Source organism: Streptomyces rhizosphaerihabitans, assembly GCF_025399795.1.
Classification (GTDB): Bacteria; Actinomycetota; Actinomycetes; order Streptomycetales; family Streptomycetaceae; genus Streptomyces; species Streptomyces rhizosphaerihabitans.
In genome coordinates, this window is the sequence record NZ_JAODTZ010000011.1 from 1 (window position 1) to 56,757 (window position 56,757).

Below are 56,757 nucleotides of genomic sequence, written 5' to 3' on the forward strand. Positions count from 1 at the left end.
CCTCGACGAACCGGACCGTCACGCTGCGCCGCTGCCCGGAACCGCTGACGTATTCGAGGAGCTGGAGCGCGGAAAGGCCGTGCGGCGCGGCGGACACACCCGTACGCGGCGCGGGGCGCCGTCAGTTCGACGGCGGCCCGGTCGTCGGCGCCCACGGCCCGTACCCAGGAACGCGGACGGCCGGTGGTTCAGTGAGCGGTCGTACAGCGTCCGCCGTTGAGGGTGAAGGCGTCGGGGGCCGCGTTCGTGTCGTGCCAGGTGCCGAGGAAGCCGACGGCGAAGGAACCGCCCGCCGCGACCGACTTGTTGTAGTCGGCGGCGGTCGCGGTCACGTGGGAGCCGTTCTGGGAGACCGTGCCGTCCCACATCTGCGTGACCCGCTGGCCGTCGTCGAAGGTCCAGGCGATCTGCCAGGAGTCGAGGGCCACGGCGGACGTGACGGTGACGGTGGCCTGGAAACCGTCCGTCCACTCGTCGACGAGGTGGTACTTCACCTCGCAGGACGCGGGGCTCTTCGTGGAGCCCGCGGGTTTCGTGGAGCTCTTGGAGCCCGGAGTGCTGCTGGGGGTGCGGGCCGAGGCCGACGCCGTGCCCTGGGGTTCGGGGTCGGGTTTCGAGCCCGCGTCGGCGCTGGGGTCCGCGGGCTCGGGCGAGACGAGCGAGCCCTCGACGCGGGTGGTCGCCGGCGGGGACGGCACACCCGATTCGGCCACCGGCTGACGGTCGGCCGAGTCGCCGCGCGCGACGGCGCCGCCGCCGTCGTTCCCGGCTCCGAAGGGCATCAGGGAGACCGTGAGCGCGAGGCCGGAGACGATGACGGCGGCGACCAGCAGTCCGGTGCGGCCGACCCTGGGCGCGGCCTCCTTGGCCTGGGCGATGCCGGTGTCCACCGCCGCGTCCGTGCGCCCGCCCGCCAGCCCCGCTTCGGCGGCGCGGCGCCTGCGTTCCAGATAGGCGAGGCCGCCCCAGCCGATCACCCCGCCCGCGAGCGCCGCGGGCAGTCCGCCGCCGTGCAGCCGCAGACAGGCGGCGGCCTCCGCGCACTCCACACAGCGGGAGAGGTGCTGCGAGAGGTCCTCGGGAGTCTCGGCGCCCGGCGAGCGGGTGACCGCGTCGAGAAGCCGGGCATAGCTGCGGCAGTTCGCGTCCATCGGCGTGTCGAGGTGGTTGCGATGGCACCGGTCCCTGAACAGCGCCCGCACCTGGCCGAGTTCCTCGGCGGCCGCCACCGGGTCGAGACCGAGCCGCCGGGCCACCGCGGGCAGCGGGAGCGCCTCCACCTCGACCAGCCACAGCAGTGCCGCGTCGGGTTCCTGAAGGTCCCTCAAGCCCCGCAGCGCGATCGGGCGGTGCAGCGGAGGTCCGGTGTAGCGGGCGGCCTTCTCGGAGTTGAGCCACAGCCTGAGGTCGGGGTCCAGCCGATGGCCCTGGCCGTGCGCCTCCCAGGCCGCGACGGTGGTCCGAACCGAGTTCAGCAGCAAGGGAATCCGGGGCAGCCGGGGGGTTCTGCGGCCGGTGTTCTTCGTGCGCGCCATGACCGAGCGCGCCTCATGGATGCCATGGGTGAACGCCTCGGTGGCCAGCTGCGTGGCCGCGGCGGAGCCGGCTGTGCACAGATCGGCGTACGACAGGACCGCGTCCCAGCATTCCGAGAACAGAGCGGCCTCGGCGGCATCCTGGGGGGTCGGCAGGTCTGGCATGGGGGGGCTCCTGCATCCACTGCTTCCATGTGCAACGTCACACAACGCCCAACTCGGCTTTTTTCAGCGGGAGTTGGGGACCGTCTCAACAACGGGCCAGAGCCTTTCACGGTTTCGACACAACTGACAAGCGACGTAGTCACATCATGCGGTCGCGCGATCACGGGGTGGACCGACCGGCTCCGGTCGCCCGAGTGTCGTACGGGACGCGGGCCGGAGGGGACCGATCGCTTCAACTTTCACAGAACCCACCACTCCCCAGTCCCCCACCACTCCCCCGTCCCCGCCCTGCCCCACCGCCCCACCGTCCGTCATGACGCCCCCGTCCCGCGCGACGCGGTGCGGTGCGGTGCGGTGCGACGCGGTGCGGTGCGGTGCGACGCGGTGCGGTGCGACGCGGTGCGGTGCGGTGCGACGCGTACGGCCCGGACGTTCGCATGACGTCCGAGCCGTACGGGGTGCGCCCTCGGGGCGCGGATCACACCTGGGAGGCCGGCTCCTGCGCGGGCAGGCTGTCCATGAAGGAGCTGACGGAGAAGACCGCTCGGCCCGGACCGGGTTCTCCGTATCCGGGCGGCGACTTGAGCCCGAAGTCGTCCATCGTGGCGCGGTAGGCCTCCAGCAGCCGGATGTGGTACTCCAGCGGCGCGCCCTGCGGGTTGGCCTTGCCCAGCGGGGTGGTCGGCTCGGGGCACCAGGTGGTGAAGCGGGGCGTGATGCCGTGCGACATGAAGAACCGCAGCCCCTCGGTCGTCGACGCGATGGCCTCGTCGACGGTGGTGAAGCCGAAGGGCTCGGCCATCTCCACGCCCGCGACGAAGTTGGGGATCACATTGCGCGCGCCGAAGATCTCGGCGGAGTCCAGGATGCGCTTGTGCCACTCGTCCCTGCCGACGTAGCGCTCCTTGCCGGGGCAGTAGAGCTCGAACAGCCGGCGGTCCCACACCTCGTAGTTGGGGTGGTAGATCTGCACGCCGTAGTCCTTGAACCGCTGCACGTCGTCGCGCGGCAGCGCCTGGGCCACCACCTTGCCGATCCACCGCCCCGGGAACCGCTCCTCGATGGCCTTGGCGTAGTGCCCGTAGAAGTCGGCCTCGTCGCGCCCGGCGACCGTCTTGGTGATCGCGCCGCCGGTGAGGGTGTAGGCCGTCGACGCCTTCGCGGTGTCGTAACGGTCGATGATCTCCAGCGCTTCGAGGACCTCCTCGACGTCCTTCACGCCGGTGTACGGGCGGCCGGCAGCCTTGTGCTGGCGCCAGTTGTGGTTGATGTCGCAGTACTGGCACTCCTCCTTGGCGCCGAAGTACTGGCAGACGCGGAAGACGGTGAGGTAGATGAGGTACCCCCACTGGATCGTCGGGGCCACCTCCATCACGGACTTCCCGTTCGAGAGGGTGTGCCGGTAGTACTCGGGCATCGGCGGCACCCCGACGTCGGAGATCCGCTTCCCGTCGAGGTAGAGCCCGAGGACGCCCTCGTCGTCGGCGGCGAGGCGGTACGGCGAGGTGGGATTGACGCGCACGGACACGACGGTGCGCCGCAGGTCGTAGGGGCCGCCGGTGAGGATGATCTCCTCGGGCGGGCGCCGGAGCGCGGCCTCGCCGAGCTCGGGCAGGGTGCCGTGGTCGAAGGAGAAGATGAAGTACGACTTCGGCTTGACCTCGCCGCCCTCGTTGTCGCTGAGGGCCGACGCGTCGAAGGCCACGCCCCCGCGGAGCAGGTCCTCCTTGATGACGGCTTCCCGCGGTACGTGCGGGAACCGCTCCATCAGATCCTCGATCAGCGCGGTGCGGCTGCCCATCCCGATCTCCTCGCTCCCGATCTGCTTCGTCTGTCGTGTTCGACTCCTCACGGTATGCCCCCGCCCGGACATCGGCCGTGCCGGGTCCCTCGCGCCGCGCGACGCCACCGGAGCACCGGAAGTCGTTTGCCGCCCGCCGAGCGCCGGTGCGAGAGTCGTCGCCATGCCTGCCTTCACCGCGTACGACGGGACCGAGCTGACCTTCGACACCTTCGGGGACGGCTCACCGGTGGTGTGTCTGCCCGGCGGACCGATGCAGGACTGCGGGTATCTCGGGGATCTGGGCGGGCTGTCCGCGCACCGGCGGCTGATCATGCTGGACCTGCGCGGAACCGGCCGGTCCGCGGTCCCGGACGACCCCTCCTCGTACCGCTGCGACCGGCTGGTCGACGACGTCGAGGCGCTGCGCGAGCACCTCGGCCTCGACCGGATGGACCTGCTCGCGCACTCCGGCGGGACGAATCTGGCGCTGCTCTACGCGCAACGCCATCCGGAGCGCGTCGCGCGGCTCGCGCTGATCACCCCGAGTGTCTACGCGGTCGGGATCGAGATCGCTCCCGAGGACAGGCGGGCGGCTGCGCTGCTGCGCCGGGACGAGCCGTGGTTCCCGGAGGCGTTCGCGGCACTGGAGGCGATCGTCGCCGGAAACGGGGACGCCGACGCGTTCCGGGCCATCGCCCCCTTCTGGTACGGCCGTTGGGACGAGGCCGCGCGGGCGCACCGGGACGCCGAGGACGACCACAAGAACCACGAGGCCGCGGCCCGCTACGCCGACGGCGCCTTCGCCCCGGACGCCACCCGGGCGGCGCTCGCCCACCTGGGGTCTTCGGTGCTGGTGCTCGCCGGGGAGGTCGACCTGAACTCCCCGCCCCCCGCGATGGCCCGGGTCGCCGCCCTGTTCCCGGCCGCCGAGCTGGTCGTCCAGCCCGGCGCCGGACACTTCCCGTGGCTCGACGACCCGGAACGGTTCGTGACGACGACAGCAGCGTTCCTTGCCCGGCCGGCCGGGCAGCTTCCCACCGACGAGACGCCACCCACCGGGTGACGCGTACCGGGTGGGACGGGGGCGGACCCGCCGGGTCGCACCTGCCGGGTCAGGCATGTCGAATCGGATGTGGCGCATCGGACGTGGCGCATCGGACGTGGCTATCAGGCCCGCCGGTCAGGCATGGCAGGTCAGGCCTGACCGGGGCAGGCCACCGGGTCGCACCTGCCTGATCAGGCCCGTCGAGTCGGGCGTGACGCATCGGGCGTGCTTCAGGCCCGCCAACCAGATGTGACAGGTCAAGCCCGCCGGTCAGACCCACCAGCCAGGCGTGACAGGTCGAGCCCGCCGGATCAGGCGTGGCGGGTCGGGCGTGGCGGATCAGGCGTCCGTGAACTCTCGCGCGCCTTCGCCCGCGGGCGGCCAGATCATGCGCCCCGCTCAAGGGCCTGACTCTGGCGCCCGCCCTCAGGGGCCCAGCTGAGGCGCCCGCTCCCAGGCACCTCCGCTCAAGGGCTCAGGCGCCCCCGCCCTCGGGGCTCGGGTGGCCCGTTCGGGCGTCGCTCGGGCGTCGCGCTCAAGCGGCCCGCTCCAGAGCCTCTCGGTCGATCCGGAACTCAAGGTCTCTCCTCGACAGCAGGCGTTCCGCCTCATGCAGCACGGTCAGGCCGAGCCGGGCGACCTCGTTGCCCTGGGAACCGGCCAGGTGGGGTGTGACGTAGGCGTTCGGGAGGTCGAAGAGCGGGGAGTCCGCGGGCAGCGGCTCGGGGTCCGTGACGTCGAGGATCGCGCTGATCCGCTCGGCGCGCAGCGCCTCGACGAGGGCGTCGTGGTCGACCAGGGAGCCTCGTGCGGTGTTGATGAGGACCGATCCCGCGGGCATCAGGGCGAGTTCGCGGCGGCCGATCAGATGCCGGGTCTCCGGGGTCTGCGGGGCGTGGATCGTGACGATGTCGCTGCCGGCGAGCAGGGCGTCGAGCGGCAGCAGGGGGACGCCCAGGGCGTCGGCCCCGGCCTCGTCGACGTAGGGATCGGCGAGGCTCACCGGCAGGTCGAAGGGCCGGAGCAGTTCGACGAGGCGCCTGCCGATGCGGGAGGCGCCCACGATGCCGACGCGGCGGCCGAAGTTGCCGATGCCGGGAAGGATCTCTCCGTAGGGAAAGGTCCGGTCGGTGCGCAGGCGTTCCCGGTGCGCGAAGACGTCCTTGCCCGCGAGCAGGATCATGGCGAGCGTGTACTCGGCGACGGGCAGCGCGTTCGCGGCGGCGGCCGACGACACGACGATCCCGCGCTCCCACATCGCCGGCGTGGCGAAACCCTTGACGGAGCCGGCGGCGTGCAGCACGGCCCGCAGCTTCGGGGCCGCGTCGAGCATGCCCGCGTCGAGTACGGGACACCCCCAGCCGGTGATCAGGATTTCGGTGTCGGCGAGGCGGGCCCGTACCCGCGGATCGGTGAAGTCGCCTGCCACCGAGGAGAGTTCGATGTCCACCAGCTCGCGCAGCCGGGCGAGTACGTCCGGAGGGAAGATCCGCGTCACGTTCTCGGCGGTCATGGCGAACATCGCCACAGGACGCTCGGGCAAGGAGATGGCCTTCCGGTTCGGTGAGGTCGACGACAGCAACCGCTCTCTACGTTAGGTCGCGCCACGTGAGAGGGTCAACGGGCGGATCTGCCGACTCGGCGGACCGGCGGGGTACGTTCCCCGGGTGGTCATCGCACGGGCCACGTACAGCGAACTTCCCGGGGAGGGACGACAGGGATGACTCGGACCCTGACCAACTGGGCCGGCAACATCACGTACGCGGCCAAGGAGCTGCACCGGCCCTCCTCGCTCGACGCGCTGCGCGCGCTGGTCGCGGACAGCTCCCGGGTACGGGTGCTGGGCAGCGGCCACTCGTTCAACGAGATCGCCGAACCGGGCGCCGACGGTGTCCTGCTGTCGCTGACCGCGCTGCCGCCCGGGGTGGACGTCGACACGGCCGCCCGTACGGTACGGGTCTCGGGCGGCGTCCGGTACGCCGAGCTCGCGCGACGGGTGCACGAGCACGGGTTCGCGCTGCACAACATGGCCTCCCTCCCGCACATCTCCGTGGCGGGCTCGGTCGCCACCGGCACCCATGGGTCCGGGGTCACGAACGGGTCGCTCGCCTCCGCCGTGCGCGAGGTCGAGCTGATCACGGCGGACGGTTCGTCCCTGACGATCGGCCGGGGCGACGAACGCTTCGGCGGTGCCGTGACCTCGCTGGGCGCGCTCGGTGTGGTCACCGCGCTCACCCTCGACCTGGAGCCGGACTTCGAGGTGAGCCAGCATGTGTTCACCGAACTCCCCTTGGAGGATCTGGACTTCGAGACGGTCGCGGCGTCGGCGTACAGCGTGAGCCTGTTCACCGACTGGGGGCACCCCGGCTTCCGGCAGGTGTGGCTCAAGCGGCGCACGGACCAGCCGCTGCCCGACTTCCCGTGGGCGGCGCCCGCGACAAAGGCCATGCACCCGGTGCCGGGCATGCCCGCCCGCAACTGCACCGAGCAGTTGGGTGTCCCGGGGCCCTGGCACGAGCGACTGCCGCACTTCCGGGCCGAGTTCACGCCGAGCAGCGGGGCCGAGTTGCAGTCCGAGTATCTGCTGGCGCGTTCGGACGCCCCGGCCGCGCTGGACGCCCTGGACGCGATCCGTGGGACGATCGCGCCGCTGCTGCAGATCTGCGAGGTTCGGACCGTGGCCGCCGACGACCAGTGGCTGAGTCCGGCGTACGGCCGGGACACCGTGGCTCTGCACTTCACCTGGGTCGAGGAAACGGAGGCCGTGCTGCCGGTGGTGCGGCGGGTCGAGCGGGCGCTGGAGCCGTTCGAGCCGCGGCCGCACTGGGGCAAGGTGTTCACCGTGCCGCCGGCGGTGTTGCGCGAACGGTATCCGCGGCTGGGCGAGTTCAAGGCACTGGTCGAGGAGCTCGACCCGGCGGGCACGTTCACCAACGCCTTCGTGGGGGACTTCCTCCAGCCCCTTTCCTAACCCCTTGTCGAAAGTCCCCGGCAGGCCATAGCCTTGCGCAGCGCCGGGCCGACGGGCCTCGTCATGGCACGGAGGGACCGAGGGAAGCGATCGGTGCGGTGCCGCCCCGGGGCACCCCGGACCCCGGCCCGAAGATCTGGTCGGCCGACGCGCCCGGTACCCCGGTGCGCGGAAGCGAGGGGAGCCCCATGAAGCGCGGTACATCACGCGATATCCGCACCGCGAACCGTTACGAGGTGCTGCGCCAGATCATCGCCGAATCCCCCACCTCGCGGCAGGAGCTGGCGGCGGCGACCGGGCTCAGCCTGGCCACCGTCGCGACGCTGGTCGGTGAGCTGCTCGACCTCAGGATGCTGACCGAGGTCGGGTTCGAGGACTCCGCGGGCGGCCGGCCGCGGGGGCTGGTGGCGGTCAACGCGGCGGGGGGCGCCCTCATCGGCGTCGACATCGCGGAGACGTACGTCCGTGTCGAGCTGTTCGACCTGGCCCTGAACGTGCTCGCCCGTGCCGACGAGGACATGCGCCCCGGCGAGAGCCGTCCGGAGCAGGTCGTCGGGCATGTGGCTGCCGCCGTCGGCTCGGTGGTCGCGCAGGCCGGGGTGGAAGGTGCCCGGGTCCTGGGCGTGGGTGTCAGCGTCCCCGGACAGGTCGACCGCGACACCGGGGTCGCGGAGTACGCGCCCAACTGGGACTGGCACGACGTGCCGTTGCTCGATCTGCTCGCGGAGCACATCGCCTACCCCCTGCACCTCGACAACCCGCTGCGGGCCTGCGCCGTCGCCGAGTTGTGGTTCGGCGCTGCCCGCGGGCGCGGTGACGCCGTGGTGGTCAATCTGGGTACGGGCGTGGGCGCCGGTCTCGCGCTCGGCGGCGGACTGCACCGCGGCGTCAGCAACAGCGCCGGCGAGTGGGGCCACACCACCCTCGTGCTGGACGGCCGGCTGTGCCACTGCGGCAACCACGGCTGTGTGGAGACGTACGTCGGGGCACCCGGCATCATGCTGAATCTGCGGGAGTTGAGCCCAGGAAGCGCCCTGCTGCACCCGGAGGACCAGACCGCCACCATCGACGCCCTCGCGGCGGGCGTCGCCGCGCAGGACCCGGTCGCCCTCAAGGTCGTCCGGGACACCGCCCGTTACCTCGGCGCCGGGATCTCCGACCTGGTGAACCTGCTCAACCCCGAAGTGGTCGTGCTGAGCAGCTGGGTCGCCGCCACGCTCGGGGAACCGCTGCTGCGCGAGGTGCGCGAGGCCGTCGCCCGGCACGCGTTGCGGCGCCCGCTCGCGGCCACCGAGATCGTCCTCTCGCCCATTCCGACCGACCCGGTCTGCCTCGGTGCCGCGACGTTCGCCCTCGAAGGGGCACTGCAGTCGGTCGGCCAGCGGCCGGCCAAGCGGGCCACAGCCGCGAGGAGCCGCACCGCGCCTCCGGTGTGACGACGGCATCGGCACCATCGGCGCGGCCCGCTGCAAGTGGGGCCGCGCCGAAGCGAGTTGAGCCGAAGCGGTCCGTCGCGACGGTGGGCCGCGACCCGGCGCGTCCGGTATCCCGAACCCCCTACAACGCTTCACACCGACTTCGTCCAACCCCTTGCCGAAGCCTTAGCAGAAGGTTAACGTCCCGCACCGCACCGCGAATTCGAGCCGCAGCAAGCACTCAGACCGCAGACAAGACAAGGACGTCACCATGTCGGCATTGAGCAGCAACTGGGACCGTCGATCCGTACTCCGGGCCGCCGCCGGCCTCGCCGCCCTCGGGCCGCTGGCCGCGTGCGGCAGCAACAACGGGCGTTCCGGGGGAGGGAGTTCGGGCAAGGAGTTGGTCCAGTACTTCCACGCCTACGGGGAGGCGGGCACCGAGCAGGCCATCAAGAAGTACGCGAAGGCCTACGACAAGGCCCAGGTGACCACGCAGTGGATCACCGGCAGCGACTTCGAGAGCAAGCTGTTCGCCTCGCTGCTCACCAAGAACGCGCCCGACCTCTTCGAGTTCCACCCGCAGATCCAGCTCGTCAAGAGCGGCCAGGTGGCGGACCTGAGCGACATCATCGATCCGGTCAAGGACGACTTCAACCCGGCCGACATCGCCTCGCACACGGTCGACGGGAAGATATACGGCGTCCGGATGATCGACGACCCGCAGTTCTTCTTCTACCGGCCCTCCCTGCTGGAGAAGGCCGGGGTCAAGGTGCCGACCACCCTCGACGAACTCGTGGAGGCCGCCGCGAAGTTGACGACCGGCAAGGTCAAGGGCCTGTTCATCGGCAACGACCTGCACGCGGTCATCAACCCGCTGATCTGGTCGGCCGGCGCCGACACCCTCGATGCCAACAACCAGATCGCCTACCACACCGAGGGGGTCAAGGAGGGTCTGAAGAAGATGCGGGGGCTGTTCACCAGCGGCCATCTGCTCCTTGACGCCCCGGCCGACTACTGGGACCCGTCGGCGATCAACCAGGGGCTGTGCGCCATCCAGTTCTGCGGTATGTGGGCGATGCCGCAGATGCAGCAGGCGCTCGGCGACGACATCGGGGTCTTCGCCTTCCCGAAGGTCACCGACTCCGGCAAGCCCTCCGTCTACAACGGCGGCTGGTCGATGTTCGTCAATGCCAAGGGCAAGAACGTCGACCTGGCCAAGGAGTACGTGAAGTGGCTCTGGATCGACCAGAAGAAGTACCAGGAGGACTGGTCGCTGTCGTACGGCTTCCACATCCCGCCGCGTTCCTCGCTCGCCGCGTCCGCCACCAAGCTCAAGTCGGACCTGCCCGCCGAGGGCGTCAAACTCTTCGGTGAGTACGGGCACTTCGACAACATCGGCTGGACCCAGTCCATGATCACCGCACTTGAGGACGTCTTCGCCAACTGCGTCCGCAAGGACGGGGACCCGGAGGCCGCGCTCGACAAGGCCGACCAGACCGTCAATCGCGAGCTCAAGAAGCTCTTCGGATAGACCGACGGACGGGCCCCGACATGTCGACCACCACCTCTCGCGGTGTCTCGCACCCCGCCCCGGCCAAGGCCGCCTCGGCCCGGCCGCGGCGGGGGCTGCGAGGCGGCGCCACCTTCAACTTCTGGCTCTTCACCGGCCCCTTCCTCATCGGCCTGCTGGTCTTCGTGTACGTGCCGATCGGCTGGAGCCTGTGGCTGAGCTTCTTCGAGGCGCGCTTCACGGTCACCCCGGACAAGTTCGTCGGCTTCGACAACTACCGGCAGATGCTGGAGAACAGCAACTTCACCGGGTCGCTGGTGACGTTCACCGTCTTCGCCGCCTTCATCGTGCCGCTCACCTGGGCACTCTCGCTCGGCCTCGCTCTGCTGGTGAACCGGCTGCGGTTCATGCGGGCGTTCTTCCGCTCGGTGTTCTTCCTGCCGACCGCGTGCAGCTACGTCGCCGCCTCGCTGATCTGGAAGATGTCCATCTTCAGCGGGGTCCGCTTCGGTCTGATGAACACCGTCCTCGGCTGGTTCGGGGTCGAGAACATCGCCTGGCTGGCCAACCCGGATCCGCCCTGGTACTGGCTGGTCATCGTGAGTGCCCGGCTGTGGCTCCAGGCCGGCTTCTACATGATCCTCTTCCTGGCCGCCCTGCAGAACATCCCGCCCGAGCTGTACGAGGCCGCCGCGATCGACGGTGCCGGGCCGGGCTGGCAGACCTTCCGTCACATCACCCTGCCGCAGTTGCGCGCCACCTCGACGGCCGTGATCCTGCTGCTCCTCGTGGCCGCCTACCAGGCCTTCGACGAGTTCTTCAACCTGCTCTCGAAGACCACCTGGGGCCGTCCGCCGCTCGTCGAGCTGTACTACACGGCCCTGGGCCAGGCCCAGGACTACGGCGCGGGCAGCGCGGGCGCGGTCATCCTCACCCTGCTGATCTGCATGGTGACGCTGCTCCAGGGCAAGTTCATGGGATTCGGACGCGGGGAGGAGGCCGAGTGACCGCCGTCATGCCGGACCGCAAGGCCCACGCCGCCGCGCCGCGGAAGCGCCGTCGGGACCGGGGCGGTGTCCTCGGCAGCACCGGCCTGTACGTCGCCACCGGCGTCGCCGGTCTGCTGTTCCTCGTCCCCTTCTATCTGCTCGTGCGCAACTCCCTGTCGACCGACGCCGAAATCACCGGTGAGAACTGGCAGTTCTTCCCCACCGACCTCAAGTGGGGCAACATCGGCGAGCTGTTCGACGACCCGACCGTCCCCTTCGCGCGCTCCCTGTGGAACTCCGCCGTCGTCGGAGTGCTGCACACCCTCGGCACCCTGCTGGTCTGCTCGCTCGCCGGCTACGGCCTCGCGCGGATCCCGTACAAGCATGCTAACAAGGTCTTCTACGGGGTGCTGGTCACCCTGATGGTCCCCTCCGCCGTGACCTTCGTACCGAGCTTCGTGCTCGTCTCGTCGCTGGGCTGGGTGGACAGTCTTCGCGGACTCATCATTCCGGGGCTTTTCAGCGGTTTCACGTGCTTCCTCTTCCGGCAGTACTTCTTGGGGTTCCCGAAGGAGCTGGAGGAAGCGGCGCGCATGGACGGGCTCGGCTACTGGGGCGCGTACTGGCGCATCGTCGTGCCCAACTCGCTGAACTTCTTCGCCGCGATCGCGACCATCACGTTCATCAGCGGCTGGAACGCCTTCCTGTGGCCGCTGGTCATCGGCCAGAACCCCGACGCCTGGACGGTCCAGGTCGCCCTGTCCTCGTACATGACGAACCAGACCGTCAACTTCCATCTGATCTTCATGGCCACGGCCATTTCCATCCTGCCCCTGGTGTTCGTGTTCCTCTTCCTCCAGCGCTGGCTGGTCCAGGGAATCGCGCAGACCGGCATCAAGGGCTGAACGAGGAGACGCATGTCTTTCCGCACCTCTCCCGGACTACCGGCCTCTCCCACCACCACCGACTACGTCGAGGACGTCTCCCCCGGCGACGGCGCCCTCCCGCCACGCGCCTGGTACGCGGCCTCGGATGCCAGGTCCTTGTCCCTGAACGGCGGTTGGAGTTTCCGGCTCTCGCCCACCGCCGACGCCGAGGACGACTCCTTCGCGGCCGAGGGGTACGAGCCCGGGGGCTGGGCCGAGGTCCAGGTCCCCGGCCACTGGGTGCTGCAGGGTCATGGTTCGCCGATCTACACCAACCACCTGTACCCGTTCCCGGTCGACCCGCCGCGGGTGCCGACCGAGAACCCGACCGGTGACCACCTGCGCCGCTTCGACCTGCCGGCGGACTGGCCGGCGGACGGCGGCAGCGTCCTGCGCTTCGACGGGGTCGAGTCCTGTGCCCGGGTCTGGCTGAACGGCACGGACCTCGGCGAGTTCAAGGGCTCGCGGCTGCCGCACGAGTTCGCCGTGGGCCATCTGCTGAGGCCGGGCGGCAATGTGCTCGCGGTCCGGGTGCACCAGTGGTCGGCGGGCTCCTACCTGGAGGACCAGGACCAGTGGTGGCTGCCGGGCATCTTCCGTGACGTCACCCTGCTGCACCGCCCGGCGGGCAGCGCGCTCGACTTCTTCGTGCACGCCTCCTACGACCACCGCGAGGGCCTGGGGACCCTGCGCGTCGACTCCGACGTCGACGGGCGGGTCCTCGTGCCCGCCCTGGACATCGATGTCGTGACCGGCGCCCCGGTCACGGTGCCGGTGCTGCCGTGGACGGCCGAGACACCCCGGCTGTACGACGGCGAACTGGTCACCGAGGGCGAACGCGTCCCGCTGCGCGTCGGCTTCCGCAGTGTCACGCTCGAGGAAGGTCTGATCAAGGTCAACGGCGTGGCGGTCCTCTTCAAGGGCGTCAACCGGCACGAATGGCATCCGGAGAAGGGCCGCGCCCTCGATCCGGAGACCATGCTCGCGGACGTGCTGCTGATGAAGCGGCACAACATCAACGCCGTACGCACCTCGCACTACCCGCCGCACCCCGCCTTCCTCGACCTCTGCGACGAGTACGGCCTGTGGGTCATCGACGAATGCGACCTGGAGACCCACGGTTTCACCGAACAGGCCTGGCGCGACAACCCCGTCGACGACGACCGCTGGACACCCGCGCTGCTGGACCGGGCGGCGCGCATGGTCGAGCGCGACAAGAACCATCCCTCCGTCGTCCTCTGGTCCCTCGGCAACGAGGCCGGGACCGGACGCGGTCTCACCGCGATGGCCGAGTGGATCCGGGGCCGTGACGGCTCACGGCTCATCCACTACGAGGGAGACCTCGACTGCCGTGACACGGACGTCTATTCACGCATGTACGCCGACCACGCCGAGGTCGAGCGGATCGGCCGGCAACTGGACGGCGGCGGTCCCAGACGACGTCAGCTCCCCTTCATCCTCTGCGAATACGGACACGCCATGGGCAACGGGCCCGGCGGACTCGCGGACTACCAGCGCCTGTTCACCTCGTACGACCGTGTTCAGGGCGGCTTCGTCTGGGAGTGGATCGATCACGGCGTCAAGGACGAGCGGTACGGGTTCGCTTACGGCGGGGACTTCGGCGAGGAACTGCACGACGGGAACTTCGTCTGCGACGGACTTCTCTTCCCGGACCGGACGCCGTCCCCCGGACTCGTCGAGTACAAGAAGGTGATCGAGCCCGTCCGCATCGACGGTGGAGGCTCGTCCCTCTTGCCCGAGCGGGGGCGGGAACCGCTCGTGGGCTCGGACGGCACCGTGCGCGTCACCAACGGGTACGACTTCGCGGACCTTTCCGCGCTGGCCTTCGAGTGGTCGTACCAAGTGGACGGCGAGACCGTCGAGTCGGGCCCGCTCCCGGTGCCCGCGCTGGCGCCGGGCGCATCGGCCGACGTCAAGCTGCCGACGCCGACCGCGGACCCGAGGGGCGCCGAGACGCAGTGGACGGTCCGGGCGGTGCTGGCCGATCAGACGGCGTGGGGGCCGCGCGGACATGTCGTCGCGTGGACCCAACTGCCCGTCGTGGAAAGGGCGTTGCCGCGCTTCACGCCGTCCGGCGGTCCGGTGCGGGGCGAACGGGTCATCACCCTCGGGCCGGGCACCTTCGACGCCCGCACCGGTGCGCTGCTGAGCATCGGCGGGATCGAGGTCACCGGCCCGCGCCTCGACGTGTGGCGCGCCCCGACCGACAACGACAACGGCGCGCCCTGGCAGCCGGACGCCCGCTTCGGCCCGCTCTGGCGCACCTTGGGCCTGCATCGGATGCGGCACCGCCTGGACGGGGTGGAGCCGGGCGACGACGCCCTGACCGTACGCACCCGGGTGGCGCCCGCGGCCCGGGACGTCGGCCTGCGCACGGTGTACCGGTGGACCTCCGACGGCACACGGCTGCGGCTGACCGTGTCCGTGGCACCGGAGGGCCGGTGGAAGCTGCCGTTGCCGCGGCTCGGCGTCCGGCTCGGGCTCGCGGGCTCCGCCGACCGGGTGACCTGGTTCGGCGGCGGACCCGGCGAGGGATATCCGGACACCGGGTCAGCTTCCATGAACGGCCGTTGGGAGTCGACGGTGGACGCGATGCAGACGCCGTACGTGCGCCCGCAGGAGAACGGCGCCCGGCCCGACGTCCGCTGGGCCGAGATCGGCGGCCTGCGGATCGTGGGCGACCCGGCCTTCTGGTTCACGGCGCGCCGCTGGACGACCGAGATGCTGGACGCCGCGGACCATCTGACGGATCTGCGCCCCGGTGACACGGTCTGGGTCAATCTCGACCACGGCCAGCAGGGCATCGGGTCGCAGTCGTGCGGTCCCGGCGCGCTTCCCCGGTTCCAACTGAGGGCGGCCCCCGCGGAGTTCTCCTTCGTCTTCTCGGAGATCCAGGACTGACATCCGCGTACCGAGCGCGGCCGGACGGCTCCTCGGCCGTCCGGCCGCGAGGTCATGTGACCTCGCGGCCGGCCCGTCGTCCCGTCTCCGCGCCGGCCGTCGGGCTCAGTGGTCGGCGCAGCAGGGTGTCGGGTCCGGCACCTCGAAGGGGACCAGGGTGCCGCCCGCGGCCGGCATCGCCGCGAGGACCAGGCGACCCTCGCTCCACTGGGGACGTACGTGGTCGCGGGTGACCAACTGCCGCTCCGGATCCGTGCCTTCGGGCGAGCCGAGCACGGCGACCTGTTCCACCGCGGAGACTTCAAGCAGCCGTGCGACGGTCAGGACGCCGGTGAGCGCGTCCGCCCCCGGGTACAGGACGGCTCGGCCCCCCGAGCGCGCCGTGTGCTCGGCGGCGGCGTGGGCGGCACCGGCCGCGAGCTCGTCGGGCCCGTGCCGCTCATCACCGAACGCGACACCCAGGAGGGGAGCGGGGCCGGCGTCGGGAATGGTTCCCGCCCCGCCGCCCCCGCCCTCCCCCTCAATGGCAATGACACCGGCACCGGCACCGGCACCGGCACCGAGGATGGAGCGGGTGCCGGATCCGCCGGACCCGTTCTCCGTGAGCCGGCTCCAGGCCGCTCGGGCCGCGCGCTCCGACGGCACGGCGAAGGACAGCGCCGTGTGCGGCCGCCGTCCGTCCCGTACGTGATGCGTGCAGCCCAACACGTCGTCCCGCAGGCCGAGTTCGACGGCGAGCGCTCGCAGCAGGTGGTCGGCCTCCCGCAGGGCTCCCGTATGACCGGTGTCGACTGCGAGGACGTACCACTCGCTCACGACGGGAGGACCCACACCGGGTTGGAGTAGAACCACAGGTCCTTCCACGGGTCGGCGTCGCCGACGGCGTCCACGGCCGGACCCACCGGGTCGACCGCCGCACCCATCAGGCCGACGGCGGAACGGTTGCCGTCGGTGCCGCGCAGACGGACGTACACGGGGCGGTCGACGGCTCCGAGGTCGTAGGTGAGGCGGACCGTGCCGGCCGACTTGTTCACCTCGTAGGACTTGGCGACCCGCGCGGTGGGAGCGGTGAGCATGTCCCGGTCCGCGGCCGCGCCCGTCACATCGCCCTGGATGACGTCGACGCGCGCCAACTTCGGCAGGAAGCCTGCCCAGTTGGGACCGCCGGCCAGTCCCAGGTCGACGGTGAGCGTGACCCGGGTGCCCTTGCGTACGTGCAGCGCGCCGCCGAGGGTGGCCCAGCGTCCGCCGCCCGAGACCCGGGCGTCGAGACCGCTGAGGAGCTGCCCGTGGTCGACCCACACACGTCCGGCGCGGATGCCGTCCATCACGGCGGCGTACGAGAATCCGTCGGCGCCGACGTGCGTACGGCTGTACTGGCCGGGCCAGTAGTCGCCCTGCGTGAGGTCGATCCTGCCGCCGTAGACCGGGTCGGTGTGCCTGCCGTTGGCGGTGAAGTCGCTGTCCGGTCCGCCGCGGACGGCGGTGTCCGTGTAGACCTGGTGGGAGTCGGAGTTGGCGGTGATCCACCAGGGCTTGCCCTCGGCGAGGAGGCTGTCCCACAGTCCGCCGACGGTGGCGGTCATCCAGTCGAAGCCGCCCCAGGTGCGGTAGCTCTCCAGCGGGTACCCGGCGAAGGAGTTGGCGCTCGGGCTGTTGTCGTACAGACCGCGCGCCACGCCCATGCCGTACGTCTTCTCGATGCCGCCGCCCTGGTGGCCCGGCGCACCCTCGAAGCCGACGGCGATCTGGTGGGACGCGGGGGTCGCGTCACGCCAGGCGCGGATCTCGTGCGGGGAGTCGAGTCCTTTGCGGGCGGGGTGGTTGGCCAGCATCAGGATGTCCTTGACGCGGCGCCGCTGGACCTGCTCGGCAAGGAAGTTGAGGCCCGCGATGGCGAGCGCCTCGTTGGCGGGCGTCGAGTCGGAGGCGTTCTTGACGCTGCCGTCGTAGTCGGTCTCGAACTGCTTGAGGACCGCGACCTCGTTGCGGCCCGGATGGACGAAGACGGTGCCGTGCTCGGCGGCCGGGATGTTCCACTCCAGACCCTGGAAGACGAGGGTGTCCTCATAGGCGTCCCGGGCCTCCCGGATGTCCGGGTTGACCTTGTCCACGCCGATCTTGGCGTGCGTCTCGCTGCCGTGGTCGGTGATGACCATCCAGTCCAGGCCGTGCGCGGCACCCTGCCGGACCTGGTCGCCGACGCGGTACTTGCCGTCACTGCTGTACTGGGTGTGGATGTGGTGGTCGCCGGCCAGCCACAGGAAGCCGTTCCTCCGCCTGCCGCCCGTGGAGGCGTACGCGGGGGTGGCGGCCCCCTGCGCGAGGACGCCGCCGGCCGCGAGGCCCGCGCCGAGCAGTCCCGCGCGGCGCAGCAGCGAGCGGCGCGACTGCTGCTCGGGGGTGAGGGCCTCGTCGGGCACGGAGGTGTCGAAGGCGGCGGGCAGCGGGGCGCCCGTGTCCTCGTGGCCGTGCTGGTGGTGATGGTGATGCCCGTGCTCGTGTCCGTGCGTGTGCCCCATGACCGCCTCCTGAATCCCGCCCCGCCCCTGCGGGCGCGTCATGAGGACATTCGACGCGGAGCATGAACGGCGGGCGGCGCCCTCGTGTTCGCCGGGCGACCTGGATCGGTCAACTGCCCTTATCTAAAAGCCTGTTGGCATTCCGGATGTCCGTTGCGTCAGGACTTCCGTGGAGTTGGCGGTCCGCCGGCACTAGGGTTCCGCCTGGGTTCCCTAGGAAATACTCTGTGGCGAAAAGGTGGTCCTGATGGCTCGTGCCGGGCTCACGACCGAGCGGGTCGTGCTGGCCGCGGCCGATCTCGCGGACGAGATCGGCTTCGAGAACGTCACCGTGGCGGCGCTGGCCCGGCAGTTCGGGGTCAAGGACGCGAGCCTGTACGCGCATGTGAAGAACGTGCGGGAGCTGCGCGAGCGCATCGCACTGCTCGCGTCCGGCGAGATGATCGACCGGATCGCCGGCGCCGTGGCCGGACGGGCCGGCAAGGACGCGCTCGTCGCCTTCGCCGATGCCTATCGGGCGTACGCGCTGGAGCGGCCCGGTCGCTACCGGGCCACCCACACCCAGCTCGACCCGGCCCTCGTCGCCGGGACGACGATCTACCACCGCACCACCGAGGTCACCTACGGCATGCTCCGTGCCTACGGGCTGTCCGAGCCCGATCTGACCGACGCCGTACGTCTGTTGCGCAGCACCTTCCACGGCTACTGCAGCCTCGAGGCCATCGGCGGGTTCGGCGCCCCCCGTGACGTACGGACGTCGTGGCGGCACGCGCTGGACGCGCTGCACGTGGCCCTGGAGAACTGGCCCCGCGCCGAGGACGGGAACCAGGCCTGACCGACGCCCCTCACCCCGTGCCGATGGGCCCGAGGGGGCTGGTCACCGGATTGCTCAGATGCTGGTGGATCACCGAGCTGTGATGGTCGACGACCTCGGGTCTCTCGCTGAAGCGGTCCAGCAGGAAGGAATGCAGCTGGTCGACGTCCGGGACGGCGACATGGACGAGGAAGTCCTCGCCGCCCGCGACCACGAAGACCGACAGGACTTCGGGGAGACCGGCGGCGTACCGCTTGAAGCCCTCGATGACCTCGCGGCCGAGCGGCCGTACCCGCACGGACAGCAGAGCCTGGACGGGGCGGTTGAGGGCGCGCAGGTCGACGGCCGCGTGATAGCCGGTGATCACACCGCGGTTGCGCAGTGCCCGCACCCGTTCCAGGCAGGTCGACGGGGCGATGCCGAGCTTGCGGGCCAGTTCCCGGTTGGTCTGCCGAGCATCGCGCTGAAGGTGTTCCACGATCGCCGAATCAAGTTCATCCATGACCGCCACCCTTCCCAATCCACCGAATTGAATTCGACAGATCGTCCGACGATCACACCTTCTGCCTGCTACCCAGGCCATCACCCGAACCACGTTCCCGGTCTCGGCGTCATTGTCAGTCCTCGCCTGTACGGTCCGCCCATGACTGAGAGACCGACTGCGAACTGGCTTCACGGCAGAGCCAAGGAAGCGGAAGAGCTTGCCGCCGGCACCTTGGATCCCGAGTGCGCCTGCATGGCCGCGCTGTTCCCCGATGAACTGCTCAAGGCCACCGACGCGGTCCTCGACACCTTCGAAGGCGAGGTTCGCCGGCTTGGCGAGGCGGAAGACGAACAGGTCCTCGCCGTGGTGGAACGCGTCGTCCTGGCCCTCAACGCGGTGAACGACGCGCACGGCAGAGGGGCCTACGAAACCGGCGAGCGAGAGCAGCTGTGCGACTACATCGACCGGTCGCTCACCGAGCACGGCGTAGACATCGTGGCACTGACCGCCCGCCACGGACTGGGCCGGTACGAACTCACGGACGAGTGGCGGACCTGGTAGGACCGCTCATCGGTCGGCGGCCTTCAGGCGGCCCGGTGCTTCTCCGGGGTCGAGTCCGGTGGCGCCACCGGTCCGGAAGCCCTGTTGGAACAGCTCAGCCGTGCGCTGCTGCACCCTCTCACCTCGGACGAGCTGCTGGAACAGCGCGGCGTCAGTGCCGTACGGCCTCACCCGCGTGGACGGCGCGCAGGGCACGTTCGACGGTCTCCCGGTCTTCGCCGACCGGAGCCACGTAGCCGATGACATCGCGCGCGGCGTCCTCCCCGAGGATTCGGGTGATCACCCACGTGGCGAGATACTGCGAGGCCAGGCAGCCGCCCGCCGTGGCGATGTTCCCCTCGGCGTGGAACGGCGCGTCCAGCACGGTGACGTTGCGGGCTTCCACGAAGGGCCGGCTCATCATGTCCGTACAGGCGGGCATGCCATCCAGCAGTCCGAGCCGGGCAAGCACCAGCGCGCCGGAGCACTGCGCACCGATCAGCTGGCGCGAAGGGTCGAGCGGCAGCCTGGAGATCAACCCGTCGTCGGCGACCACCTCTCGCGCCTTCACCCCGCTGCCGATCAGCACGACGTCGGCCTCGGTCACGAACTCCATCGGGCGCTGTCCGGTCACCTCGACGCCGTTCATGGACGTCACCGTCGGCGTCGGCGTCGTGATGAAGGCCTCCAGACCGTCCTTTCGGCACCGGTTGATCAGCGCGGAGGCGATGAAGCTGTCGAGCTCGTTGAATCCGTCAAAGGTGACCACGGCTACCTGCATGGCATCTCCTCGAAAGGCACGGCACAGGAGCGCAGTCTCTCAGGGCGCTGCCCCCAGGTCACAGGCCAATCGGAAGACAGTGGCTCGTCCGGGCACAGGTCCGGTGCTCCGCTGTCACCGTGCGAGCCGAGCGGCCAGGAACACGGCCGCCACCGAGGGGCGGACCGCGTACGTCGCACCCGCACCCCCCTCAGGCGCCTCCCACCAGGAGAACGGATAACGTCGTCCACTGTTGCCGTGTGCCTTGCTCATCCCGGACAGCACGCCCGCAACACGGCGTGCCGGATCGACACCGTTCGGCCCGTCCAATGCCTTGTCCACGAGCTCTGTGCAGTGGATCTCCCGGCCGGGGTTCCGCAGCAGGTACTCGAGCACCTGTAGTGCCTGTGGCGCCAGCTCGGCAAGGAAGAACTCGGCGCGGGCGAGGTCCTCAGGCCCCCATTGCGGGCCGTGATGCCCCTCTGCGCCGGAGTGATCGACCCAGCGCGGATCGTCCTCGGTCAAATACACCGTCACGTGCCCTCTCTCATACCGGCTTCGAGCGCCCGTTGCGGCCCGCCGTCCAGCTCCCGCATCACCGCTCGGACGTCTCGCTAAAGCAGTCCCAGATCGCCCAGTTCCTTGTACAGGTCCGTGCGCGGGTTGTCGGCGCCTGCTGCAGGGGCACGGCGAGTGGTGATCCCCGTGCCGCCGTCGGAGTGGGTGGGTGGGAAGGTCCGTGGGTGGCGGTCCCGGAAGAGCCAGGCGCCGGCCAGACCGCCGATCAGGCCGCCGAGGTGTCCGAGCCAGCTCACCCCCGGCGTCCCGGGTACGGCGACAGTGAGGAGGTAGGCGAAGGAGGCCGCCATGACGACACCGATCAGGGTGTCGATCAGGTGCCGGTCGAAGATCCCGCGGACCACGACATAGCCGAAGTACCCGAAGATCAGGCCGCTGGCGCCCACCGTTTCCACACTGCCCCGTTCGAAGAACCACACCGCGAGCCCGCTGGTCACCGCCACGAGCAGGCTCAGCCCGAGAAAGCGGACCACGCCTCGGTAGGCGGCAAGGAATCCGAAGACGAACAGCGGTCCGGAGTTGCTCTCGATGTGCGCCCAACTCCAGTGCAGGAAGGGCGCGCTGAGGATGTCGGGCAGGGTGCCGAAGTCTCCGGACACCACCCCGTAGTCCCGCGAGAGGGCGTAGTGGTCCGTGTAGTTGGCCAGTTGCACCAGCCAGACGATCACGAGGAACCCGAACATCACGAAGAACGCCTTGCGCGCCTCCTCGATCATCTGCTCCGCGTCGACCGGGCCTCTGCCGCCCTGGACCCGACCCTGGTCCGACCCACCCATGGCACGTTCCCCCTCCCCCGGCGGATCGTTTCCGCCTCGCCCCGAACTCTAGGGAATCCCCGCGGTGCCGTTGCCGTCCAGGGCCCCGTCTTCCCTGCGTCGCTGTCGCGCCGTCACCGAGGGCTCCGAGGGCACACCGGCCCGGCCGGCAGAACCGTCGAAGCCATCAGAACCGTCGAGGCCGCCGGAACAGTCGAACCGGAAGCCCGCCGTTTCCCCCTGCGTCCAGGTCACCGTCAAGTCGTACGCCCCCGCTCTCCCGTCCCCGGGCGCCGTCACCCGTACGGACACCAGGTCCGTCAGCGGGAGGGGGTCCAGCTCGGAGGTCAGACGGACGAGGACCACGAAGAGGGAGGCGTCGTCGCCGGTGACGCCGTGCCCCGTTCCCGACAGGCCGTGCACGGGCAGGAGTTCGGAGCGCGTTCCGTCGCGCGCGGCCCAGCCCGTGACCCGTACCGGCGTCCCGGGGGCCGCACCCGACACCAGATGGGCCCGCACCTCCACGGCACCCCGCGCGACCACGAGGCAGGCCACGTCGATGCCCTCCGAGACGGTGTGCCGGGAGGCCGCCCAGCCCTCCCCGACGCCCAGCGGCTCGATCCCCGTACGGCTCGCGTCGGCACCGACGACCACACTGTTGTCGTACGAGGGCGAGGGCTCCGTCACCGTCGAATAGGCGAGCCGCGTGTAGTAGGGGTCGTAGCGGACGTCCTCGCTGCCGTGGTTGTGGAGACGGACCAAGCCGTCCGAACTCGTTGACTGGAGAAGCCAGTTGGGTGGTCCGACCGGGGTGACGGCGTCGGCGCGTTCCGCCGGGCCCGGTTCCTCCCGGGCCGTCCAGACCTCGTGCTCCGGGGGCAGCAGCAGACCGACGAAGGCCTTGCTCGCCCAGTACGGCGAGGCGGGGCCGGAGTAGTGCTGCAGGAACGCCTCGTCGGGGCCGCGCCAGCCGAGGGTGAGCAGGCCGTTGTCGTCGACCGCGCCCCGGTCGAGGAAGTAGCGCAGGGCGCCCGAGGCGAGGCGGCGGGTCTCACCCGGGGACAGGGGGGAGCGGCCGGTGAGCGCGCCGAGCCACAGCGGGGCGGTGGTCGCGAAGCGGTAGGTGAGAGAGCGGCCTTGGAGCATCGGCGCGCCGTCGCCGCCGAACAGGCGGGCGTAGTCCGCGAGATGGGCTTCCAGGCGGCCGGCGTACAGGTCGAGCAGCCGGGTGTCGCCCCCCAGCCACGCGTGCAGCACCGGATAGAGGTGCATCGCCCAGCCGTTGTAGTAGTCGAACTTGCGCCCGTGGCCGTCGCTGTACCAGCCGTCGCCGAGATACCACTGCTCGATGCGCTCCAGGCCGCGGTCGATCGCGGCGCGTGACGCCTCCGGCTCATATCCGATCTCCTGGAGGAAACCGCCGACCGTCACCGGGAACAACTCCCAGTTGCAGGGCCAGGGTTCGGCCGTCAGCGCGTCGCCGAGCCACTCTGCGGCCCGCTGCCGCACGGCGTCGTCCAGGCGGTCCCACAGCAGCGGCCGGGTCAGCCGCAGCGCGAGCGCGATCGACGCGGCCTCGACCAGCGGCTGACTGCGGTCCTCGACGCGGGGCCAGACGCCCGCCGTTCCTGCGGCCAGCCCCTCCGCGTACCGCTCCAGGACCTTCTCGTCGCGGCGGAAGCCGGCCAGCAGCAGCGTACGGGCGTAGCCCTCCAGGCCGTCGGAGAGCCTGCCGGACGTGCTCGTGCGGTGTCCGGGGAAGTGGTAGAGGGCCCCGTCGTCGGTGGCGTACGGCGCGACCGCGGCGAGCAAGGAATCGGCGACCGCTTCCCAATGGGCGCGCGTGCAGCCGGTGTACGGGCTCAGGGTGCGGTCCTCGGACGGGTCGGCGGGCATCGCATCGGCCTCCTGTCTGGGCTGTGCCGGCGTCCCGGCACGCCGGGCACCTCGTCATGCCGGAGCGTCCGGACGTCCGGGCGGCGTGGCCGGGGGTGGATACCTGGGGCGCCCCGGTTCCGGTCGGGACGCCCCAGGGACTCATCCCACCCTCACCAGAGCCTTCGGCACCAGATGCAGGGCGAGAAGTTCGTCGCGGACCAGTGCCGCGTACACCGTGGCGCCGTGCACCGAGGTGTGGGTGTTGTCCCGCTTCTCGTTGTAGAGGTAGATCGCCTTCGAGCCCTCGACGCCGAGTGATTCGACGAGGGCCTTGGTCTTCGCCGTGAGGTCGACGAGCGGCACGTTCTCCGCGGCGGCGACCGCGCGGATGACGGCCGGATGGTCCACACCCAGACCGTTCACCAGCAGCGCGGTGCCGTTGTTCAGGGTGCCGTCCGCGTTGAACCAGCGGCGGACGATCGGCGTGACGAGCACGGGCTCGCCGCCCCGGGCGCGGATGCCCGCGACCAGTGTCTCGAGGTTCGTACGGTAGGTCGCCTCGTCGGTCGTCTTGTCGTTGTGGGCGAGCTGGATGAGCACCAGGTCGTGCTCGCGGATCAGCGGCTGGACGGTCGGGAAGAGCGCCGGGTCGGCGAGGTAGGTGACCGTACTCTCCCCGGAATCCGCGTAGTTGGCGACGGAGAGGCCCTTCCTGAAGTACTGCGGCAGCTGCTGGCCCCAGCCGGAGTAGGGGTCGCCGGGCTGGTCGCAGACGGTCGAGTCGCCGACCAGGAAGATCTGCCGGGTGCGCGTGCGGCCGTCCCCCGGCCGGGCGGGGCCGAGGCCTCGGAGGGCGGCCGGGGTCACCCGGATGTCGGCCAGCGCGGGCGCCGAACCGCCGATGACGAGGTCCAGGCCCGGTGTGCCCTTGGGGCCGGTCGGCTCGCCCTCGGGGGTACGGACGTTCACGGTGAAGCCGCGCGCCACGAACCGGCCGGCCTCGGTGGCGGTCTCGGGCAGCAGGGAGCGGCGGGTCTCGCCGCTGATCGACGTACCGGCCGCGGCGGCGCCGCCGAGCAGCACCCTGACGTCGTACGTACCCGGCGGGACGTCGAAGTGGCAAGTGGTCGCCGTGCAGTTCTCCATGCCCAGGGCGGGCCGCCCCGCGCGGGCCTGGGCCGGGGCGGCCGACAGCGCACCGGCGGCGGCCACCGCCAGCAGCGGCACGGCGATGCTGAGACGTCTCATGTGCGACTCCTCACGACGACGGGGCGACAGGACGACGAGACCTGGCGGCAGGACGGTACCGCTCTCAGGCAAGCGCTTACTAGAGGGCGGCCGAATTTCATACAACTGCCAACTCCCAACGCGCGAAAGCCCTTTCGCGATGGCGGTTCGACTGTCACTCTGCGAAACATCCGCACCCCCACCCCACTACCTCCCCACCCCGAAGGAGGCACCCCCATGTCCGGATCCCTGAACAGGCCGGTCCGACGCCGCGCCTTCGTGCTCGGCGGCGCTGCCGTCGCCGGCACCGCGGCCCTCGGCGGGCCGCTCGCGACCGCCGCGTCCGCCGCGGCCTTCGGCTGGAGCGACGACGGCTCGAACTACGTCGTCGACACCGGCGCGAGCCTCGTCTTCAAGGTGAGCAGGACCAACGGCGACCTGACCTCGCTGGTCTACAAGGGCACCGAGTACCAGGGCTACGGCGGCAAGAACTCGCACGTCGAGTCCGGCCTCGGCACCTCCACCGTGACGATCACGCAGTCAGGTACGACGATCCTGATCGCCGTCGCCTACGGCACGCTCAAGCACTACTACGCGGCCCGCAGCGGCGAGAACAACATCTACCTGTGGACCAACAAGGCCGACGCCTCCGTCAGCGCCACCCGCTACATCGTGCGCGTCAAGGCGGGTCTGTTCCTCAACGACGAACCCGATTCCTACACTTACGCGCCGACCGTCATCGAGTCCGCGGACGTGTTCGCGAAGTCGGACGGCCAGACCCGCTCGAAGCACTACGCGAAGCGCCGCGTCATCGACTACTCCGCGACCGGCTGGACCACCGGAAGCGTCGGTCTGTACATCGTCCGCTCCAACCACGAGAAGGCGTCCGGCGGCCCGTTCTACCGCTCCCTGCTGCGCCACCAGAGCACGGACGGCGGCGGCCTGTACGAGATCCTGTACTACGGCGAGAACCAGACCGAGGCCGAACGCTTCGGCCTCCAGGGCCCGTACGTCATCGCCTTCACGGACGGCGGCACCCCCTCCTCCTCTCTCTATCCGGGCACCCTGACCACCGCGTGGGCGGACTCGCTCGGCATCTCCGGGTACGTCGCGGCGAGCGGCCGGGGCAAGGTCGCGGGCGTCGGCATCTCGGGGCGCGACACCGCGTACGCGTACACCGTCGGGCTCGCCAACCCGGCTGCACAGTACTGGGGTCCGGCACGGTCCTCGGACAGTTACTTCTCGATCGGAGGCGTCCTGCCGGGGACGTACACCCTCACGGTCTTCAAGGGCGAACTCGCCGTCCACACCGCCTCGGTGACGGTCACGGCCGGGGCCACGACCACTCTGAACACCATCGCCATCGCGTCCTCGAACGACCCGGCCAACGCGACCGCCATCTGGCGGATCGGCACGTGGGACGGTACGCCCGCCGGGTTCAAGAACGCCGACCTGATGACGTACGCGCATCCGTCCGATGTCCGGGCGGCCGCGTGGACCGGCAACGTGGTCATCGGCAGCGGCAGCGAGACCGCGTCCTTCCCGGCGTACATCTGGAAGGACGTCAACAGCGGCCTGCTGGTCTACTTCAAGCTGACGGCCGCGCAGGCCGCCGCCGCGCACACCCTGCGGATCGGGGTGACGACCGCGTACGCGAACGGCCGGCCGCAGATCACGGTGAACAGCTGGGTGTCGTCGATCCCTTCACCGCCCACCCAGCCGAGCACCCGTTCCCTGACGGTCGGTTCGTACCGCGGCAACAACAACACGTTCACGTACAGCGTCCCGGCCAGTGCCTGGCTCACCGACACCAGCCAGTACAACGTGCTGAAGATCGACGTGGTGAGCGGTTCGGGCACGACGTCGTATCTCAGTGCCGGCACGTCCATCGACGCGCTGGATCTGCTGGCCTGAAGCCGGTGTCGGCGATTTGCTGATTCAAGTGCCGCGTGTCCACTGCTGGTTGGTGCCCGTGCTGCAGGTGTACGTGATCAGGGCCGCGGAGTTGGCGGTGGACGCGCCGGACACGTCCAGGCACTCGCCGGACGCCCTGGCCTTGAGAAGCACATAGCTGCCGGAGGCCGTCACCGACCACTGCTGGGTGGTGGCGCCGGCGCAGTTCTCCTGGGTGACGCCGGTGGCGTTCTCGGTCAGGCACAGGGAACTGCCCCGGCCCATCAGCTCGTAGTAGCCGCTGCCCAGGGGCTTGAACCAGAACTTCTGGTTCGCCCCGCCGTTGCAGGTGTACTGGGCGAGCGCGACCCCCTGCCACAGCGACTGGTTGGGCACGTCCGCGCATTTGGCGGAGTGACGTGCCGTCAGGGTCTCGTAGACGGCGCTCGTTCCGCCGATGGTCCCGGCGGTTGTGTCGACGGTGATCTCCGGGGACCAGGACAGGGACATCGTGGTCGTCGTCGGGAAGGCAACCGGCAGCCAGACGTACCGGGAGTCGTCGACGGTGCCGCCGAAGGAGTTGCCCCAGCGGTCGCCCATGTAGAGGTACGAGGTACCAGAAGTCCCTTGCACGGGAAGGACGTACGCGGTCTGCGAGCCGTATGCCGTGGAGTCGCCCACGTTGGTCATCGCGGTCCAGGGGCCGGCGAGCGAGGTGGCGGTGGCGTACTGCTGCTGGTTGGGGCTCCAGCCGGTGGCGGCCGAGGTCAGCATGAAGTAGACACCGCCCCGCTTGAACAGCGCGGGTGCCTCGCGGTGTCCGCCGTGCCAGGGGTCGGCGACCAGCGCCGCGATGCCGGTGTAGTCGGCGGTGAGCCGGTAGATCTGGAGGTCGTAGTTCTCACGGGCCGCGGAGACCATGTAGCCGGTGCCGTCGGTGTCGACGAAGGTCGTGATGTCGCGGGACATGTGCTGGCCGAGCGGCTGGAAGCTGCCCTGGTACGAGTAGGCGCCGTCCACCGTGTCCGAGACGGCGACGGCGGCCCGCGCCTCGCTGTAGTCGACGCCGTTCTCCTTGTGCATCCACATGACGAACTTGCCGGTGGACGCGTTGTACATGACCTTGGGCCGCTCGATGTAGGCCGTGCCCAGCTCGGCGGCGCTCGACCGGGTCAGGACGTGGTTGCGGAACTCCCAGGTCTTCAGGTCTGTGGAGCGGTAGGCGTCGACGTACTTGAAGGTGTTGTCCGCGTTGCGGTTCTCGCCGAACCAGTAGTAATAGCTGCCCACCTTGACGACCCCGCCGCCGTGGGCGTGCAACGCGGAGCCCGAAGTGTCGGTGAACTGCGTGCCGTTGGTGATGGTCTGGGCCGCCGCCCGGGCGGGCCCGGCGGCGAGGAGTCCCCCGGCGACCGCCAGACAGAGGGCGACGAGGAGGGCGTACAGGCGTCTCACGTTGCTCGTACCATTCAGGCGACTCGTACAACTCATGCGGCTCATGCGGCTCATGCGGCTCATGCGGCTCATGCGGTGACCGTCCGTCCGGTATGCCGAACACAATCTGCGATTACGAACGTTGCCGCCGAAAAAAGTAAGCGCGTACTACGACGAGGTCAACGGGGTGGACGGGACCGGTCCTACGGGGTGGGGCTCGTGGGGCGGCCGGGATGACGCCCCGAGGCGAGACGGCTCGCTTCCGCGTAGGCCCGGACCAGCGGACGCCGGTCGTCCGCGCGCCAGGCGAGCGCCAGTCTGCTCGGGGCGATGCCGAGCACCGGGCGGGTCACGACACCGCCCCGCGTGAGCAGCGGCGCGTTCCCCGCGGCGAGCAGGCAGACACCCCGGCCGTCCACCAGGGCCTCGTACGTCTCGTCGGCGTTCGCGACCTGGGCGCCGATCCGCGGCGGGCGCCCGGCGCGGTCGTCCAGGGCGAGCCAGTACGCACGCAGCACACCGGCGGACTCGGGGATGGCGATGAACGGTTCGTCGAGAAGGTCCGCGAAGTCGATCTCCGGACGGTCCGCGAGGGGATGCGTGTCCGGCAGCGCGACATGGCGCGGCTCCTCGGCGACCACCACCCACGCGTAGCGCTTCTCGTCCGGCACCGGCAGCCATACGAACGCGACATCCACCGAACCGTCCGCCAGTCCGGCGCTGGAGTCCGCCCAGCTCACCTGCCGCAGTTCGATCCTGGCGGCCGGACACGCCTCGCCGAACCGGGACCGGATGGCCGGCAGCAGACCGCCCCGCCCCGGGCTCGTACTCATACCGACGACCAGGGTGGCCAGTTGATCGGCCTTGGCCCGCTCCACGGCCTCGGCCGCGACGACCCATTCGGCGAGCACCCGGCGCGCATGGGGCAGCAGCACGGAACCCACGGCGGTCAACCGAACTCCCTGATGGTCCCGTTCGAACAGCTCCGCTCCCAACTGCCTTTCCAGCATGCGGATCTGTTTGCTGAGAGCGGGCTGCGAGATGAAGAGGCGTTCGGCGGCGCGTGTGAAGTGCAGTTCCTCGGCGACGGCGACGAAGTAGCGCAGGTCCCGCCCGTGAACGTCCATGGCCATATCCATGGGTTATCACGAAGGGTCTTGGACGGGCGAGCGGGCGCGGGACGAGACTCGACTCATCGGAAGCGACACCGTACGAAGCCGGGCACCGTGCGGAAGCGGGACGCCGCACGGACGCTGGACGCCGTACGAAGCAACGATCAGGGAGTCGGACATGAGCAGGGTGTGGCTGGTAACAGGGGCGAGCAGCGGTTTCGGCCGGGCGTTCACCGAGGCGGCGGTCGGGCAGGGCGACGTCGTGGTGGCCACGGCACGCAGGCCCGAGGCGCTGGCCGATCTGGTGGTCGCTCACCCCGACCAGGTCGAGGCGCTCGCCCTCGACGTGACGGACCCGGCGGGCATCGACTCCGTCGTGTCCGATGTCGTCGAGCGGCACGGGCGGATCGACGTGCTGGTCAACAACGCGGGCCGCACCCATGTCGGCGCCGCCGAGGAGACCACGGACGCGGAGCTGCGGTCCCTTTTCGAGCTGCACTTCTTCGGGCCCGCCTCGCTGGTGCGGGCCGTGCTGCCGCACATGCGGGAGCGGCGCTCGGGAGCGATCGTCCAGATGAGCAGCATGGGCGGGCAGATGACGTACCCGGGATTCTCCGCGTACTGCGCCACGAAGTTCGCGCTGGAGGGATTCTCCGACGCGCTGGCGGCCGAGGTCGGGCCGCTCGGCATCAAGGTACTGATCGTGGAACCGGGCGCGTTCCGTACGAACCTTATGGGCGGGGCCGGCACGAGCGAGGAGATCGCCGACTACGCGGACACGGTCGGCCCGACCCGGCGGACCGTGGCCGCCGGTGACGGGAACCAGCCCGGCGACCCCGCGAAGGCCGTCGCCGTGGTTCTGACCGCCCTCGCCGACGACCGCACTCCGCTGCGACTGCCGCTCGGCGGCGACGGGGTGGACGCCGTCCTCGGTCACCTGGACACCCAGCGCGCGGAGATCACGGCCTGGGAGAAGGCCGCGCGGGACACGGCGTTCGCGGTGTGAGACGTCGGCGAGGGACCGAGTTCGCCGCGGTGATCCGCAGTCCGCGCGGGCCAGGGGCACGGTCGGTCTTCCCGTTCGGCGTTTCAACTGTGCAGGCCCCAGTGACCCCGGTGGACGACCTCGGCCGCCCCGCGTCGGCGTTCCGCGATACGGGAGCCCTGCGGGGGAACGTCGTCCGCCCGGTAGCCGACCGTGATGCCCCCTATCGGCGCGTACTCCTCGGGGACCCCGAACTCGGTGCGGAAGGGCTCCAGATGATCGGGCATGATCCCGAAGAAGCAGGCGTCGAGGCCTTCGTCCACCGCGCTGAGCAGCATCATGAGGGCGGCCATCCCCGTGTCGATGTACCAGTACGGGGCGGGCCAGCGGGCCTCGGCGCGGTCCTCCCAGCCCTTGTCGGACTCGGCGTAGCGCTCCAGATAGGCCGCCTTGTGGGCGAGCGGCACGACGACCAGCGGGGCGTCCTGCATGGTCGGCGTCTGCTCGGTGCGGGTGGGGACGAACGGCCAGAACCGGGCACGGTCGGCGGGGTCGGTGAGCGCCAGGAACGCCCAGCCCTGGGAGAAGCCGGCCGACGGGGCCCGCAGGGCGGAGGCGAGGATTCTCTCCACCGCCTCGGGGGCCAGCGGCTTGTCGGAGTAGTGCCGGATCATGCGACGGCGACGGACCACTTCGGAGAATTCCATGTCGCCTGATCCTGCCAGGGGCCGGGCCGACAGCGACCGGGCGCCGTCCGGATCAAGCCTCGTTCGCCGACACACCGGAGGACCGGCAGACCCACAGCCCCACAGCCCCACAGCCCCGCAGACCGGCAGACCGGCAGACGACGGACCGGCAGACGACGGACCGGCGGACCGGCGGACTGGCGGACGGACGGTTGTCGCGACCCCGGCGTCACGGGCGGCACCGGCCGCCGGAATCGCGAGCGCCATCGCCTCCCGAGAGTCCCGCTGCCGGGCAGGTCCCGTGTCTCACTCGGCGGGACGGCCGCTCAGCAAATGGACGGGGCCGGGCGGGGCGCCCCGGATCGGCTAGCGTCGTGGCATGGCCAGCGACAACGCCCTCACCCTCGCCGCCTCCTTGTCGTCCGGCACGGTCGTACTCGACGGAGGCATGTCCAACCAGCTCGAATCGGCCGGATACGACCTGAGTGACGCGCTGTGGTCCGCGCGGCTGCTCGCGGACCGGCCCGAGGCGATCGTCGAGGCGCATCTCGCCTACTACGAGGCGGGCGCGGACGTGGCGATCACCTCCAGCTACCAGGCGACATTCGAGGGATTCGCGCGGCGCGGAATCCCGCACGAGCGGGTGGCCGAAATGCTCGGCCTGAGCGTCGAGTCGGCGCGCGAGGCCGTCCGGCGCGCGCACGCGAAGGGCGTCGCGCGGCCGTTGTGGGTCGCCGCGTCGGTGGGCCCGTACGGGGCGATGCTCGCGGACGGTTCGGAGTACCGGGGACGGTACGGGCTGAGCGTCGCGGAACTGGAACGGTTCCACCGGCCGCGCCTGGAGGTGCTGGCCGCCGCCGCGCCCGATGTACTGGCCCTGGAGACGGTCCCGGACACGGACGAGGCGCGGGCGCTGCTGCGGGGGGTGCGCGGGCTCGGCGTACCGGCGTGGCTGTCGTACAGCGTGGCCGGTGACCGTACGCGGGCCGGGCAGCCGCTGGAGGAGGCCTTCGCCCTGGCCGCGGAGGCGGACGAGATCGTCGCGGTCGGGGTCAACTGCTGTGCCCCCGAGGATGTCGACGCGGCGGTCGCCACGGCCGCGCGCGTGACCGGAAAGCCGGTCGTGGTCTATCCGAACAGCGGCGAGGTCTGGGACTCCCGGGCCCGCGCCTGGACCGGCGGCTCCACGTTCACGGCCGGGCAGGTCGGCGGGTGGGAGCGGGCGGGGGCCCGGCTGATCGGCGGGTGCTGCAGGGTGGGCCCGGAGGCGATCACCGGGATCACAGCGGCACTGCGAGCCGCCTAGGGCCTGTCTGACCATTCCCGCCGGGCCCGCGGCGCCTGGCACCGCACTCCCCCAAGCCCTTCGAGCAAGGGGGACCCCTACGCCGCGCTGTCGGGCACGCCCGAGTACGCCCAGTACGAGGGCGCCCCTCCGCCTTGCGACGCACGGCACCGGACGCCGCGGTCCGATCCGACGTGAATCGTCAGACAGGCCCTAGCCGACGCGCGGCACCCCCGAGCACCCCCGGCTCACAGCCGCCGGGCTCGGAGCCGCACTGGACCACGGCCGGACTCACTACCGGACTCACTGCCGCCCTGCGCCACCCGAGCGGCGGAAGCGTCGTACGGCCGACAGCGGTGTCGCGATGCGCGCCGAGGCTTCGACGGACGGGAGCGACGTGGGCGGGCCCTCCACGGAGCCGGCCGGATTGTCCGCAGGCTCGTCGGCGGGTTTGTCCGCAGGCTTGCCCAAGGGCTTGACCGCGGGGCCGGCCGCGGGCTTGGCTGCGGCTCTGGCCGATTCGGCTTCCCACAGGGCGAGTTCGCGGTCGCGCGGGCCGTGCGCGGTGTGCGGGTCACCGGCGCCGAAGATCCGGACCGGATGCGAGGCGTCCCAGGCGGCCCACCCCGGGTCGCCGTCGACCGCGAACCGCACCCACGCGCCGTGCATGGCGTCCGCCAGCTCCTGCGGGGCGCCCTCCCCCGCGAGCTTCGCCGATTCCGGGGTACCGGCGGTGTCGAAGACGAAGCCCAGTTCCAGGGCGTGACAGGCACCGAGGCCGGGCACGTTGGACGGCCAGGCGAACTCATAGACGTGCGCCGGGGCCCGGCCGCCGGGGACGTCCGCGTCGAGGGACGCGGTGGGCCGGCCGCTGCGCGCCTCGGCGAGGCGGTGCAGCGGGACCCGCAGGAGATGATCGGTGATCATCTGGCCGACGAGATCGGCGGTGCCCCCTTCCGGGTGGATGGCGCGGTAGCCGCGAGGCACCTCGTGGCCGCAGTGGCAGCGGGCCATCGCACCGGCCAGGGCGACCGGGCCGAGCCGGTCCACACGTTCCAGGAGCCCGCCCGGCACGAGCCACAGCCGGTACTCGTCACGGGTCCAGCCGAGCAGGAGGCCGACGTCCGGCGCGGCGCCCTCGATGAGCGCCTCCAGCGGGTCGCGCGGCACGAGCTCGCCGTCGACGACGATGCCGAAGGCGGGACCGCCGAGCACGGGGCTGCTGAGTCTGCCCACGTCGGCCTGGGTGCGCAGGAGCAGATCGCGGTCGACGGCGGCGAACGCCTCCGCCGTCGCGGGGATCTTCAACCGGGTGGCCATCCTGCGCACCATCCGGCGCACCTTGTCCCGGTCGCTCGCCTCGGGCGGCCCGCTCTGCAGGACCGCCCGGTGGAACAGGCCCTGGGCTCGCGGGCTCGCGAGCAGCGCACCGATGCTGATGGCTCCGGCGGACTCGCCGAAGACGGTCACCCGGGCGGGGTCGCCGCCGAACCGTGCCACGGACTCCCCTACCCACTCCAGAGCGGCAAGCTGGTCGCGCAGCCCGGGGTTGGCGGGCGCGTCCGGGAAGAGGCCGTAACCCTCCACACCCAAGCGGTAGTTGACGGACACGAAGACCACGCCGTCGCGGGCGAAGGCGCGCCCGTCGTACACGGGCACGGCCGAGGAACCGCGGGTCAGGGCTCCGCCGTGGATCCACACCATGACAGGGAGCCGGGCGTGGGGATCCGGCTCCGGAGTCCACACGTTCAGATTGAGGCAGTCGTCGCCGGGCACCACGGGGTCGGCGAGGAGTCGGGCGAACGCTTCGGAGTACGGCGGCTTCGGCGGCGTCGGCCCGAACGCGCCGGCGTCCCGGACCCCGTCCCAGCGCTCGGGCGGCACGGGCGGGCGGAAGCGGCGGGCGCCGAAGGGCGGGGCGGCGTACGGGATGCCCCGGAAGACCGCGATCCCGTCCTCGTACCGGCCGCGCACCGCTCCGTACGGGGTGGCGACCACCGGGTCCTTCGTCGCCGCAAACGGATCCACCGTGTCCACCGCCATCCGGGACCAGCTCCTCACCGTCGCGCGTCGTAAAGATCAGAGCACCACATCACTTCCGGGTATTCCTGCGGATGTCCCCTGTTCGGCCGATATCGCCGTGCGGCACGGTCCGGCGAGCCGGGCCCGAACCGGCCCGTACCTCTGTACGGCGAGTGAGCGTGCCTGGTCCGATCCGGCCCGCGCCCTTGTGCGGCGTGGGTCTGCGTGCCTGATCCGAACCGGCCCGCACGCCTGTGCGGCGTGGGTCAGCGCGTCGGCTCCGGACCGGCGGCCGAGGGCCTCCGCGCCGCCCAGAGGACGCCGCCGAGCAGATGTCCGCGGAAGTCCGGGTCCTCGTACGCCCGCGCGGCATGTCCGAGCGCGGTGTAGAAGACCCGGCCCGCGCCCTGTTCCCGGCACCACACCAGGGGATGGTCGTCGCCCATTCCGCCGCCCTCGTAGGAGGTTTCGTCGGCGGAGGCGAGTACACGCACCGAACCGCGCGGATTGGAGCGGAAGTCGTACCACTCGTCCGTGAACTCCCAGACGGGCGGCAGGTGCCGGGTCGCGGGATGTCCGTGGTCCTCGACAAGGACCCTGCCCGGCTGAAGGTCCGGGTGCCGGTCGAAGCGGGCGCCGAGCAGTTCGCCGTAGTGGGGCCACTCGTACTCGGTGCACGCGGCGGCGTGCACCCCGACGAAGCCGCCGCCGCCGTCGACGTAGGCCGCCAGCCGGTCGCGGCCCGTCGGCGTCAGCACCTCGCCGCTCGTGGACAGGAAGACGACCACCGCGTACGGGTCGAGGGGTGCCTCGAAGACCGCGGGGTCCTCGGTGGCGTCGGCCGCGAAGCCGTGCGCGTCACCGAGGGCGCGCACGACGGCGACGGCGGCCGGAATGGAGTCGTGCCGGTATCCGGTCGTACGGGTGTACACAAGAACGCGAAAGGCCATGCCCGGAGCCTAGGGCGGCCCCTGCTCCGGGCGGTACGGCGGACGGCTGACAAGGTGGGGCGGGAGGTGTCCGATTCGTTCAAGACCGGCGGGCCGCGGCCCGCCTACGGTGACCGTATGACTCCAAGATTCGATGTGATCGGCCTGGCGGTCTCCGACATGGCCGCCTCCCTCGCCTTCTACCGACGTCTCGGGCTCGTCTTCCCCGAGGGTGCCGAGAACGATCCGCACGTCGAGGCCGAGCTGCCCGGCGGGCTGCGCCTCGCGCTGGACACGGAGGAGACCATCCGGTCGTTCCATGCCGGGTGGCGGCCCCCGAGCGGCGGCGGCAGGATCTCCCTCGCGTTCCTCTGCGACAGCCCAGCCGAGGTCGATTCCGTGTACGAGGAGCTCGTCGCCGCTGGCCACCACGGCGAGCTCAAGCCCTGGGACGCCTTCTGGGGCATGCGGTACGCCGTCGCGCACGACCCGGACGGGAACGGCGTCGACCTGTTCGCCCGCCTGCCCGGGCAGCAGGACCCGGCACAGTAGTCCGGCTCCCTACCGGAGTCCGACTCCCTGCCGGTGAGCGACCAGTTCACCGAGGGTCGCTCCCGCCAGCTCCCGCACGTCCCGGGCCAGATGGGCCTGGTCCGCGAACCCGGCCCGGAGGGCCGTCTCGGCGAAGGGCACGCCGTCGCGGGCGAGGGCCAGCGCCCGTTGCAGTCGCAGGACGCGGGCCAGGGTCTTGGGCCCGTAGCCGAACGCGGCGAGCGATCGGCGGTGCAACTGACGTGCGCTCAGGCCAAGTCCGTCGGCCGTCCCGGCCACCGGGCGGCCCGCGTCCAGGGCGGCCACCACCTCCCGGAGCAGCGGATCGGGGGGCTCGGCGTCGGCCGCCCGGAGCAGCGCGACCTCTTCGAGCGCGTCCACGGGGTCCGCGGCCCCGTCGATCCGCGCGGTGAGCCGGCGCACGTCGGAGGCGGGCCACAGGTCGGTCAACTCCACGCGCCGGTCCCGGAGTTCGTTCGCCGGTACGCCCAGGTAGGCGGGCGCGGTGCCGGGGAAGAAGCGGACGCCCGCCCAGCCGCCGGACACCCCGTCCGGAACGAAGGGCCGCGTGTCAGGACCGGCGACGAGCAACCGCCCCTCGGTCCACAGCAGATCCATGCAGCCGTCGGGAAGGACGGCTCCCCGAGCACCCCCGGACTCGTCCCCGAACCCGGGACCAGACCCAGGACCGGGCAGGTCGCGGCTCCACACGACCGCGCCCCGCAGCCGGGACGCCCGTTCCGCGTACATGGACGCCAGGCTACGCCGAGCGCGCCCGGCACTCCTGCAGGCCGACGCCGTACACCTGCTCGAACGCATTCGGCAGGGTGAAGGCGCTGCCGTAGCCGGACGTGGCGGGTGATCGTCTCAGGCGCGTGCGCCGCCCGGCAGAATCATGGCCTGCGGCGGGGTGCCGGGGCCGTCGGGGCCGAGGTGCGGGTCGGGGCCGCGCGTGATGGCGAGGTCACCCGCCGCCGCACCCGCTCCGGTACGACCCGGGCGTCACCGCGAACCACCGCAGATCCTCAGATCGGGCTCACTCCCCTGGAGGGTGCTCCTCGCCGTTCTTGTGGGTGCGAGGGGTGTGATGGGTGTTCTTGACGTGCGTGCGCAGACGGGACGTCACGTCCTCCGGGGGCAGGAAGCGCGACCAGCGTTCCGGGAACTCGGAGGGCATGTCGGGATCGTCGGGATCGGCGTCGTAGGAGCGGTGTGCGGCGACACGGGCCACGTACTCGGCGGCCTGGGCCTCGCGCAGCCGCTCGTTGGCGGCACGCGCCGCGGCGGTGGCCGCGGCCGGCCAGACCCGGTCGATGGCGGCGTTGACGGCCGCGCCGACCAGGACGGCGAAGGCGGCGACACCGATCCACAGCAGGACGGCCACCGGTGCGGCGAGCGAGCCGTAGATGGTGGGGCCCTCGATGGCGTTGGTCAGGTAGATGCGGAGCAGGAAGCTGCCGAGCACCCACATGGCCAGGGCCACCAGGGCGCCCGGGACGTCCTCGACCCACGGGGAACGGACGGGGACGGACACGTGGTAGAGCGTCGTCAGGAAGGCCACCGACAGGACGATGACGACCGGCCAGTACAGGACCTGCACGACGGTCGTCGACCACGGCACGACGTGCACCACGGCGTCCGGGCCCGCCACCATCAGCGGGAGCAGGACCGAGCCGATCAGCAGTGCCACGATGAACAGCAGGAACGACATCATCCGGGTCTTCACGATGCCCCGGGTGCCGTCGAGGCCGTACATCACGGTGATGGTGTCGACGAAGACGTTGACCGCGCGCGAGCCCGACCACAGGGCGAACAGGAAGCCGAGGGAGATGATGTCGGGCCGGCCGCCCTTCATCACGTCGTGCAGGATCGGCTCGGCGATCTGGTGCACGCCCTTCTGCGTCAGCACCCTGCGGGAGGCGTCCAGGATGTTGGACTCCACGCTGGCGATGGTGTCGGCGCCGGTCCAGGCATCCACGTATCCGAGCAGCCCGACCATGCTCAGCAGCAGCGGCGGCACGGACAGGAGCGTGAAGAAGGCAGCCTCGGCCGCCAGCCCCAGGATCCGGTACTCCATGCACGAGTTGACGGTGTCCTTGATCAGCAGCCAGGCGGTCCTGCGCTTGGAGACGTTCCGGTAAAGCGCGCGAGCGCGGTGAAAGCGGCCCGAGCGCGGCCGTTCAGGTGTTTCTTTTGCCTGGTGCACGCCCTTACGGTAGCGGTGTGACTCCTCCCCCGGTTGAAGCCGGGGGGCTTCTCGTTACACCAGGTCGGCGTCGCGACGGACCAGCCCGGCCCGTAGAACGTTGATGGCTCCGACCGTGTCGGCGTGCGCGGTGTGGCCACAGGCGACGCAGTGGAACTTTTCCTGTGTGGGCCGGTTCTCCTCGGCGGTGTGCCCGCAGTGGGGGCAGGTGCGGGAAGTGTTACGGGGGTTCACGGCGATCACTTCCCGTCCGGCGCTTTCAGCCTTGGCGTGCAGGATCGTGAGGAACACCCCCCATCCGGCGTCAGTGATGCCGCGGTTGAGCCCGGCCTTCGCGGTGGCCCCGTTCGGCAGGAACGCGCCCGACCGGCCGGGGTCGGGTTTCGGTGCGGGGGCCCTGCTCATGTTGCGGATCTTGAGGTCTTCGTGCGCGATGACATCGTGTGCCCGGACCAGGTCGAGTGCGGTCTTGTGCGCGTGATCCAGCCGCCGACGCCGGACCTTGCCGTGCAGCTCGGCGACCTTCTCCACGGCCCGCTGGTGATTGGCGGTGCGGTCATTGGCCTTGCAACGGGGGAACCTGGACAGGGCCTGCTGCGCGGCCTGGAGTTTCGCAGTTGCACGGCGGCCGTGGCGCAGGTTGGGTACGAAGGCGCCACCCGAGTCGGCGAGGAAGTTCGCGATGCCCAGGTCGATCCCTGCCACGCTGCCGGTCGCGGGCAGCGGCTGCGGCCGTTCCTGTTCGGCGGTGAGCACGACGAACCATTTACGGCCCTCGCGCTTGACCGAGACCGTCTTGACGTGGCCGGTCACCGGACGGTGCTGGTTGACCTTGACGTGGCCGACGCCCTGGAGGCGGACGCGGGTGACCGGGTCGTGCGGCGTGGAGTCCCAGCGGCAGCCGTCCCCGTCCTTCGGGAACTCCACCGTGTCGAACCAGTTCACCCCACGAAAGCGCGGGTAGCCCGGGGTGTCGCCGGACTTGACGCGGCGGAAGAACGCCTGCATCGCCTTGTCCAGGCGGCGGAGAGTGGCCTGCTGCGAGGAGAAGGACCAGCGGCCCTGACGCTCCGGGTCGAACGCCCGGATCCCCTTGAGCTGCACGGACTGCACCCCGTACCCGACGGTGCTCTTCGAGACATGCCGCCAGGCGTCGCGGCGCTCCTGCAAAGCCCCGTTGTAGAGGGAGCAGTGATCGCGCAGCATCTCGGCGAGCGCCTGGGCCTGGCGGACGGTGGGCCGCAGCAGGAACTTGTACGCACGGATCATCCAGCCCACCCCCTCCGGTCGAGTTCGCTCGATCCTACTATCTTGGCTCATATCACTTGATAGAGAACCAGATCCTCATATGAAATGAGGAAATGACGCAATCCACCACCTTCGCGCCCACTTGGTGTTCGTCACGAAGTACCGGCGTGAGATCTTCGACGGTGAGATGCTGAGGCGCTGCGAGGCGATCATGCGGGACGTGTGCGAGAGCTTCGGCGCCAAGCTGCACGAGTTCGACAGTGAAGGCGATCACGTCCACCTGCTCGTGCACTACCCGCCGAAAATCGCCCTGTCCAAGGGCGTCAGCTCCCGACACCTGCGGGCGGAGCACACCGGCCGGATCAACCGGACCGGCACGCGGTCCGTGTTCTGGTCCCCGTCGTACTTCGCGGGATCCCGCGGCGGCGCACCGCCGACCATCGTCCAGGACCACATCGAGAACCAGAAGCGGCCGGTCCGATCGTCACCCCGCAGCGCAGAGAACTCCGGCGCTCCGTGTCTCCGGGCCAAGGATCGCGTTCCCGCCCGGCCTGAAGGCCGGGATTCCCTGCGAGGATCAGGGGATGGCAGCCAGCACCCACACTGTGACCAACCAGGCTCCACCCCTGGTCGGATATGACGTATTCGCCGCCGACCGGGCCCTCGTCGAGGCGGTCGACCGGCATCTCGATCCAGAGCTCCTCGAGGAGGCGCGCGAGGAACTGTCGGCACTCGGCCGGACGACCGGTTCCGCCCAGGTTCAGGAATGGGGTGCGCTGGCCAACGAGAATCCGCCGAAGCTGCGCACCCACGACCGCTACGGCAACCGGATCGACGAGGTCGACTTCCACCCGGCCTGGCACCGCCTCCTCGGCAAGGGTGTGTCCGCGGGGCTGACCACGGCCTGGACCCGCCCCGGCGGACACCTCAGGCGCGCGGCGGGCTTCGTGATCTGGACGCAGGCCGAGGCGGGCAACGGCTGTCCGCTGTCGATGACCCACGCGGCGGTGCCCGCGCTGCGCACCGACCCGGCGCTCGCCGCCGAGTGGGAGCCGCGGCTGACGTCCACGGTCTACGACCAGGAGCTGCGGCCCGCGTCCCAGAAGGCCGGTGCGCTCTTCGGCATGGGCATGACGGAGAAACAGGGCGGCAGCGACGTACGCGCCAACACGACCGAGGCACGGCCGCTCACCGAGGACGGTACGTACGTGCTGACCGGGCACAAGTGGTTCTGCTCGGCGCCGATGTCGGACGGTTTCCTCGTGCTGGCGCAGGCCCCGGGCGGACTGTCCTGCTTCCTGGTGCCGCGCGTCCTGGAGGACGGCACCCGCAACGTCTTCCGGATCCAGCGACTCAAGGACAAGCTCGGCAACCGTTCCAACGCGTCGAGCGAGGTCGAGTTCGACGGGACCTGGGCGCGCCGGGTGGGTGACGAGGGGCGCGGGGTGCGCACCATCATCGAGATGGTCGCGGCGACCCGGCTGGACTGTGTGCTCGGTTCGGCCTCGCTGATGCGGCAGGCCGTCGCGCAGGCGATCCACCACAGCACCTACCGCGAGGCGTTCGGCGGCCGGCTTCTCGACAAGCCGCTGATGCGCAACGTGCTCGCCGATCTGGCACTGGAGTCGGAGGCGGCGACCACCCTGGCGATGCGGCTGGCCGCGGCGTACGACGACGGGAGCGAGCAGGAGCGGGCGTTCCTGCGGCTCGCGGTGCCGGCCGCCAAGTACTGGGTGACCAAGCGGTGTACGCCGGTCGCGGTGGAGGCACTCGAGTGCCTGGGCGGCAACGGCTACGTCGAGGAGTCGGGCATGCCGCGGCTGCTGCGGGAGTCGCCGCTCAACTCCATCTGGGAGGGCGCCGGCAATGTGCAGGCGCTGGACGTCCTGCGCGCGCTGCAGCGGGAGCCCGGGGCCCTGGACGCGTATCTGCGGGAGGTGGGCCGGGCCCGCGGCGCCGACCACCGGCTGGACGGGGCCATCAAGAACCTGCTGACCGAACTCGCCGACCTGAACGGCATCGAGGCCCGCGCCCGCCGTCTGGTCGAGCGGATCGCGCTGGTCCTCCAGGGTTCGCTGCTCGTCCGGTACGCGCCCCCGGAGGTGGCCGACGCGTTCTGCGCCTCCCGCCTGGGCGGTGACTGGGGGACGGCGTTCGGCACGCTGCCGCACAGTCTGGATCTGGCCACGGTGGTGGAGCGGGCCCGGCCGGTGTCCTGACCCGGGCGCTGACGCGGGGGTGGTGCTGCGCCGACACGGCACCACCCCCTCGCTGGCCCCGTTCAGGAGCTCGGACACCGCGCAGGCGGCATCGCTGTCAGTTTCAAGGAACCTTGTGACCGTTGGCGAGAGTTGCAGACCGTTGCATTCCTTTGTGCACCTTGTGCGAAGGCCCGGCGGACCCGGCCGAGAGCAGGCACGATGTGGGATGACGGCGGTGTCGCGGCCCGTACGCGGTCCTGGTTTCGGGAGTGCCCTGTGAAGATCACATCGTTCAACCCCGCCCGTTTCGCCCCGTCGGACGCGTCCGAAACGGCCGGGCACCTCAAGGAGACCTGGGCCGCGTCCGTCAAGGGCGAACGCGGCCCGATCGCCCCGCGTCCGGTGATCGGACGGTCCTGGCAGAGAGCGAAACGTTTCGGCGTCCAGCCGGAACAGGGAACGGACAGTGTCCTGTTACCGGCGGACGAACTCGAACACCGCCGGACATCCACCGCGCTCGCCGAAGTGATGCCGACCCTGCACGGCGGACTCGGGGCGGTGGCCGACGCCTCCCTGCAGATCATGGTGGTCACCGACCCCGAGGGCCGGGTGCTGTGGCGCGAGGGCAACCCGGGGGTGCTGCGCCGGGCCGACGCCATCTGCCTGGAGGAAGGAGCGGCCTGGAGCGAGGACACCACCGGCACCAACGCCATCGGAACCGCCCTGTCGGCGGGCACCCCCGTCCAGGTGCACTCCGCCGAGCACTTCGTGCGCACCCTGCACGACTGGACGTGCGCCGCCGCGCCCGTCCACGACCCGCGCGACGGGCGGCTGCTCGGGATCATCGACGTGAGCGGCCCGGACAGCACCTTTCATCCCGCGACGCTCGCCCTGGTCGACTCGGTGTCCAGACTGGCCGAAAGCGAACTGCGCGCCACGCATCTGACAGCCATCGAGCGGCTGCGCGCGGTGGCTGCCCCCCTGTTGTGCCGGCTGGACGGCCCCGCGCTCGTGGTGGACGCCCACGGCTGGCTCGCCGCCGTCACCGGAATGCCGCCCGTGGACCGGGTGCCGCTGCCCGACTCCTTCGGCGCGGGCCGGAGCTGGCTGCCCTCCCTCGGGATGTGTGTCGCCGAGCCGATGCCCGGCGGCTGGCTGCTGCGCGTCACCGGTGCCGGCGACACGGGGAGCGCCGGCCGGGTGGTCCTCGAACTCGGCGACCCCAGGCGGCCGTACGTCACCGTCTCGGGCACGGCGGGCAGCTGGGCCCAGGATCTGAGCCCGCGCCACGCGGAGCTGCTCTACGTCCTCGCCGTGCACCGGCAGGGGCGCAGCGCCGCCCAGCTCGCTCTCGACCTGTTCGGCGACCCGACCCGCACGGTCACGGTCCGCGCCGAACTGTCCCGCGTACGCCGTCGGCTCATCGGGCTCCTCGACCACCGGCCGTACCGCTTCCGCGAGGAGGTGGAGGTCGAGGTGCTGCTGCCCGGCGACCCCCGGGACCTGCTGCCGCACTCGACGGCGCCCGCGGTGCTCGGAGCACGGGCACCGGCCGAACCGGCGCCGTCCTGAACGCGAGGAGGGGAGAAGCGAGCGTATTTAGTGAGCGTCTTCCGCGGTCTTTGTCCTGGCCGGGAGGTCTCTGCCGTAGCATCCCCTTCACAGGCCACCCCACCCGTCTCTCCGTCAACGCCCTCGGCGGGGGAGGCAGTTGGCCTATTCGGGAGGACGCATGAAGCAGCGCGGCAGGCATCGTCGTCGGAGAAGGGGACAGGCGCTGCGCGCCACCCTGGCCGGAACTGCGCTCGCGCTCACCGCGGCCGCCACCCTGATCAGCACCTCGCAGGCCACCGGCGCCAACAGTCCGGGCGGGCTCACCGCGCTCCGTTCCACCTCCGCGGCCCAGCAGCTGCGCCTCCACGAGAACCTCACCTCCCGGGACGCGCTCGACACGCTCAGCGGGAACATGGGCGGCAACGTGGGCGTCGAGGGAGTCCTGCGCGACGCCGACCGTTCGATGCGCAGCACCGCCGACTGCACGGGGGACGAGCGGGCCTCGCTGCCCGTCGAGCCGACGGCCACGCGCGCGTACTGCTGGGACGGTGCCGACGCGCGGACCGGGCAGTGGCAACCGCGTTCCGTGACCACGTCCGGCGACGCCGCCGACGACGGCCAGTGGGGCACGCGCCAGGTGATCCTGGCCGGCTGGACGCACCGTGACGGACAGGCTGCCGCGCCGGCCCGGGACGAGGGCCTGGCCAAGATCGCCTTCGTCGACGCGACCGACCCGGACGCCCTCAGCTACCGCTGGGTCCTGCTGGTCGCCCCGCGCGCCGGCGGCAAGGACTTCACCGCGGTCCACTCGGGCCTCGGCGGCATGGTCTGGTACCGGGACAAGCTGATCGTCACCGCGGAGCACGGCGAGGGCCTGCTCGTCTTCGACCTGCACCGGCTGCTGCGGGCCGACGTGGACAGCGGCGCCGTGGGCCGGGTGGGCCACGGCTACTCGGCCGCGGGCTACCGGTACGTGCTCCCCGCCGTCGGCTCGTACGACCCGGAGGGCGGCGCGTGTACCCGCGGCGGCGACCACGCGGTCCCCTGCTTCGGATCGCTCTCCCTGGACCGTACGACCACCCCGGACAGCCTGGTCGCGACGGAGGCCGCGGGCGACCGCCCGGAGCACACCCGCCTCTGGCGGTACGCGTTCAGTACCGCCGCGTACCGCACGGGGCTGCTCGCCGACGCCCAGGGACATGTGAACGCGGTCGAGGCCTACACGACCAGGGGCTCCGGGATCTCCGGCGCCCTCTCCCACCGGTCCGACGGCGCCCGCGAGGCCCAGTGGTACATCGGGCGGCCGGCCGACAGCCGCACCCAGCACGGCTCCCTGTGGCGGCAGAGCGGACACGGCGCCCAGGCGGCCACCTGCACCGCGGACCGGTCGCACGCCTGCTGGAGCCTCGACTCCGGGTCGCTCTCCTACTGGCAGCGGACAGGCGAGCTGTGGACGCTCACCGGCACGGCGGACCGACGGGTGCTCTACGCGGTGCCGCTGTCGTCGGTCGACGGCTCGCTCGGATAGCGGTCCGGCCTGCGGACACGCTCGGACAGCCGCTCGACGTGCGGAAACGCTCGGACAGCGGCCCGGTCTGCGGACACTTTTGGAAGGGCGCCCGCCCCCGTGATTCCCTGGCGGTCATGAGCAACGTCAGTGTGACCACCTGGTCCCTGGAGCAGACGGCCCCGACCGACCTGCTCCCCGCGAGCGCGCCGGACGGGGATCTGCGGATCGTCCGCGCCGAGATCCCCTCGCCCGAGTTCAGCCGCTTCCTCTACGCCTCGGTCGGCGGGGACATCCGCTGGACGGACCGGCTCGCGTGGACGTACGCCCAGTGGCAGGAGGTTCTGGCCCAGCCGGGCACGGAGACCTGGGTCGCCTACGACCGGGGGACGCCCGCGGGCTATGTCGAGCTGGGCGCGCAGGACGACGGGGCCGTGGAGATCGTCTACTTCGGGCTCATCCCCGCGTTCCGCGGCCGCCGGATCGGGGGACACCTCCTCTCGTACGGTGCCGCGCGCGCCTGGGACCTGGCCGAACGCCGGCCGGGACGGGCCGAGACGAAACGCGTCTGGGTGCACACGTGCAGCAAGGACGGCGAGCACGCGATGGACAACTATCTGCGCCGCGGCTTCAAACTCTTCGACACCCGGGTCGAGGAGGAGGCGGAGGTCGCCACGCCGGGGCCGTGGCCGGGGGCGCACACCGTCTGACCAGCTCTGGGCCACGGTGACCGCGGCCCCCGGAGCCTTCCCGCGGCACCGCGGGAGGCCCGAGCGTGTGATCGACAACACCCCTGTCTCGCGATGCGGGACAAGGGTGTCCACATGATGGATGACGGTGGACTGCCCGGAGATCCCCGTGACACGCTTCCGTCATGTCTGGAACTGGAATTGCCTTGGTGAGTCGGCGGCACGTCGACCTCGGCCGCATGTCCAGCGCCATCTGTCCGGCGAGCTGACCAGCCCAGCAGCGCCCGACCCTCTCCCTTTTGCGACCCTTGCGCAGTGCTGCGCCCATTCTTCCGTATGCACCCGTATGCGCAGGTCAGAGCCGCAGTCAGACCTGTCCCGCAGTCTCGAAGGACGTATCAACCATGGCCGCCACCCCGCAGAATCCCGCCGTCGCGCCCCGCCGCAAGGTGAGCCGTCACCGTGGCGAGGGTCAGTGGGCCGTAGGTCACTTCACCCCGCTCAACGGCAACGAGCAGTTCAAGAAGGACGACGACGGTCTCAACGTGCGGACACGCATTGAGACGGTCTACTCCAAGCGGGGCTTCGACTCGATCGACCCCAACGACCTGCGCGGCCGGATGCGCTGGTGGGGTCTCTACACCCAGCGCAAGCCCGGGATCGACGGCGGCAAGACCGCGATCCTGGAGCCGGAGGAGCTGGACGACAAGTACTTCATGCTGCGCGTCCGGATCGACGGCGGCCGGCTGACCACCGAGCAGCTGCGCGTCATCGGCGAGATCTCGCAGGAGTTCGCACGCGGCACCGCCGACCTCACGGACCGTCAGAACGTCCAGTACCACTGGATCCGCATCGAGGACGTCCCGGAGATCTGGGACCGCCTGGAGGCCGTCGGCCTGTCCACGACCGAGGCCTGCGGTGACACCCCCCGCGTCATCCTCGGCTCGCCCGTCGCCGGCATCGCCGAGGACGAGATCATCGACGGCACCCCGGCCATCGAGGAGATCCACCGCCGGGTCATCGGCAACAAGGACTTCTCGAACCTGCCCCGCAAGTTCAAGACCGCGGTCTCCGGCTCACCGCTGCTCGATGTGGCGCACGAGATCAACGACGTCGCCTTCGTCGGCGTGAACCACCCGGAGCACGGCCCCGGCTTCGACCTCTGGGTCGGCGGCGGCCTCTCCACCAACCCGAAGATCGGCCAGCGTCTCGGCGCCTGGGTCCCGCTCGACGAGGTCGCGGACGTCCACATCGGCGTCCTCTCGATCTTCCGCGACTACGGCTACCGGCGGCTGCGCACCCGCGCCCGCCTGAAGTTCCTGGTCGCCGACTGGGGCGTGGAGAAGTTCCGCCAGGTCCTGGAGGACGAGTACCTCCAGCGCAAGCTGGTCGACGGCCCCGCCCCCGACCAGCCGGTCGCCCGCTGGCGCGACCACGTCGGGGTGCACCGGCAGCAGGACGGCCGGTACTACGTCGGCTTCGCCCCGCGCGTCGGCCGCATCGACGGCGCCACCCTGACGAAGATCGCCGAGCTGGCCGAGGCACACGGCTCGGGCCGGCTGCGTACGACCGTCGAGCAGAAGATGATCGTGCTCGACGTGGACGAGACGCGGATCGACTCGCTCGTCGAGGGCCTGGAGGCGCTCGACCTGACCGCCAGGCCCTCCACCTTCCGGCGCGGCACGATGGCCTGCACCGGCATCGAGTACTGCAAGCTCGCGATCGTCGAGACCAAGGCGCGCGGCGCTTCCCTGATCGACGAACTCGAGCGCCGCATCCCCGAGTTCGAAGAGCCCCTCACCATCAACATCAACGGCTGCCCGAACGCCTGCGCCCGCATCCAGGTCGCGGACATCGGTCTCAAGGGCCAGTTGGTCCTCGACGAGAACGGCGAGCAGGTCGAGGGATACCAGGTGCACCTGGGCGGCGCGCTCGGTCTGGAGGCCGGATTCGGCCGCAAGGTCCGTGGTCTGAAGGTCACTTCGGACGAGCTGCCCGACTACATCGAGCGTGTCCTCAAGCGTTTCCAGGCGGAGCGCGAGGACGGCGAGCGCTTCGCCACCTGGGCCGCGCGTGCCTCCGAGGAGGCGCTGTCGTGAGCGAGCGTGCCGCGCCGTTCTACTGCCCGTACTGCGGAGACGAAGACCTGCGACCCAGCGAAGAGGGTCACGGCGCGTGGGAATGCGCGGCGTGCAACCGAGCCTTCCAGCTGAAGTTCCTGGGACTGCTGTCCCGGGGCGTCCAGCGGGAAGAGCGTGGAGGGGCGGAGATATGACGGCCATTCAGCAAGAGCGCACGGGCGAGGACTTGAAGAGCCTGGCCGAGCGGGCGGGGCGCGACCTGGAGGACGCCTCCGCGCTGGAGATCCTCCGCTGGGCGGTGGACACGTTCGGCGGGAAGTTCTGCGTGACCTCCTCCATGGAGGACGCGGTCGTCGCCCATCTCTCCTCGCGCGCCCGGCCCGGTGTGGACGTGGTGTTCCTCGACACCGGCTACCACTTCCCGGAGACCATCGGCACCCGCGACGCGGTCGAGGCCGTGATGGACGTCAACGTCATCACCCTCACCCCGCGTCGGACCGTGGCCGAGCAGGACGCCGAGCACGGGCCGAAGCTGCACGACCGCGACCCGGACCTGTGCTGCGCCCTGCGCAAGGTCAAGCCGCTCGAAGAGGGCCTGACCGCGTACGACGCCTGGGCGACCGGGCTGCGCCGCGACGAGTCCCCGACCCGGGCGAACACCCCGGTCGTCGGCTGGGACGAGAAGCGGCGGAAGGTCAAGATCTCGCCCATCGCCCGCTGGACGCAGGACGACGTGGACGCGTACGTCGCCGAGCACGGGGTCCTCACCAACCCGCTGCTGACGGACGGTTACGCCTCCGTCGGCTGCGCGCCCTGCACCCGCCGGGTGCTGGAGGGCGAGGACGCGCGCGCCGGCCGCTGGGCGGGCCGGGCGAAGACCGAGTGCGGGCTGCACGGATGACGACCACGACGACCGCGCCCGCCGCGGACCCCACGATTTCCCAGGAGCAGCAAGTGACGACCGGAGCCACCGTCTGGCTCACGGGTCTGCCGAGCGCCGGCAAGACCACCATCGCGTACGAACTGGCCGGCCGGCTGCGCGAGGAGGGCCACCGTGTCGAGGTCCTCGACGGCGACGAGATCCGCGAGTTCCTCTCGGCGGGCCTCGGCTTCAGCCGCGCCGACCGGCACACCAACGTGCAGCGCGTCGGCTTCCTCGCCGAACTGCTCGCCCGCAACGGCGTCAAGGCGCTCGTCCCGGTGATCGCGCCCTACGCGGACAGCCGCGAGGCCGTACGAGGGCGCCACCAGGCCGGGGGCACCCCGTACCTGGAGGTGCACGTGGCGACCCCGGTCGAGGTCTGCTCCGTACGCGATGTGAAGGGGCTGTACGCCAAGCAGGCCGCGGGCGAAATCTCGGGGCTGACCGGCGTCGACGACCCGTACGAGGCACCCGAGTCACCCGACCTGCGCATCGAGTCGCACACCCAGACCGTGCAGGAGTCCGCTGCCGCGCTGCATGCGCTGCTCACCGAGAGGGGTCTCGCATGACGACCGTCGCCAGTGTCTCCGAGGAGACGGAGAGCAGCCCGTACGCGCTGTCGCACCTGGACGCTCTGGAGTCCGAGGCCGTCCACATCTTCCGTGAGGTGGCGGGTGAGTTCGAGCGGCCGGTGATCCTGTTCTCCGGCGGCAAGGACTCCATCGTCATGCTGCACCTCGCGCTGAAGGCGTTCGCGCCCGCCGCGGTCCCCTTCACGCTGCTGCACGTCGACACCGGGCACAACTTCCCCGAGGTGCTCGACTACCGCGACCGGACGGTGGAACAGCACGGCCTGCGGCTGCACGTCGCCTCCGTGCAGGACTACATCGACCGCGGTGCGCTTCGTGAGCGTCCCGACGGGACACGCAACCCGCTGCAGACCCTGCCGCTGACCGAGAAGATCCAGTCCGAGCGCTTCGACGCCGTGTTCGGCGGCGGACGCCGTGACGAGGAGAAGGCCCGCGCCAAGGAGCGGGTGTTCTCCCTGCGCGACGAGTTCTCGCAGTGGGACCCGCGTCGCCAGCGCCCCGAGCTGTGGCAGCTCTACAACGGCCGCCACGCGCCCGGCGAGCACGTCCGCGTGTTCCCGCTGTCCAACTGGACCGAGCTCGATGTGTGGCAGTACATCGCCCGCGAGGGCATCGAACTCCCCGACATCTACTTCGCGCACGAGCGTGAGGTCTTCCAGCGGTCGAACATGTGGCTGACCGCCGGCGAGTGGGGCGGCCCGAAGGACGGCGAGACGGTCGAGAAGCGGCTCGTCCGCTACCGGACCGTGGGTGACATGTCCTGCACCGGCGCCGTCGACTCCGACGCGACCACGCTGGACGCCGTCATCACCGAGATCGCCGCCTCCCGGCTCACCGAGCGCGGCGCCACCCGCGCCGACGACAAGATGTCCGAGGCCGCGATGGAAGACCGCAAGCGCGAGGGGTACTTCTAGACATGACCAGCACCACCGAACCCACCGAGCCCCTGTCGGTCGAACAGCTGTCGGCGACCACCCTGCTGCGTTTCGCGACCGCGGGCTCCGTCGACGACGGCAAGTCCACGCTCGTCGGACGACTGCTGCACGACTCCAAGTCGATCCTCACGGACCAGCTGGAGGCCGTCGAGCGCGCCTCGGCCAGCCGCGGCCAGGACACCCCCGACCTCGCACTGCTCACCGACGGCCTGCGCGCCGAGCGCGAGCAGGGCATCACCATCGACGTCGCCTACCGCTACTTCGCCACCGCGCGCCGCCGTTTCATCCTCGCCGACACCCCCGGGCATGTGCAGTACACCCGGAACATGGTCACCGGCGCCTCCACCGCCGACCTCGCCGTCGTGCTCGTCGACGCCCGCAACGGTGTCATCGAGCAGACCCGCCGGCACGCCGCCGTCGCCGCCCTGCTGCGCGTCCCGCACGTCGTCCTCGCCGTCAACAAGATGGACCTCGTCGAGTACAAGGAGTCCGTCTTCGCGGCGATCGCCGAGGAGTTCACGGCGTACGCCTCGGAGCTGGGCGTCCCCGAGATCACCGCGATCCCGATCTCGGCGCTCGCCGGTGACAACGTGGTGGACGCCTCCGCGAACATGGACTGGTACGGCGGCCCGACGGTCCTGGAGCACCTGGAGACCGTGCCGGTCAGCCACGACCTGGCGCACTGCCACGCGCGGCTGCCCGTGCAGTACGTGATCCGCCCGCAGACCGCCGAGCACCCGGACTACCGGGGATACGCCGGTCAGATCGCGGCCGGTACCTTCCGCGTCGGCGAGAGCGTCACCGTGCTGCCGTCCGGGCGCACCACGAAGGTCGCCGGGATCGACCTGCTGGGCAAGCCGGTCGACATCGCGTGGACGCCGCAGTCGGTGACCCTCCTGCTGGAGGACGACATCGACATCTCGCGCGGTGATCTGCTCGTGCCGAGCAAGGACGCGCCCCCGACCACGCAGGACGTCGAGGCGACCGTCTGCCACGTGGCCGACGAACCGCTCACCGTCGGCCACCGGGTGCTGCTCAAGCACGGCACCCGCACCGTCAAAGCGATCGTCAAGGACATCCCGTCCCGGCTGACCCTGGACGACCTCTCGCTGCACCCGCACCCGGGCCGGCTGGTCGCCAACGACATCGGCCGCGTCAAGATCCGCACCGCCGAGCCGCTCCCGCTCGACGCGTACGCCGACTCCCGGCGCACCGGCGCGTTCATCCTGATCGACCCGGCCGACGGCACCACGCTGACCGCGGGCATGGTCGGCGAGTCCTTCGCCGCGCCGCAGCCGGTCAAGGACGATTCCGACGACGACGGCTGGGACTTCTGACATGAATCCTGTCGACTTCTACTCCACGTTCGCGAAGGAGGGCGGCCGCGTCGGCAGCGGCGCCCTCGGCAGCGGGCAGGGCGGGGTCGGGCGATGTGCGTGATGACGTACGCGCACTGCTTGCGCGCCCCGTCCCCCCACAGCCTGAGCGTCCGAAGACCTGCCGACTTCCCGGCCACGACCTGAGAAAGGCGTGACCGCCGGGCCACCGAGAGGAAACCCTCCCGTGCCTGCCATCCGCTCCACGCGCTCCAAACTGCTGACCCGCGGCATAGCCCTCGCCACCGCTCTCCCCCTGCTCGCTCTCGCCGCCTGCAGCTACGGCTCGGACGCGAAGGACGACACCAAGGCGAAGGTCGCCGCCGGGTCGAAGAAGATCGACGGACTCGACTCCGTGAAGATCGGCTACTTCGGCAACCTGACGCACGCCACCGCGCTGGTCGGCAACCAGAAGGGCTTCTTCCAGAAGGAGCTCGGCGCCACGGCCGCGAAGTACCAGATCTTCAACGCGGGCCCCTCCGAGATCGAGGCGCTCAACTCGGGCTCCATCGACATCGGCTGGATCGGCCCCTCGCCGTCGATCAACGGCTTCACGAAGTCCGAGGGCAAGAACCTGCGGATCATCGGCGGTTCGGCCTCGGGCGGCGTCAAGCTCGTGGTGAACCCCAAGAAGATCAAGTCCCTGAAGGACGTCAAGGGCAAGAAGATCGCGACGCCGCAGCTCGGCAACACGCAGGACGTCGCGTTCCTCAACTGGGCCGCGGAGCAGGGCTACAAGGTCGACGCGCAGAGCGGCAAGGGCGATGTCTCGGTCGTCCGCACCGACAACAAGATCACTCCGGACGCCTACAAGTCCGGCTCCATCGACGGCGCCTGGGTGCCGGAGCCGACCGCGTCCAAGCTGGTCGCCGAGGGCGCCAAGGTACTGCTCGACGAGTCGGACCTGTGGCCCGACAAGAAGTTCGTGATCACGAACATCATCGTGTCGCAGAAGTTCCTCAAGGAGCACCCGAAGGTCGTCGAGGCCGTCCTGAAGGGCTCGGTCGAGACCAACAAGTGGATCAACGCCAACCCGGACGACGCGAAGGCCTCGGCGAACAAGCAGCTGGAGGCCGACTCGGGCAAGGCGCTGCCGGCCGCTGTTCTCGACCCGGCCTGGAAGTCCATCCAGATCACCAACGACCCGCTGGCCTCCACGCTGAACACCGAGGCGGACCACGCGGTGAAGGCCGGTCTCCTGGACAAGCCGACCCTGACCGGCATCTATGACCTCACGCTCCTGAACAAGGTCCTCAAGGCCGCGGGCGAGAGCTCGGTCGACGACGCCGGTCTCGGCGTCAAGTAAGCCCGGATCCCGATGAGTTCCCAGGAGGTGACGACCATGGCCACGACGCTCGCCAAGGCCGCCGACGGCGCCGACACGACGGAGTACGCCGCCCGCATCGAGCACGTCTCGAAGTCCTTCGCCGGACCGGCGGGGCCCCAGCTCGTCCTCGACGACATCACCCTCGATGTCGCGCCGGGCGAGTTCGTCACCCTCCTGGGGGCCTCGGGGTGCGGCAAGTCCACACTGCTGAACCTGGTGGCGGGGCTCGACAAGCCCTCCGCCGGCTCCATCACGACCAATGGGCGCCCGGCTCTGATGTTCCAGGAGCACGCCCTCTTCCCGTGGCTGACCGCGGGCAAGAACATCGAACTCGCCTTGAGGCTCAGGGGAGTTCCGAAGGCGGAGCGACGCGAGCGTACCGAGGGACTGCTCGAACTCGTCCGGCTGAAGGGCGCGTACGGCAAGCGGGTGCACGAGCTGTCCGGCGGTATGCGCCAGCGCGTGGCGCTCGCGCGGGCCCTCGCGCAGGACAGCCAGATCCTGCTGATGGACGAGCCGTTCGCGGCACTGGACGCCATCACCCGGGACGTGCTGCACGACGAGCTGACCCGGATCTGGCGCGAGACGGGCCTGTCCGTCCTCTTCGTCACGCACAACGTCCGTGAGGCGGTGCGGCTCGCGCAGCGCGTGGTCCTGCTGTCCTCCCGTCCGGGCCGCATCGCCCGCGAGTGGACGGTGGACATTCCGCAGCCGCGCCGCATCGAGGACGCCCCCGTGGCGGAACTGTCCATCGAGATCACCGAAGAACTGCGTGGGGAGATCCGCCGCCATGGCCAGCACTGAGACGAAGTCCGACGCGGCCGTCAAGGAGAACGACGGACTGGGCGGTCTGGAGGCGGGCCTCGACGCGCTGGAGTCCTCCGTCGCCGGCCGCAGTTCCTTCGGCACGACCTTCCGGCAGAAGATACTGCCGCCGCTCGTCGCCTTCGTGGTGGTCCTGGCGGCCTGGCAGGCCCTGATCACGTTCAAGATCGTCGATGACCCGACCAAGCTGCCCTCGCCGTCCGCCGTCTGGGGCGAGGTCGAGAACGCCTGGCTCCAGGGCACGCTGCTCGACTACATCTGGACCAGCGTCTCGCGCGGTCTGCTCGGCTTCCTGTTCGCCCTGGTGATCGGGACCCCGCTGGGCCTGGTGGTGGCCCGGGTGAAGTTCGTGCGGGCCGCGATCGGCCCGATCCTGTCGGGCCTGCAGTCGCTGCCGTCGGTGGCATGGGTGCCGCCGGCCGTGATCTGGCTGGGCCTGAACAACTCGATGATGTACGCGGTGATCCTGCTCGGCGCGGTCCCCTCGATCGCCAACGGGCTGGTGTCGGGCGTGGACCAGGTGCCGCCGCTGTTCCTGCGGGCGGGCCGCACGATGGGTGCGACGGGGCTGCGCGGGACCTGGCACATCGTGATGCCGGCCGCGCTGCCCGGCTACCTGGCCGGTCTGAAGCAGGGCTGGGCGTTCTCCTGGCGCTCCCTGATGGCCGCGGAGATCATCGCCTCCTCCCCCGACCTCGGCGTGGGTCTCGGCCAGTTGCTGGAGAACGGCCGCAACGCCAGCTCCATGCCGATGGTCTTCCTCGCCATCTTCCTCATCCTGTTCGTCGGTATCGCCATCGACCTGCTGATCTTCAGCCCGGTGGAGCGGCGGGTGCTGCGCAGCCGCGGACTCCTGGTGAAGGGCTGACCCCGTCATGAGCAGGCCCGAGCGCCCCGTCCTCGTCGTCATCGCCCACGGCAGCCGCGATCCGCGGCACGCCGCGACGGTGCATGCCCTGGTACGAAGGGTGCGCGCCCAGCGCCCGGGCCTGCGCGTGGAGACCGGGTTCCTCGACTTCAACATCCCGTCCGTACAGGGGGTGCTGAACTCCCTGGCGGCCGAGGGCGTCCGCGACGTGGTGGCCCTGCCACTGCTGCTGACCCGCGCCTTCCACGCCAAGTCCGACATCCCGGCGGTGCTGCGCCAGGCGCCGTCGCGGCTGCGCGTCCGGCAGGCCGAGGTGCTCGGCCCGTCCCCGCTGCTGACGGCCGCGCTCGAACGCCGGCTGTACGAGGCCGGGCTGACGCCCGCCGACAAGTCCCGGGCCGGGGTCGTCCTGGCCTCGGCGGGGTCCACCGACCCGGAGGCGATCGCGGTGATCGCAGAAATCGCGCGGGAGTGGCGGCACACCGGTTGGTGCGCCGTGCGGCCCGCGTTCGCCTCCGCATCCCTTCCCCGCACCGAGGACGCGGTCCGCGAACTGCGCGCCCTCGGCTGCGAACGCGTCGCCGTCGCCCCGTACGTCCTGGCCCCCGGTTTCCTGCCGGACCGTATCGCCCGGGGTGCCGCCGGGGCGGACGTCCTCGCCGATGTCCTCGGTCCCGCGCCGGAGGTCGCGCGCCTCCTGCTGGACCGCTACGACGAGGCACGGATGCCGTCCTTGGCGGCGATCGGCGCCTGACCTCGAAGGCGGGCCTTCGAGGCGGCCTGCGGATGGCGCACCGGAAACCCGGCTGCCGCCCGACGCCCGTGTGTGGTGCAATTCCCGGAACCGCCGGGCCGGACCGACGGGCGATCCGGCGGGGCCCGTCACGGTCGGCACCGCAAACGGGCGAGGAGCGAGAGTTCGTGAAGATCCTGGTGATCGTCGCCGTCTGCGTCGTCGGGTATCTGTTCGCCGGCCAGTGCGCATGGGTTCTGTACGGCTGGATCAAGGACGGGAAGGCACTCTGGCTGACCCCCTGGGGTCTGCGGGAGGCTGTGGAGGATCGGATGCCGACGGACGCCTCCGGGCTCCCTCTGGCGCTGATGCTATGGGTCTTCATGTCCGTCGCATGGCCCTTCCCGCTCGCTATGACCGTGTCCGAGGACCTGCGGGAACGCCGGGAACGGCGGGAGCGCCTGGAGCAGCGGAAGCGGGAGGCGCGGCAGTTGTGGCGGAGCCGGTCTCGTCCGCCGTCCGCGGCTCCCGTCGAGGCGCGGCCGGACGCCCCTGACGACTGAGGCTTTCTCGGCGGAACGATCCGCGTGCGGCGGTTGTGAACCACCCCGCGCGCGGCGGCCGGACAGGCCATACCCGACTCCGGGCAGACGTGGAGCGGACCAGGGGGCCTCCTCCCCCCTGGCCCAGGCTCCTTCCACCGTCGGCCCAGGCTTCCTACACCGTGGCCCGGCGTGGATCGCGGCCGCTGTGGGCGAGGGCGCGCTCGAACGCGGGCGCGTCCTCGGAGACGTCCACCGGGTCGGCGAAGCCGTCGTACCGGCGGTAGAGCTCGGCATGGGTGTCGACGACGTCGAGGACGAACCGGGCGGTGCCGTCCGAGACGTCGAAGCGCTGGCCGGTGGCCGCGGCGACGTCCCAGCCGTGCACCGCCAGCTCCTTGACGATCATCGAGGCGATGTCCGCCGCGGGCATCTTCGCCGTCCCGAGGTCGACCTCGCCGTCCCATACGGCGGGGTCGTCCCAGGCGGCGACCGCGCGGTCGAGCTGCTCGGCGTAGGCCGCGGCCCAGCCGGGTTCGGCCGTGAAGTCGCGCGCGGTCAGCTCCTCGGGGAGCTGCTTGCGCAGGGCCCGGTGCTCCAGACCGTGCGAGGTGTAGAGGACCCAGTGGTTGACCAGGGTGCGGATGTCCCAGTCCGTGCAGTGCGAGGGCTCGGACAGCCGCTCCGCCGTGACACCGCGGGCCACACGGGCGGCCTCGGCGGCGCATTCGACCATGTGCGGATACACGTTCTTGTACGCATCGTTCATGGGTTCCACGCTAGGGACGCGGCGCCCGCGCCTCTTGAACAAACGCGACAGCGTCGTCGGCGGACCCACGAGCTCCACCACCGGCATCGCCCCGGCCGCCCGGCGTTCGCGCGCGAATCCCCTTGTCGGCTCACCGGCCCGCGCGGGGTCCGGAAGGCCACCGGTTTGACCTTGCCCTCGGGGCAGACCCGAGGATCCGGGGCATGGACTTCCATCTGACGCAGAGCGTCTTCAGCGACCCGGGCGGTCCTGGCCTCGGCGAGCTGTCCAGTGATCCTCGGCAACTCGCGCTTCTCGCAAGGAATCTGATCATCCATCGGAACGAGGGCGAACGCTTCGGCCATGCCATCCCGGAGCGGCGGCTCCGCGAGGACGCGGAAGCGCGCTATATGACGGAGATGATGCGGATCCTGCGGGAGCGCTCGGAGGCGCCGCTGACCCGAGGGCGCGAGCCGGATGAACGGTTCGTCGGGACCTGCCGCGACTTCTCCCTGCTGCTGTGTTCGATGCTGCGGGCGACGGGCACCCCCGCCCGGCTGCGCTGCGGATTCGCCACCTACTTCGTGGAAGGCTTCCACGACGACCACTGGGTCACCGAGTACCGTCCGACGGAGGGCGGCTGGCGGCTGGCGGACGCGCAGATCGCGTACGGCCCCTACGAGG

50 protein-coding genes and 2 pseudogenes (1 of these 52 only partly in view) are annotated in these 56,757 nt (G+C 70.8%); 31 read left to right on the forward strand and 21 right to left on the reverse strand.

Annotation, left to right across the window (positions count from 1 at the left end; all coding sequences use genetic code 11):
• Positions 1–188: 188 nt before the first annotated feature.
• Both N4G66_RS13465 and N4G66_RS13470 read right to left on the reverse strand, forming a co-directional pair.
• Entirely contained in the window at positions 189–1,700 is a 1,512-nt protein-coding gene (locus tag N4G66_RS13465; protein ID WP_261704303.1) for a cellulose binding domain-containing protein, read from the reverse strand.
• A gap of 478 nt (positions 1,701–2,178) precedes the next feature.
• The gene (locus N4G66_RS13470) at positions 2,179–3,501 is read right to left on the reverse strand and encodes a radical SAM protein (protein WP_261704304.1); all 1,323 of its coding nucleotides are present in this window, start codon (positions 3,499–3,501) and stop codon (positions 2,179–2,181) included.
• A gap of 163 nt (positions 3,502–3,664) precedes the next feature.
• Here N4G66_RS13470 and N4G66_RS13475 point away from each other — a divergent pair, with 163 nt between their 5' ends.
• Positions 3,665–4,546: an alpha/beta fold hydrolase gene (locus N4G66_RS13475; protein WP_261704305.1), complete on the forward strand. Its 882-nt coding sequence runs from the start codon at positions 3,665–3,667 to the stop codon at positions 4,544–4,546.
• Between the two features lie 517 nt (positions 4,547–5,063).
• On the opposite strand, the gene N4G66_RS13480 is transcribed toward N4G66_RS13475, so the two are convergent.
• Positions 5,064–6,071, reverse strand: coding sequence for a hydroxyacid dehydrogenase (locus tag N4G66_RS13480; protein ID WP_261704306.1), 1,008 nt, complete (start codon positions 6,069–6,071; stop codon positions 5,064–5,066).
• Positions 6,072–6,248: 177 nt separating this feature from the next.
• On the opposite strand from N4G66_RS13480, the gene N4G66_RS13485 reads away from it, so the two are divergent.
• From N4G66_RS13485 to N4G66_RS13510, 6 genes are all read left to right on the forward strand, one after another.
• Positions 6,249–7,499, forward strand: a complete 1,251-nt coding sequence (locus tag N4G66_RS13485; protein WP_261704307.1) for an FAD-binding protein — start codon at positions 6,249–6,251, stop codon at positions 7,497–7,499.
• A gap of 188 nt (positions 7,500–7,687) precedes the next feature.
• The gene (locus N4G66_RS13490; protein WP_261704308.1) at positions 7,688–8,935 is read left to right on the forward strand and encodes an ROK family transcriptional regulator; all 1,248 of its coding nucleotides are present in this window, start codon (positions 7,688–7,690) and stop codon (positions 8,933–8,935) included.
• Between the two features lie 250 nt (positions 8,936–9,185).
• Positions 9,186–10,448: an ABC transporter substrate-binding protein gene (locus N4G66_RS13495; protein ID WP_261704309.1), complete on the forward strand. Its 1,263-nt coding sequence runs from the start codon at positions 9,186–9,188 to the stop codon at positions 10,446–10,448.
• A 20-nt stretch (positions 10,449–10,468) separates the two neighbouring features.
• Complete coding sequence (locus N4G66_RS13500) at positions 10,469–11,434, forward strand: carbohydrate ABC transporter permease (RefSeq protein ID WP_261704310.1); 966 nt, start codon at positions 10,469–10,471, stop codon at positions 11,432–11,434.
• 8 nt (positions 11,435–11,442) lie between these two features.
• The gene (locus N4G66_RS13505) at positions 11,443–12,321 is read left to right on the forward strand and encodes a carbohydrate ABC transporter permease (RefSeq protein ID WP_261704456.1); all 879 of its coding nucleotides are present in this window, start codon (positions 11,443–11,445) and stop codon (positions 12,319–12,321) included.
• 12 nt (positions 12,322–12,333) lie between these two features.
• Positions 12,334–15,264: a glycoside hydrolase family 2 TIM barrel-domain containing protein gene (locus tag N4G66_RS13510; protein WP_261704311.1), complete on the forward strand. Its 2,931-nt coding sequence runs from the start codon at positions 12,334–12,336 to the stop codon at positions 15,262–15,264.
• A 105-nt stretch (positions 15,265–15,369) separates the two neighbouring features.
• Here the strand turns inward: N4G66_RS13510 and N4G66_RS13515 are convergent, their stop codons facing one another.
• Together N4G66_RS13515 and N4G66_RS13520 are read right to left on the reverse strand one after the other, a co-directional pair.
• Positions 15,370–16,080, reverse strand: coding sequence for a hypothetical protein (locus N4G66_RS13515; RefSeq protein ID WP_261704312.1), 711 nt, complete (start codon positions 16,078–16,080; stop codon positions 15,370–15,372).
• Positions 16,077–17,786, reverse strand: a complete 1,710-nt coding sequence (locus N4G66_RS13520; protein ID WP_261704313.1) for a PHP domain-containing protein — start codon at positions 17,784–17,786, stop codon at positions 16,077–16,079. Before N4G66_RS13520 ends, N4G66_RS13515 begins: the two co-directional genes overlap by 4 nt.
• Before the next feature lie 247 nt (positions 17,787–18,033).
• Between N4G66_RS13520 and N4G66_RS13525 the strand changes: the two genes are divergently transcribed.
• Positions 18,034–18,621 (forward strand): TetR/AcrR family transcriptional regulator, encoded by a 588-nt coding sequence (locus N4G66_RS13525; protein ID WP_261704314.1) that lies wholly within the window; start codon positions 18,034–18,036, stop codon positions 18,619–18,621.
• Between the two features lie 10 nt (positions 18,622–18,631).
• Here N4G66_RS13525 and N4G66_RS13530 read toward each other — a convergent pair whose 3' ends face one another.
• On the reverse strand, positions 18,632–19,102 hold the full coding sequence (locus tag N4G66_RS13530) for an Lrp/AsnC family transcriptional regulator (protein WP_261704315.1): 471 nt from the start codon (positions 19,100–19,102) through the stop codon (positions 18,632–18,634).
• Positions 19,103–19,243: 141 nt separating this feature from the next.
• Here N4G66_RS13530 and N4G66_RS13535 point away from each other — a divergent pair, with 141 nt between their 5' ends.
• The gene (locus N4G66_RS13535; RefSeq protein WP_261704316.1) at positions 19,244–19,645 is read left to right on the forward strand and encodes a hypothetical protein; all 402 of its coding nucleotides are present in this window, start codon (positions 19,244–19,246) and stop codon (positions 19,643–19,645) included.
• A 151-nt stretch (positions 19,646–19,796) separates the two neighbouring features.
• On the opposite strand, the gene N4G66_RS13540 is transcribed toward N4G66_RS13535, so the two are convergent.
• The 5 genes from N4G66_RS13540 to N4G66_RS13560 all read right to left on the reverse strand — a co-directional run bounded on the left by N4G66_RS13540 (position 19,797) and on the right by N4G66_RS13560 (position 24,844).
• Positions 19,797–20,405: a DJ-1/PfpI family protein gene (locus N4G66_RS13540; RefSeq protein ID WP_261704317.1), complete on the reverse strand. Its 609-nt coding sequence runs from the start codon at positions 20,403–20,405 to the stop codon at positions 19,797–19,799.
• Between the two features lie 114 nt (positions 20,406–20,519).
• Positions 20,520–20,915, reverse strand: coding sequence for a DUF6416 domain-containing protein (locus tag N4G66_RS13545; protein ID WP_261704318.1), 396 nt, complete (start codon positions 20,913–20,915; stop codon positions 20,520–20,522).
• Positions 20,916–20,998: 83 nt separating this feature from the next.
• Positions 20,999–21,739 (reverse strand): rhomboid family intramembrane serine protease, encoded by a 741-nt coding sequence (locus N4G66_RS13550; RefSeq protein WP_261704319.1) that lies wholly within the window; start codon positions 21,737–21,739, stop codon positions 20,999–21,001.
• Positions 21,740–21,787: 48 nt separating this feature from the next.
• Entirely contained in the window at positions 21,788–23,614 is a 1,827-nt protein-coding gene (locus tag N4G66_RS13555; protein ID WP_261704320.1) for a DUF2264 domain-containing protein, read from the reverse strand.
• A gap of 141 nt (positions 23,615–23,755) precedes the next feature.
• Positions 23,756–24,844, reverse strand: a complete 1,089-nt coding sequence (locus N4G66_RS13560; protein WP_261704321.1) for a rhamnogalacturonan acetylesterase — start codon at positions 24,842–24,844, stop codon at positions 23,756–23,758.
• Positions 24,845–25,060: 216 nt separating this feature from the next.
• Between N4G66_RS13560 and N4G66_RS13565 the strand changes: the two genes are divergently transcribed.
• Positions 25,061–26,737, forward strand: a complete 1,677-nt coding sequence (locus N4G66_RS13565; RefSeq protein WP_261704322.1) for a rhamnogalacturonan lyase B N-terminal domain-containing protein — start codon at positions 25,061–25,063, stop codon at positions 26,735–26,737.
• A gap of 24 nt (positions 26,738–26,761) precedes the next feature.
• On the opposite strand, the gene N4G66_RS13570 is transcribed toward N4G66_RS13565, so the two are convergent.
• On the reverse strand, positions 26,762–28,171 hold the full coding sequence (locus N4G66_RS13570; protein ID WP_261704323.1) for an RICIN domain-containing protein: 1,410 nt from the start codon (positions 28,169–28,171) through the stop codon (positions 26,762–26,764).
• A gap of 182 nt (positions 28,172–28,353) precedes the next feature.
• Positions 28,354–29,283, reverse strand: coding sequence for a LysR family transcriptional regulator (locus N4G66_RS13575; protein WP_261704324.1), 930 nt, complete (start codon positions 29,281–29,283; stop codon positions 28,354–28,356).
• Between the two features lie 157 nt (positions 29,284–29,440).
• Here N4G66_RS13575 and N4G66_RS13580 point away from each other — a divergent pair, with 157 nt between their 5' ends.
• The gene (locus N4G66_RS13580) at positions 29,441–30,268 is read left to right on the forward strand and encodes an oxidoreductase (protein ID WP_261704325.1); all 828 of its coding nucleotides are present in this window, start codon (positions 29,441–29,443) and stop codon (positions 30,266–30,268) included.
• Between the two features lie 83 nt (positions 30,269–30,351).
• Here N4G66_RS13580 and N4G66_RS13585 read toward each other — a convergent pair whose 3' ends face one another.
• The gene (locus N4G66_RS13585; protein WP_261704326.1) at positions 30,352–30,954 is read right to left on the reverse strand and encodes a nitroreductase family protein; all 603 of its coding nucleotides are present in this window, start codon (positions 30,952–30,954) and stop codon (positions 30,352–30,354) included.
• Positions 30,955–31,312: 358 nt separating this feature from the next.
• Here N4G66_RS13585 and mmuM point away from each other — a divergent pair, with 358 nt between their 5' ends.
• Positions 31,313–32,239, forward strand: coding sequence for a homocysteine S-methyltransferase (gene mmuM, locus N4G66_RS13590; RefSeq protein WP_261704327.1), 927 nt, complete (start codon positions 31,313–31,315; stop codon positions 32,237–32,239).
• 282 nt (positions 32,240–32,521) lie between these two features.
• On the opposite strand, the gene N4G66_RS13595 is transcribed toward mmuM, so the two are convergent.
• Together N4G66_RS13595 and N4G66_RS13600 are read right to left on the reverse strand one after the other, a co-directional pair.
• Positions 32,522–34,261 (reverse strand): carboxylesterase/lipase family protein, encoded by a 1,740-nt coding sequence (locus N4G66_RS13595; protein WP_261704328.1) that lies wholly within the window; start codon positions 34,259–34,261, stop codon positions 32,522–32,524.
• Between the two features lie 245 nt (positions 34,262–34,506).
• Entirely contained in the window at positions 34,507–35,190 is a 684-nt protein-coding gene (locus N4G66_RS13600) for a ThuA domain-containing protein (RefSeq protein WP_261704329.1), read from the reverse strand.
• 117 nt (positions 35,191–35,307) lie between these two features.
• Here N4G66_RS13600 and N4G66_RS13605 point away from each other — a divergent pair, with 117 nt between their 5' ends.
• Positions 35,308–35,721 (forward strand): VOC family protein, encoded by a 414-nt coding sequence (locus N4G66_RS13605; RefSeq protein WP_261704330.1) that lies wholly within the window; start codon positions 35,308–35,310, stop codon positions 35,719–35,721.
• A 9-nt stretch (positions 35,722–35,730) separates the two neighbouring features.
• Here the strand turns inward: N4G66_RS13605 and N4G66_RS13610 are convergent, their stop codons facing one another.
• The 4 genes and pseudogenes from N4G66_RS13610 to N4G66_RS13625 form a co-directional block, all read right to left on the reverse strand.
• Positions 35,731–36,471, reverse strand: coding sequence for a helix-turn-helix transcriptional regulator (locus N4G66_RS13610; RefSeq protein ID WP_261704331.1), 741 nt, complete (start codon positions 36,469–36,471; stop codon positions 35,731–35,733).
• 129 nt (positions 36,472–36,600) lie between these two features.
• Positions 36,601–36,737: pseudogene (locus N4G66_RS13615) on the reverse strand (AraC family transcriptional regulator); the annotation flags it as partial.
• Positions 36,738–36,757: 20 nt separating this feature from the next.
• Complete coding sequence (locus tag N4G66_RS13620; protein WP_261704332.1) at positions 36,758–37,927, reverse strand: YihY/virulence factor BrkB family protein; 1,170 nt, start codon at positions 37,925–37,927, stop codon at positions 36,758–36,760.
• Positions 37,928–37,981: 54 nt separating this feature from the next.
• The gene (locus tag N4G66_RS13625; RefSeq protein ID WP_261704333.1) at positions 37,982–39,196 is read right to left on the reverse strand and encodes an RNA-guided endonuclease InsQ/TnpB family protein; all 1,215 of its coding nucleotides are present in this window, start codon (positions 39,194–39,196) and stop codon (positions 37,982–37,984) included.
• Positions 39,197–39,296: 100 nt separating this feature from the next.
• Here N4G66_RS13625 and tnpA point away from each other — a divergent pair.
• The 17 genes and pseudogenes from tnpA to N4G66_RS13705 form a co-directional block, all read left to right on the forward strand.
• Positions 39,297–39,650: pseudogene (gene tnpA / locus N4G66_RS13630) on the forward strand (IS200/IS605 family transposase); the annotation flags it as partial.
• Between the two features lie 109 nt (positions 39,651–39,759).
• A complete protein-coding gene (locus tag N4G66_RS13635) occupies positions 39,760–41,394 on the forward strand; it encodes an acyl-CoA dehydrogenase family protein (protein WP_261704334.1) in 1,635 nt (544 codons plus the stop codon).
• Between the two features lie 258 nt (positions 41,395–41,652).
• Entirely contained in the window at positions 41,653–42,948 is a 1,296-nt protein-coding gene (locus N4G66_RS13640; RefSeq protein WP_391858808.1) for a GAF domain-containing protein, read from the forward strand.
• Between the two features lie 160 nt (positions 42,949–43,108).
• Entirely contained in the window at positions 43,109–44,458 is a 1,350-nt protein-coding gene (locus N4G66_RS13645) for a hypothetical protein (RefSeq protein WP_261704335.1), read from the forward strand.
• A gap of 116 nt (positions 44,459–44,574) precedes the next feature.
• Positions 44,575–45,147, forward strand: coding sequence for a GNAT family N-acetyltransferase (locus N4G66_RS13650; protein ID WP_261704336.1), 573 nt, complete (start codon positions 44,575–44,577; stop codon positions 45,145–45,147).
• 164 nt (positions 45,148–45,311) lie between these two features.
• The gene (locus N4G66_RS45640; RefSeq protein ID WP_309486338.1) at positions 45,312–45,395 is read left to right on the forward strand and encodes a putative leader peptide; all 84 of its coding nucleotides are present in this window, start codon (positions 45,312–45,314) and stop codon (positions 45,393–45,395) included.
• A 135-nt stretch (positions 45,396–45,530) separates the two neighbouring features.
• Complete coding sequence (locus N4G66_RS13655; RefSeq protein ID WP_261704337.1) at positions 45,531–47,225, forward strand: nitrite/sulfite reductase; 1,695 nt, start codon at positions 45,531–45,533, stop codon at positions 47,223–47,225.
• Positions 47,222–47,401: a hypothetical protein gene (locus N4G66_RS13660; protein ID WP_261704338.1), complete on the forward strand. Its 180-nt coding sequence runs from the start codon at positions 47,222–47,224 to the stop codon at positions 47,399–47,401. Before N4G66_RS13655 ends, N4G66_RS13660 begins: the two co-directional genes overlap by 4 nt.
• On the forward strand, positions 47,398–48,108 hold the full coding sequence (locus N4G66_RS13665) for a phosphoadenylyl-sulfate reductase (RefSeq protein ID WP_261704339.1): 711 nt from the start codon (positions 47,398–47,400) through the stop codon (positions 48,106–48,108). Before N4G66_RS13660 ends, N4G66_RS13665 begins: the two co-directional genes overlap by 4 nt.
• Positions 48,105–48,698 carry an adenylyl-sulfate kinase gene (gene cysC, locus N4G66_RS13670; protein WP_261704340.1) on the forward strand — a complete coding sequence of 198 codons (594 nt, stop codon included), beginning with the start codon at positions 48,105–48,107 and terminating at the stop codon, positions 48,696–48,698. Before N4G66_RS13665 ends, cysC begins: the two co-directional genes overlap by 4 nt.
• Positions 48,695–49,633 (forward strand): sulfate adenylyltransferase subunit CysD, encoded by a 939-nt coding sequence (gene cysD, locus N4G66_RS13675; RefSeq protein ID WP_261704341.1) that lies wholly within the window; start codon positions 48,695–48,697, stop codon positions 49,631–49,633. Before cysC ends, cysD begins: the two co-directional genes overlap by 4 nt.
• Before the next feature lie 2 nt (positions 49,634–49,635).
• Positions 49,636–50,991 carry a sulfate adenylyltransferase subunit 1 gene (locus tag N4G66_RS13680; RefSeq protein ID WP_261704342.1) on the forward strand — a complete coding sequence of 452 codons (1,356 nt, stop codon included), beginning with the start codon at positions 49,636–49,638 and terminating at the stop codon, positions 50,989–50,991.
• A gap of 226 nt (positions 50,992–51,217) precedes the next feature.
• The gene (locus tag N4G66_RS13685) at positions 51,218–52,336 is read left to right on the forward strand and encodes an aliphatic sulfonate ABC transporter substrate-binding protein (protein WP_261704343.1); all 1,119 of its coding nucleotides are present in this window, start codon (positions 51,218–51,220) and stop codon (positions 52,334–52,336) included.
• A gap of 36 nt (positions 52,337–52,372) precedes the next feature.
• Complete coding sequence (locus N4G66_RS13690; RefSeq protein WP_261704344.1) at positions 52,373–53,161, forward strand: ABC transporter ATP-binding protein; 789 nt, start codon at positions 52,373–52,375, stop codon at positions 53,159–53,161.
• Positions 53,148–54,050, forward strand: a complete 903-nt coding sequence (locus N4G66_RS13695; protein WP_261704345.1) for an ABC transporter permease — start codon at positions 53,148–53,150, stop codon at positions 54,048–54,050. Before N4G66_RS13690 ends, N4G66_RS13695 begins: the two co-directional genes overlap by 14 nt.
• 7 nt (positions 54,051–54,057) lie before the next feature.
• Positions 54,058–54,804: a sirohydrochlorin chelatase gene (locus N4G66_RS13700; RefSeq protein WP_261704346.1), complete on the forward strand. Its 747-nt coding sequence runs from the start codon at positions 54,058–54,060 to the stop codon at positions 54,802–54,804.
• A gap of 167 nt (positions 54,805–54,971) precedes the next feature.
• Positions 54,972–55,346 (forward strand): hypothetical protein, encoded by a 375-nt coding sequence (locus N4G66_RS13705; RefSeq protein WP_261704347.1) that lies wholly within the window; start codon positions 54,972–54,974, stop codon positions 55,344–55,346.
• Positions 55,347–55,500: 154 nt separating this feature from the next.
• On the opposite strand, the gene N4G66_RS13710 is transcribed toward N4G66_RS13705, so the two are convergent.
• Positions 55,501–56,094 carry a TIGR03086 family metal-binding protein gene (locus N4G66_RS13710; RefSeq protein ID WP_261704348.1) on the reverse strand — a complete coding sequence of 198 codons (594 nt, stop codon included), beginning with the start codon at positions 56,092–56,094 and terminating at the stop codon, positions 55,501–55,503.
• Positions 56,095–56,297: 203 nt separating this feature from the next.
• Between N4G66_RS13710 and N4G66_RS13715 the strand changes: the two genes are divergently transcribed.
• Positions 56,298–56,757, forward strand: the 5' portion of a protein-coding gene (locus N4G66_RS13715) for a transglutaminase domain-containing protein (protein WP_261704349.1). It continues 395 nt past the right edge of the window; 460 of the gene's 855 nt are visible here — the first part of the coding sequence; the start codon lies at positions 56,298–56,300; its stop codon lies beyond the right edge, outside the window.

Coding starts and splice junctions, on each gene's coding strand:
- N4G66_RS13465 (WP_261704303.1), bottom strand. CDS start 1,700: ATGCCAGACCTGCCGACCCCCCAGGATGCCGCCGAGGCCGCTCTGTTC.
- N4G66_RS13470 (WP_261704304.1), bottom strand. CDS start 3,501: ATGGGCAGCCGCACCGCGCTGATCGAGGATCTGATGGAGCGGTTCCCG.
- N4G66_RS13475 (WP_261704305.1), top strand. CDS start 3,665: ATGCCTGCCTTCACCGCGTACGACGGGACCGAGCTGACCTTCGACACC.
- N4G66_RS13485 (WP_261704307.1), top strand. CDS start 6,249: ATGACTCGGACCCTGACCAACTGGGCCGGCAACATCACGTACGCGGCC.
- N4G66_RS13490 (WP_261704308.1), top strand. CDS start 7,688: ATGAAGCGCGGTACATCACGCGATATCCGCACCGCGAACCGTTACGAG.
- N4G66_RS13495 (WP_261704309.1), top strand. CDS start 9,186: ATGTCGGCATTGAGCAGCAACTGGGACCGTCGATCCGTACTCCGGGCC.
- N4G66_RS13500 (WP_261704310.1), top strand. CDS start 10,469: ATGTCGACCACCACCTCTCGCGGTGTCTCGCACCCCGCCCCGGCCAAG.
- N4G66_RS13505 (WP_261704456.1), top strand. CDS start 11,443: ATGCCGGACCGCAAGGCCCACGCCGCCGCGCCGCGGAAGCGCCGTCGG.
- N4G66_RS13510 (WP_261704311.1), top strand. CDS start 12,334: ATGTCTTTCCGCACCTCTCCCGGACTACCGGCCTCTCCCACCACCACC.
- N4G66_RS13520 (WP_261704313.1), bottom strand. CDS start 17,786: ATGGGGCACACGCACGGACACGAGCACGGGCATCACCATCACCACCAG.
- N4G66_RS13525 (WP_261704314.1), top strand. CDS start 18,034: ATGGCTCGTGCCGGGCTCACGACCGAGCGGGTCGTGCTGGCCGCGGCC.
- N4G66_RS13530 (WP_261704315.1), bottom strand. CDS start 19,102: ATGGATGAACTTGATTCGGCGATCGTGGAACACCTTCAGCGCGATGCT.
- N4G66_RS13535 (WP_261704316.1), top strand. CDS start 19,244: ATGACTGAGAGACCGACTGCGAACTGGCTTCACGGCAGAGCCAAGGAA.
- N4G66_RS13540 (WP_261704317.1), bottom strand. CDS start 20,405: ATGCAGGTAGCCGTGGTCACCTTTGACGGATTCAACGAGCTCGACAGC.
- N4G66_RS13550 (WP_261704319.1), bottom strand. CDS start 21,739: ATGGGTGGGTCGGACCAGGGTCGGGTCCAGGGCGGCAGAGGCCCGGTC.
- N4G66_RS13555 (WP_261704320.1), bottom strand. CDS start 23,614: ATGCCCGCCGACCCGTCCGAGGACCGCACCCTGAGCCCGTACACCGGC.
- N4G66_RS13560 (WP_261704321.1), bottom strand. CDS start 24,844: ATGAGACGTCTCAGCATCGCCGTGCCGCTGCTGGCGGTGGCCGCCGCC.
- N4G66_RS13565 (WP_261704322.1), top strand. CDS start 25,061: ATGTCCGGATCCCTGAACAGGCCGGTCCGACGCCGCGCCTTCGTGCTC.
- N4G66_RS13575 (WP_261704324.1), bottom strand. CDS start 29,283: ATGGCCATGGACGTTCACGGGCGGGACCTGCGCTACTTCGTCGCCGTC.
- N4G66_RS13580 (WP_261704325.1), top strand. CDS start 29,441: ATGAGCAGGGTGTGGCTGGTAACAGGGGCGAGCAGCGGTTTCGGCCGG.
- N4G66_RS13585 (WP_261704326.1), bottom strand. CDS start 30,954: ATGGAATTCTCCGAAGTGGTCCGTCGCCGTCGCATGATCCGGCACTAC.
- mmuM (WP_261704327.1), top strand. CDS start 31,313: ATGGCCAGCGACAACGCCCTCACCCTCGCCGCCTCCTTGTCGTCCGGC.
- N4G66_RS13595 (WP_261704328.1), bottom strand. CDS start 34,261: ATGGCGGTGGACACGGTGGATCCGTTTGCGGCGACGAAGGACCCGGTG.
- N4G66_RS13600 (WP_261704329.1), bottom strand. CDS start 35,190: ATGGCCTTTCGCGTTCTTGTGTACACCCGTACGACCGGATACCGGCAC.
- N4G66_RS13605 (WP_261704330.1), top strand. CDS start 35,308: ATGACTCCAAGATTCGATGTGATCGGCCTGGCGGTCTCCGACATGGCC.
- N4G66_RS13610 (WP_261704331.1), bottom strand. CDS start 36,471: ATGTACGCGGAACGGGCGTCCCGGCTGCGGGGCGCGGTCGTGTGGAGC.
- N4G66_RS13625 (WP_261704333.1), bottom strand. CDS start 39,196: ATGATCCGTGCGTACAAGTTCCTGCTGCGGCCCACCGTCCGCCAGGCC.
- N4G66_RS13635 (WP_261704334.1), top strand. CDS start 39,760: ATGGCAGCCAGCACCCACACTGTGACCAACCAGGCTCCACCCCTGGTC.
- N4G66_RS13645 (WP_261704335.1), top strand. CDS start 43,109: ATGAAGCAGCGCGGCAGGCATCGTCGTCGGAGAAGGGGACAGGCGCTG.
- N4G66_RS13650 (WP_261704336.1), top strand. CDS start 44,575: ATGAGCAACGTCAGTGTGACCACCTGGTCCCTGGAGCAGACGGCCCCG.
- N4G66_RS45640 (WP_309486338.1), top strand. CDS start 45,312: ATGTCTGGAACTGGAATTGCCTTGGTGAGTCGGCGGCACGTCGACCTC.
- N4G66_RS13655 (WP_261704337.1), top strand. CDS start 45,531: ATGGCCGCCACCCCGCAGAATCCCGCCGTCGCGCCCCGCCGCAAGGTG.
- N4G66_RS13665 (WP_261704339.1), top strand. CDS start 47,398: ATGACGGCCATTCAGCAAGAGCGCACGGGCGAGGACTTGAAGAGCCTG.
- cysC (WP_261704340.1), top strand. CDS start 48,105: ATGACGACCACGACGACCGCGCCCGCCGCGGACCCCACGATTTCCCAG.
- cysD (WP_261704341.1), top strand. CDS start 48,695: ATGACGACCGTCGCCAGTGTCTCCGAGGAGACGGAGAGCAGCCCGTAC.
- N4G66_RS13680 (WP_261704342.1), top strand. CDS start 49,636: ATGACCAGCACCACCGAACCCACCGAGCCCCTGTCGGTCGAACAGCTG.
- N4G66_RS13690 (WP_261704344.1), top strand. CDS start 52,373: ATGGCCACGACGCTCGCCAAGGCCGCCGACGGCGCCGACACGACGGAG.
- N4G66_RS13695 (WP_261704345.1), top strand. CDS start 53,148: ATGGCCAGCACTGAGACGAAGTCCGACGCGGCCGTCAAGGAGAACGAC.
- N4G66_RS13700 (WP_261704346.1), top strand. CDS start 54,058: ATGAGCAGGCCCGAGCGCCCCGTCCTCGTCGTCATCGCCCACGGCAGC.
- N4G66_RS13710 (WP_261704348.1), bottom strand. CDS start 56,094: ATGAACGATGCGTACAAGAACGTGTATCCGCACATGGTCGAATGCGCC.